Here is a 57,671-nt window from a genome sequence, read left to right as displayed (position 1 = left end):
CTGCGCCCCTGGCCATTCCCGCCGTGCAACCTGTGGCGCCAGCACCCTCTGCGCCTGCCAGGCAGGCCGCTGCGGCGCCCGCCTATGCCGGGCCCATGACGGGCTATGAGGATCTGCCGCCCCTCGAGGCCTATGACGACAGCGGCAGCGATTACGAGGAATATCTGAATCAGGGTTTCGGCGACGGGCCGGTCAGCGCTCCCGCAGCGCAAGCGGCGGCGCCAGCGTCAAGGCCGAGTGCTCCGCAAAAGGCCAGTCCCGCCTCGGATGACCTGCCCCCCTGGGATCTGGACGGTGCACCCGCCAGGGCCGCCGTTGCCCCCGTCGCCGCGGCACCGGCAACGCCAGTTACGACGCCCCTTGCCGTGCCCGACGACGCTCAGCCCACGACGGCTCAGGTGATGGAGACCATCGACTGGGATGAACTGGAGAGCGACGCCCAGCCGGATGAGGGGGAGGAGGTCACCCGCCTGATCCCCTCTTCTCTGCTGGTCAATTGCGGCGATCCCTGGGCCGAGCTCATCGCCCGTACCGGGGTCGGTGGCCGGTTGCGTCAGCTCGCCATCAACTCTGTGATGACCCGGCAGGGGGACTTGGTGTCCCTGGTGCTCAAGCCAGAGCAGCGCCACCTGGTCAGCGATAGAGCTTTGGCCGATCTGGCCGAGATCATAGGCCCAGAATTGGGGCAGACGGTGGGTCAGCCGGTGCGTGTCGAGGTGACCCTGGGCACGGATCCGGCGCGGGAGACGCCGCTCGAGATCGAGCATCGCCTCTATCTGGGGGTGCGTGAGCAGGTGAGCCGGGATCTGGCGGACGATCCCAATGTGCAGTTCCTGCAGCAGCGATTCGGCGCCGTGCTCCATCCCGAGAGCATCGAGCCCCTGAGCCGCTGAGCGCGATGAGTTAAATCCCATGCCGGGACCCGAGTTCCGGTTGAAAAATCTTTTGGCTGCCCCCATATCCGGGGTAGAACAAGCCCACAGCCCGGCGCTGGATGCCGGATTTCAAGACGAGAGACGACCTATGTTTGGTAAAGGTGGAATGGGTAACCTGATGAAACAGGCCCAACAGATGCAAGAGCGCATGCAGAAGATGCAAGAGCAGCTGGCTCAGATGGAAGTCGTCGGCGAAGCCGGCGCTGGCATGGTCAAGGTCACCATGGCCGGCAGCCACAGTGTGCGCCGTATCGAGATAGATCCGAGTCTGATGGAAGATGACAAGGAGATGCTGGAAGATCTGGTCGCCGCCGCCGTCAACGACGCCGTGCGCCGGGTAGAAGAGCAGAACAAGAGCAAGATGGGCGAGCTGACCGGTGGCATGCAACTGCCCCCTGGCTTCAAGATGCCCTTCTAAGGGCTGAACGCCTTTCAAATCTAGATGCCATGATCCATGGCGATGACGCAGCTGACCGGGTTCCCACCCTGTCAGCTGCGTTTTGTTTTTTCCGTTCCCCGGTTTCCCGGGGCAGGCGTGTACTACTTGCTGCTCTGGACTGTGGTGTAGCTGTTGATCAGATTGCGATAGTCGGGGATGTGGTTGGCGAACAGGGTACCCAGGCCCTCCACGTCATTGCGCCAGTCGTGGTGCAGTTCACAGGCGGCCCCAAACCAGGTCATCAGCTGCGCCCCGGCGGATGACATCCGATCCCAGGCCGAGTGACGGGTGATCTCGTTGAAGGTCCCGGAGGCATCTGTGATGACAAACACCTCGTACCCCTCCTCGAGGGCGGACAGGGCCGGGAATGCCACGCACACCTCGGTGACTATGCCGGCGATGATCAGCTGCTTCTTGCCGGTGGCCTTGACCGCCTTGACGAACTCCTCATTATCCCAGGCGTTGATCTGCCCGGGGCGAGCAATGTAAGGGGCATCCGGGAAGGTCTCCTTGATCTCTGTCATCAGCGGGCCGTTGGGCCCGTTTTCGAAACTGGTGGTCAGTATGGTCGGCAGCTCGAAGTACTTGGCCAGCGCGGCCAGCGCCAGCACGTTGTTGCGAAACTTGTCCGGCTCTATGTCACGCACCAGCGAAGACAGCCCTGCCTGGTGATCCACCAGCAGTACGGCAGCGTTGTTCTTGTCGAGTTTGACGTAGGGTTTAGCCATGATGACTCTCCTTGGTTGTTGCGGGTATCAGCGCTGGGAATCCAGCACTTCGTTGTTTTTCGCCACGGCTTGTGCCTTGCCGTAGCTCTCGATCAGCAACTGGTAGGCGGGGAAGATCTTGGTGTAGATAGCCGCCCACTCCATCGCATCTGCCCGGTTCCAGCTGCCTTGCAGCTCGGAAGCCACTGCCGCAGTGTCCATGGGAACCACGCCCGCCTGAACCACGCGAGCCAGAGTGATCTCCTGGGCCATCTTGGAGTAGGTGCCCGAGGCATCGACAACCGCAAACACCTGATAGCCCGCGTTGACGGCGCTGATGGCAGGGAAGGCCATGCAGACGCTGGTGATGGTGCCTGCGATGATCAGTTGCTTCTTGCCGGTGGCGTTGACCGCCGCGACGAAATCGGGGTTGTCCCAGGCGTTGATCTCGCCCTTGCGCGCCACATACTGTGCGTGCGGCGCATTCTCGTGGATCTCCGGTATCAGCGGGCCATTCGGCCCTTGCGGGACAGATGCCGTGGTGATCACCGGAATATTGGCCAGCGTCGCCATGCTGGCGAGGGCGGCCGCGCGCAGGCGTAGTTCCGGCATCGGCATGTCGCCCACTGTCTGGAACAAGCCGCTCTGATGGTCGATCAGCAGCATAGCAACGTCATCTGGGTTGAGGACGGGTCTGGCGCCGCCGAAATTGGCTGGGTTGCTCATGATATTCTCCATTTGTTGGGGCTGAGGTTCAGCGTCCTATCTGGCCAAAACGGCCACTGTTGTAGTCATTGATAGCCTGCACTATCTCTTCCTGGGTGTTCATCACGAAGGGGCCGTGACCGACTATGGGTTCATCGAGGGGGGCGCCATTGAGCAGCAGCAGCGTCGTATCTTCCTCGACATCCATCACCAGCTGGCTGCCGCGGCGCTCCATGACTGCCAGCTCGGCGGTGCGGACAGGGTGGCGGTTGCCGAGGCGAATGGCGCCTTTGAGCACAAACAGCGCCGTGGTGTGCCCTTCCGGCAGTTCGAGCGTCACCCGGTGATGGGCCTTCAGACGCATGTCCCAGACGTTCATCGGGGTGAAGGTGCGGGCAGGGCCGCAGGTATCGCCGAGCTGCCCGGCGATGATGCGAGCCTCCCCTGCGCCCTCTGGCAGTGCCACCCGAGGGATCTCGTTGGCGGTGATGCCCTGGTAGCCAGGGGCCGTCATCTTCTCTTTGGCGGGCAAGTTCACCCACAGCTGCACCATCTCGAAGGCGCCGCCCGTCCTGGCGAATGCCGGGCTGTGGTACTCCTCGTGGATAAGGCCGGATGCGGCCGTCATCCACTGCACGTCACCCGGGCCTATGGTGCCGCCGCCCCCCGAGGAGTCTCTGTGGGAGACGCCGCCCTCATAGACGATAGTCACCGTTTCGAACCCGCGGTGAGGGTGCTGGCCGACGCCGAGTTTATGGGTGGTGGCCGGGAAATTGGCCGGGCCCGCATGGTCCATCAGCAGGAAGGGGGACATTTCTTCGGCGATATCGTTGTAGGAGAAGATGCTCCTGACAGGGAAGCCATCGCCGACCCAATGCCTCTCGTTGCTGCGCTTGATAAATGCCAGTTCTTTCATCTCAATGCCTCCGTTGAATCAATGGAGACAGTGTAGAAAGTAGTCATTTACCGGACTAGATGGTTAAATAAGAAAACACTTTCTAATGAGTTGGAAGATGGACTTCAATCAGGTCGTCGTATTCGTCAAGGTCGTGCAAGCGGGCAGTTTCAGCGCCGCGGCACGTCTGCTGGGCTTGCCGACCTCCACCGTCAGCCATCGGGTGGCCATGCTGGAGAAGCGTCTGGGCGTCACCCTATTGCAGCGGACCACCCGCAGGTTACACCTGACCGATGCCGGACAGATCTATTACGACCACGCCTCGGCCGGCCTGGTGCATGTGCTTGACGCCGAGGCGGCGGTGACCGAGGCGCGGGAAGAGCCCTGCGGGCTGCTGCGCATCACGGCTCCCGTGGATATCGGCAACCAGATCCTGTCGTCCATCCTGGGCCAGATGCGCAGCCAGTGGCCCAAGGTCGATGTGGAGCTGGTGCTGATGAACCGCTACGTGGATCTGGTCGCCGAGGGGGTCGATGTCGCGATTCGTACCGGCCCTCTCAAGGATTCGACGCTGATCGCCAAGCAGGTGGGCATAGCGCGCTGGGCCCTGTTTGCGAGCCCGGATTACCTTGCCAGCGCCGGGGTGCCAGAAGCACCTCAGGCGCTGCGGCAGCATGCCTGCCTGCAGTTCACGCCCCTGGGCAAGGAGGCCTGGGTACTCCACGACGGGGCCGCCAACAGCGTGACAGTCTCTGTGGCCCGGCAGACACTGATCAACGATGTCGGTCTGATCATGACCATGGTGCAGGCGGGCGGTGGGGTGGCACTGTTGCCCTCCTACCTGTGTCGCCAGGCCTGCGAAGAGGGGAGACTGGTGCCTGTCCTGCCCGAATGGCATGGCAAGGCGGATCCCATCCATGTCGTCTATCCCAGGCAGCGCTTCATGGCCCCCAGGTTGCGCGCCTTCGTGGATCTTGCCACGCTGACCCTGCGTCAATGGCTCGAATGACGGGTCGCCGAGGCGGTAACGGCGGCCAGCCCCATAAATAAACAAAGCGCCTGATGGCGCTTTGTTTATTTGATATCACGTCAACCTAGCTGAGCCAGCCTATCGCCATGGCCAACCGGCCGCACAGGGCCGCCAGCAGGATGCCAAGCAGGGTGCGCAGCAGCCAGATCACCACCAGTTGCCCCAGGCTCACCGGGATCTTGGTGGCCAGGATGCAGGGGATGGAGGCGGAGAAGAAGAGCACAGAACTCACCGAGACCACGGCGGTCACATAGCGCACCAGCAGATCCGCATCCTTGAGCAGAATGGCGGGCAGGAACATCTCCGCCAAGCCAGCCGAGAGCGCTCTTGCGGTCTCCAGCGGCTCTCCCAAGTCCAGCAGCCAGGTGAGGGGCCACAGCAGCCAGCCCAGCAGATCAAACAGCGGCGTGTGCTGGGCCAGCAGCAGCCCCAGCAGGCCGACGGACAAGATGGTGGGCACCACGGCGGCGGCCATGTAGAGGCCATCCTTGAGGTTGTCCTGCAACTGCCGCAGCACGGGATCCGCCTGGCTGGACTGGGTGAGCCCGGAGGCCAGCGCCGCTTGCCAGCGGCTCATGCCCTCCGGCAGCGGCTCGTCGGTCTCGCCCTGGTGCGCCATGGTGCTGATGGGGGGAACCCGCGCCAGGATGGCGGTGATGACGAAGGTGATGACCAGGGTGGACCAGAAGTAGAAGTTCCAGTGCCCCATCAGGTTGAGGGTCTTGGCCACTATGATCATGAAGGCGGCGGAGACGGTGGAGAAGCCGGTGGCGATGATGACCGCCTCCCGTACCGTGTACTTGCCCGCGAGGAAGACCCGGTTGGTGATGAGCAGGCCCACCGAGTAGCTGCCGACGAAGGAGGCGACCGCATCGATGGCGGAGTGGCCCGGGGTGCGCCAGAGTGGGCGCATCACCGGTTGCATCAGCACGCCGATGAGCTCCAGCAGGCCGAAGCCGAGCAGGAAGGTGAGGGCCATGGCGCCTATGGGCACTATGAGGCCCACCGACATGGCCAGCTTGTCAAAGAGGAAGGGCAGGCGATCCGGCGTCATCAGCCAGGCGGGGCCCCAATCGGCCACATACATGATGGCCAGCCCCAGCCCGAGCAGCTTGAACAGGCTCAGCAGTCTGTCGATGGGGCGGGCGCGCCAGCGACCATCCAGCAGCGGGCTGATGGCACCATAGGCGATCAGCAGCAGGATCAGCCCCAGGGCGAGCGGGCGCTGCGCCATCAGGAAGCCCGCTAGGTGATCCACCAGTATGGTGCTGCGGCCCGCGAGCTCGAAGGGCACGAAAAAGATGGCGATGCCGAGCACACTGGTCAGCAGCAGTTTGATGCCAGCCCCTGAGCGGGCAGGGGCGGTAAGTGCGTGTTCAGGTTCCATTTCCTCTCCTTGTGATCCACATGGTTCAACTCCCTTGATGACCTAATTTGTATATACAATATCGATGCAAGTCCAAAATGGAAACAACAAATACACCAAAAAGCAACATTTGATGAAAATGGAATCCGTATGACGCTTTTCTATGGAGGAGTGCGATCGCGGCACTGTGGGCAGCTGTCTGGTCGTGACAGAGCGGCCGCGCAAGGGACGTCATGGGAAAAGAGGCAAAGGGGGAGGATAGACAGGAGCCGGGCAAATAACGCTTTTCCATAACGACCAAAAAAGCGGAAAACCTGAGCCCGGATTTAAACATTTTCACTGCCCTCATCGAGGGAGGCTTTCTTATAACTATTTATGAAATGCTCATAAAGCCTTTGTTCATTTGACTACTTTTCGAGTATCTCATTGCGGAGTAAGATGCCACTTCAATAAAAATAAGAATTAGGAGTTCGGGTGTGAAGGCATTAGAGAAAGAAAGGATATCGCCCTATATCAGCCAGTTATACGAGTGCGGTATTAATGATTCTGACATTAAGTTGGTGGTGGACCAATTTCGCGCCGACCTGTCCGGCAGTTCATCCCTGTTTTTATTGCGGGATGATGACAAGAGCGACGGAATAAAGCTCTTTTCCAGCGGCTTGACCGAGGCCCAGCAGCAATTTTATGTGCAACACCATCGCCAGGATGTGTGGTTCAATCATTATCTGGACAAGGGCTGCCAGGGGATCGTCAGCGCCAATACCATCTCCAGCTCGGTGGGGCTGCTGGCCAGCTTCGGTGCCCAGTTTGCGGCGGGCGGCGTCTGTCGGGTGAAGGGGCGAGGTCTCAGCACCCTGTGCAGTTACCGCGGCGCCGCTCAGGATGACTTCAGCAGCCGGGATCTCAGCTCCTTGACAGAGATCTATTCTGGTCTGGCCGCCTGGAGCCAGCATTATTGGAACCTGCTGGCCCTGGAAACCCAGAACTATCAGCTGCAGCAACTGGTGAAAAACCATAATAAGCCCAGCGCCATCATAGATGACAAGGGGCATATTCATTATTCCAATGTGGCGTTCAACCGCATCGCCGATGAAAACGTCGAGCTGCGGGCGGTCAATGGTATTTTCTCTTTGCAAAATAAGGAGCAGCAACGTCAGCTCAAGGAGACCTTGAATGGCTTTGCCTATTTGCTGCCAGGCGCCAGCGCCTATATGTCCATTCCCCGTCAGTCCAATCTCAGGCCCCTGCTGATCCAGTGCACCCTGATGAGCGGCCTCAGCCGCTTCGAGCGCTATGTGGAAGTGGTATTGCGCGATCCCGAGCACTCCTTCAACCCGGACATAGAGGCGCTGGCCAGCCTCTATCCCCTCACCATTGGCGAGAAGGAGCTGCTGGTGCTGATGAGCAAGGGCTACAGCAGCAACGACATCGCCGAACTGCGCGGTGTCAAAGTGGAAACAGTGCGCTCCACCCTCAAGGGGGTGTTCAAGAAGACCGACTGCCACAGCCAGAACGAGCTGCTGCTGCTGCTGCAATCCATCTCCTGATAGGCACCAGCTATGCTTGGAGTGAGCCGGGCATAGTGCCTGGCTCGCGCCTCCCGTCGGGAGGCCTGTCGGGGGAAGCGTCATGGAATCACTCAAGGCAAGGGATTATATGCAGACCAAGCCCATCACGTTCAGCGCGGACATGATGGTGCAAAATGCGGTCACCAAGTTTCTCAACAGTCATCAGCTCGGCGGCCCCGTGGTGGACAGCCTGGGGCACCTGATTGGCTGGGTGTCCGAGCAGGATTGCATTGCCGTCATGTTGAAAGAGGCCTATCACTGCGAGCAGGTGGCCCAGGTCAAGGATGTGATGCGCAAGGAGGTGCTGGCCGTGGGGCCAGACACCAGCATCCTGGATCTGGCGGAGATGATGATGGGCCAAAAGCCGAAGATCTATCCCGTGGTGGAGGAGGGTCGTCTGCTCGGGGTGATCAGCCGCCACAACGTGATGCAGGCCATTCACGCCCAGCTGGGGACCTGCTTCGTGCATCAGGCCAGGGTTTGATCCGGTTTTGCCGGATCATCGGGAGCAGGCCGGGGGCCTGCTCTTTTTATTGCCCGCAGCGCCATAGAACCTTGCCGGTGCCGCTTTAAGGCTTGCACCGCCCCCGCTCGCTCTTTAGGATCGCTCCCAGCTTATCGATATGGCCCCTCTGGGCACTTATTTAAGGAATTCCTACCTTGTCTCTCTCTATCGAGGCGCTGCGCCGCCGTCTCTCTGCCTGCATGAATCTCGATGCCCGTCGCCTTTCCAGCCGTCTGCACGGGGTCAAGAAGCTGCCGGAAGGCAAACAGACCGCCATGCTGGAGACCCTAGCAGCCGATCTGGCGGTGGCCGAATCGCGCTATCAATCCCGTCTGGCGGGCGTGCCCAGGGTCACTTACCCGGACAACCTGCCGGTCAGCCAGAAGCAGGCGGAGATAGCAAAGGCGATCAGTGAACACCAGGTGGTGATCATCGCCGGCGAAACCGGCTCGGGCAAGACCACCCAGATCCCCAAGATTTGTCTCTCGCTCGGGCGCGGGGTCAAGGGCTATATAGGCCACACCCAGCCGCGGCGCCTCGCGGCCCGCACGGTAGCGGCCCGTATCGCGGAAGAGATGGAGTCAGAGCTCGGCCAGTACGTGGGCTACAAGGTGCGCTTTACCGATCAGGTGAGCGAGCAGACCCATATCAAGCTGATGACAGACGGTATCCTGCTGGCGGAGATCCAGCACGACCGCATGCTCACCCAGTACGACACCATCATCATCGATGAGGCCCACGAGCGCAGCCTCAACATCGACTTCATCCTGGGCTATCTCAAGCAGCTGCTGCCAAGGCGCCCGGATCTCAAGGTGATCATCACCTCGGCCACCATAGATCCCCAGCGCTTCTCCCGCCATTTTAACCAGGCGCCCATCATAGAAGTCTCAGGCCGTACCTATCCGGTGGAGGTGCGCTACCGCCCCCTGTTTGTTGATAAAAAAAGCAGCGACAAGAGCGAGGGGCTGGAGGAGCGCGACGAGCTGCAGGGCATCTTCGATGCAGTCGAAGAGCTGGCCCGAGAGGGGCTGGGGGACATCCTCATCTTCATGAACGGCGAGCGGGAAATTCGCGACACCGCCGACGCCCTGCGCAAGCTCAACCTGCGTGACACCGAGGTGCTGCCGCTCTACGCCCGCCTCTCCAATGCCGAGCAGAACAAGGTGTTCCAGCAACATGCCGGGCGGCGCATAGTGCTCGCCACCAACGTGGCGGAAACCTCGCTGACGGTGCCGGGCATCCGCTATGTGATCGATCCGGGCACAGCCCGCATCAGCCGTTACTCCTGGCGCACCAAGGTGCAGCGTCTGCCCATAGAGCCTGTCTCCCAGGCCAGTGCCAACCAGCGTAAAGGTCGCTGCGGCCGGGTGGCGGACGGTATCTGTATCCGCCTCTACTCGGAAGAAGATTTCAATGGCCGTCCGGCCTTTACCGATCCCGAGATCCTGCGCACCAACCTGGCCTCCGTCATCTTGCAGATGCTGGCGCTCGGCCTTGGCAACATGGAGGCCTTCCCCTTCGTCGAGCCGCCGGAGTCGCGCCATATCAAGGATGGCCTGACCCTGCTCAAAGAATTGGAGGCGGTCAAAGAGCTGCCCGGCACCCGGGAGCAGGAACCCAAGTTGCAGCTGACCGAAACCGGTCGCCAGCTCTCGCGCATTCCCCTCGATCCGCGGCTCGCCAGGATGGTGATCACGGCGGCGCAAACCGGCTGTCTGAGCGAGGTGATGGTGATCACCGCCGGCCTCAGCATCCAGGATCCCCGTGAGCGGCCCATGGAGAAGAAGCAGGCCGCCGACGAGCAGCACAGACGTTTCGAGGACAAGGATTCCGATTTCTTCACCTTCGTCAATCTGTGGAATTACCTCAAAGAGCAGCAGGATCTCCTCGGCAGCAACCCCTTCCGCCGCATGTGCCAGAAGGAGTTTCTCTCCTACCTGCGGGTGCGTGAGTGGCAGGATATCCACTTCCAGCTGCGCCAGACGGTGAAAGAGCTGGGCTTCAAAGCCAACCATGAGCCTGCCGATTTCAAGACGGTGCACTGCGCCCTGCTGACGGGACTGCTCAGCCACATCGGCAACAAGGATCTGGAAAAGCCGGAGTTTCTCGGCGCCCGCAACGGCCGCTTCCACCTCTTCCCGGCCTCGGGCCTGTTCAAGAAGCCGCCCAAGTGGGTGATGGCCGCAGAATTGGTGGAGACTTCCCGCCTCTACGCCCGCATCAACGCCAAGATCGAGCCGGAATGGGTAGAGCCCCTGGCGGCGCACCTCATCAAGCTGCACCACAGCGACCCCCACTGGTCGAAGAAAAACGGCGCCGTCATGGCCAAGGAGAAGGTAACCCTCTACGGCCTGACCCTGGTCAATGAGCGCACCATCAACTTCAGCCGCATCGATCCGGCCCAGTGCCGCGAGCTCTTCATTCGCCGCGCCCTGGTGGAAGGGGACTTCGAGACCCGCCACCGCTTCTTTGGCGAGAACCGCAAGCTCCTGGCCGAGGTGGAGGCGCTGGAACACAAGTCGCGCCGTCGCGACATCCTGGTGGATGACGAGGATCTGTTCCGCTTCTACGACGCCCGCCTGCCGGAGGAGGTGATCTCCGCCCGTCACTTCGACAAGTGGTGGAAAGAGGCGCAGAAGCAGGATCCCGAGCTGCTCAACTTCGAGAAAGAGATGCTGATGAAGGGGGATGCGGCCCACATCAGCGATCTCGACTACCCCAACTTCTGGCAGCAGGGGCGCCTCAAGCTCAAGCTGACCTACCAGTTCGAGCCGGGGGAGGCCGCCGATGGCGTCACCCTGCATATTCCGTTGCCGCTGCTCAACCAGGTGGAGGTGAAGGGGTTCGAATGGTTGATCCCCGGGCTGCGCCATGAGCTGCTGGTGGCCCTCATCAAGTCGATGCCAAAGCCCATGCGCAAGAACTTCGTGCCGGCCCCGAACTACGCCGATGCGCTGCTCGCCACCCTCAATCCCGAGCAGGGGCCGCTGCTGGACGAGATGGAGCGTCAGCTGCGCCGCATGACGGGGGTCACAGTGCCCCGGGAAGCCTGGGACTGGGCATCGGTGCCCGATCACCTGAAACTCACCTTCCGGGTGGTGGATGACAAGCACAAGCCCATCGCGGAAGGCAAGGATCTGGAGGCGCTGAAGGAATCCCTGCGCGGCAAGGTGCAGGAGACCCTCTCCCAGGTGGCGGACGACGACATAGAGCAGTCGGGCCTCACCCTGTGGAGCTTTGGCGAGCTGCCTCAGGAGTACAGCCAGAAGCGGAGCGGCTTCGAGGTGAAGGCCTATCCGACCCTGGTGGATCAGAAGGACTCGGTCGCCATCCAGCTGGTGGAGAGCCCGGTGGCCCAGCAGCAGCTGATGTGGGCGGGCCAGCGTCGACTGGTGCTGCTCAACGTGCCATCTCCCATCAAGTATCTGCAGGAGAAGCTGCCGAACAAGGCCAAGCTGGGGCTCTACTTCAACCCCTTCGGCAAGGTGGCCGAGCTGATTGACGACTGCATCGCCTGCGGCTGTGACAAGCTCATGGAGCAGCACGGCGGCCTGGCCTGGGACGAGGCCGGGTTCGAGTCGCTCAAGGAGTTTGTCCGCGCCGAGCTCAACGATGCCGTGGTGGAGGTGGCCAAACAGGTAGAAGCCGTGCTGACCCTCTCCCATGAGATCAAGAAGCGGCTCAAGGGCAAGATGCAGCTCGACACCGCCTTTGCCATGTCGGACATCCAGTTGCAGCTGGGCAACCTCATTCACAAGGGGTTTGTCACCGAAACCGGCTGGCAGCGGCTGCCTGATTTGCTGCGCTACCTGCGCGCCATCGAGCGGCGTCTCGAGAAGCTGGCCATCGATCCCAACCGGGACAGGGTCCATATGCTCAAGGTGCAGAGCGTGGAGAGCGATTACAAGGCGCTGCTTGCCAAGATCCCCAAATCCCAGCCGATCCCACCCGAGGTGGCCAATATCCGCTGGATGATTGAAGAGCTGCGGGTCTCCTTCTTCGCCCAGCAGCTGGGGACGCCGTACCCCATCTCGGATAAACGGGTGCAGAGCGCCATAGCCCAGTGCTAAGCTGCTATCTATCTGTTTTCTGAGCCATAGCGTGGCGAAGAGTGCGACGAAGAGTGTGGCGATAAGAGCCAGGGAAGCGCAGGAAGGGAGGCCATCACATGCTGGGGATCTGGTTGGGGGTTGCGCTGGTCAACATCAGCGGCTATCAGCCCATTGCGGAGCAAACCTGGGTGCAGCTCAACCCGGAGTACTATCCGGTGCACAGGGCCGTGCCTCCCATCTTCGTGGCCTGGCGGGGCAACCAGTTCCCGCCGCTCGAACAGAAGAAGAAGAACGGCCACTGGCAGATCCTGTTTCCCGCCCGTCTGGTGCCCCCCTTCGATCTGTTCGAAGGGGAGGCCCAGCTCTCCAAGGCCTATCTGGCAAGGCTCAAGCGCATCGATGAGATGGCCTATGGCATGGCCCCGCATTCGGTCGTGCAGCCCGTCGCCAGCGGCTCTCTCGCCCCTCAGGATCAGGGAGGGGCGGCCTTTATTGCCGAGTTCTCCTTGCCGGGATCGAGTGCGGGGAGGGGGCGTATGCCGCAGCGCGAGCCGCTGCTGGCCAATTTGATGGGGCGGGCGGCGTTCATCCCTCAGGGAACTCCCGTTCAGGTCGGGGCCGTGCAGATCGCCACCCTGGGCCAGGGAGCCGAGGGGACCACTCTCACCCTGTCTGCGGCTGCGGCGGGAGGGGCATCACGAGTCTGTCATCAGGTGGCGGCGGGGGAGACGCTCTGGCGCATCGCCAGCCAGCTCCAGGCACAGGTGGGCAGCGGGTCTGATACCTACAGCTATCTGTTGGCGCTGGTGCAGGAGAATCGCCCCGGAATGGGCAAGGGGATAAGGGTACAGACAGGCCAGCGCCTTTACTGTCCCAAGGCCGAGACCCTGGCCCAGTTCGACGCCATGAGCCCGGCCCAGCGCCAGCAGCAGTTTGCCCGTCTGGAGCAGGGGCGCTGAGCCGCGTTCGGATAAGATCTGATGCCGCTGTGGGGAGGGGCAGATGGCGAGTCGCGCGTCCCTTGTATCCACCCCGGGCCCATGCTAGTATTCGCGCTCGTTTTGCGAGGTGCTGACCGGTCGCAGTCAACACCATATATTCATCTTAAAAGAGATAACCACTATGTCTTTCGTATTCCAAGCTGAAGTCCGTTCTGACCTGGGGAAAGGTGCGAGCCGCCGCCTGCGTCATGCTGACCAAGTTCCTGCCATCGTTTACGGTGCAGGCAAAGAAGCCGTGTCCGTTACCCTGGACCACAAGAAGCTGATCCTGGCCCAAGAGAAGCCGGAGTTCTACTCCTCCGAGCTGACCCTGGTCATCAACGGCGAAGAAGTAAAAGTAAACGTCAAGGCGATCCAACGTCACCCGGTACGTTACAAGCTGGTTCACCTGGACTTCGTACGCATCTAATTGCGTCAGTCCGGTTGAATGAAAAGCCACTCCTCGGAGTGGCTTTTTGCATTCTGACGTTCTTGCCGCAGCCATGAAAGAGGGCGACCCTGGGGTCGCCCTCTCGTCTTTTTCCTCTCTACCAGACCGGCTGGCTGAGGTAGGGATTGCTCGCCTTCTCGCGACCAAAGGTGGAGCTGGGGCCGTGGCCGGGCACGAAGACGATGTCATCCCCAAGGGGCAGCAGGGTCTCGGTGATCGACTTGATAAGCGTCCCGTGATCCCCACGGGGAAAATCGGTACGGCCTATACTGCCGGCAAAGAGCACGTCTCCCACCCAGGCGAGTCGCTCGGCCTGGCAGAGCAGCACTATGTGCCCCGGGGTATGGCCCGGGCAAAAATAGACCTCCAGCTCGCAGTGGCCCAGCTGCACCTTGTCGCCTTGCTCAAGCCACTGGTCGGGACAAAATGCCGGGGTATGGGCGAAGCCGAACATCTGGCTCTGCTGGGGCAGTATGTCGAGCCAGAAGGCATCTTCCTTGTGGGGCCCGGTGATGGATACGCCGGTCTGCTCGCGCAGCTGGTTGGCGGCCCCCACGTGATCCAGATGACCGTGGGTCAGCAGTATATGGGTCAGGGTCAGCCCCCGTTTGGCGATGGCCGCCAGCAGTTTGTCCGCCTCGCCACCCGGGTCGATCAGCGCCGCCTGATGGGTCTCGTCACACCAGATGAGGGAACAATTCTGGGCGAAAGGGGTGACCGGGATCACCTCGAACTTCAACATGTGGGACTCTCCTGAGGGGTCTGACGGGCGTGCTGCTCGGCGAAGTAGGCGAGGCAGGCCTGCTTGTCACCGCGAAACTGGATCCGCTCGCGTTTGTTGTTCAGCTGATAGAGGTACATGGGGTCATAGTAGCGGGTCAGCAGCAGGCGGATCCAGGCGAGGTGCAGCGCCGTATCCCCCGTGCTGGCCTGCTCCTTGAGGGCGGCCTGCATCAAGCCATCCAGCTCCCGGTGATCCTTGTCCCCGAGGCGGCGCTTGAGCCGGGCCAGGGCATCGGTCAGGTAGCCGGCAAACAGCGGCCAGCCGTCCTCAGCGCCATACATCTCCAGGTAGCGTTGCCAGAGATCCTGCACGTAATCCACCCGGATCTGCTCGGCTCGCTCCTCCTGGGGCACCTCAACCACCACCAGGGGGGCCTGGCACATGGCCTCATAGAGGTTAAGAGGCAGGGCGCAGCGACCGATGAGGCGGCTTTCGTCTTCCACCACGAAGGCATGTTCGCCCTTGTGGCGGCGCTTGAGCAGCTCTATGGCCAGCCGGTTTTCGAAGTTGATGTTGCTGGGCTGGCCTCCCGGCAACTGGCCAAAGGAGGATCCCCTGTGATGGGCGTGCCCTTCCAGATCCACCGACTGGGCAATGTTGGCCAGCATGTGGGTCTTGCCGGAGCCTGTCATGCCGGTCAGCACGTGCCAGTGGCACTGGGCGCTGGCGCTCTCCTGGGTATCGATGAGAAAGCGGCGCAGCTCCTTGTAGCCGCCGGCCACCCTGGGGCGGATGACCCCCGCCTCGGACAGCCACTGCTGCACCGTCTGCGAGCGCAGGCCGCCGCGAAAACAGTAGAGCAGGGCATCTGGCTGCTGGCGCAACTGCGCCAGCCATCCTTCGATACGGGCGGCGCGCACGGCGCCCCCCACCAGCTTGTGGCCGAGTTCAATGGCCGCCGCCTGACCCTGCCGCTTGTAACAGGTGCCCACCTGGGCGCGTTCGTCATCCGTCATCAGCGGCAGACTGACGGCGTTGGGAAAGGCCCCTTCCTGGAATTCGACGGGGGCGCGCAGATCGATGAGGGGAATATCCTCCAGGAAGATGGCGGCGAGATCCCTGGCCAGTGGCAGCTCACTCATCGCGCATTCCCCCGGCAGGCCGGTGCCGTCTTGGCAACAAACCGCAGTGCACTCATTGGATGACCTCGATAAAGCGCGCGCCATCCAGTGCCTGCAAGCGGCCAATGGGGGAGAGGCTCAACCCGGCCTGCTCGGCAATGGCGAGGAATTCGGCCTCGGTTTCCTGGCCGACGGCCACCAGCAGGCCGCCACTGGTCTGGGGATCGCACAGTATGTTGCGGGTGCGATCACTCATGGCATCGAGCTTGTGGCCGTAGGAGTCGTGGTTGCGCAGGGTACCGCCCGGCACGCAGCCCTCGGACAGGTAGTGATCCACCTCGTCCAGCAGGGGCAGCGCCTTGAAGTCGAGGCGAGCGCATACCCCTGAACCTTCGCACATCTCCAGCAGGTGGCCCGCCAGCCCGAAGCCGGTGACGTCCGTCATGGCGTGCACGCCGGGCAGGGCCGCAAACTGCTGGCCAATCTTGTTGAGAGTGCACATGGCGTCGGGGGCCAGTTGCTCGTGCTCGGGTTTGAGCTTGCCCTTCTTCTGGGCCGTGGTGAGGATGCCGATGCCAAGGGGCTTGGTGAGATAGAGCACATCACCCACCTTGGCGGTGTCGTTCTGCTTGATGGCATCGAGCGGTACTATGCCGGTCACCGCCAGGCCGAAGATGGGCTCGGGGGCATCGATACTGTGGCCACCGGCGAGCGAGATGCCCGCTTCATGGCACACCTGACGACCGCCGTCGATCACCTGCTGGGCAATCTCAGGCTCGAGCGTGTTGATGGGCCAGCCGAGGATGGCGATGGCGACTATGGGTTTGCCGCCCATGGCGTAGATGTCGCTGATGGCGTTGGTGGCGGCGATGCGACCGAAGGTGAAGGGATCGTCGACGATGGGCATGAAGAAGTCGGTGGTGGAGACTATGCCCTGACCGTTGCCGATGTCCACCACGGCGGCGTCATCCTTGCTGCTGTTACCCACCACCAGGGTCGGATCGTCAAAGCCCGGGATCTGGCTCTTCAAAATGGTGTCGAGCACCTTGGGGGAGATTTTGCACCCACAGCCAGCGCCGTGGCTGTACTGGGTCAGACGAATGGAAGACATGCTTACCCCTCTTGGTTCAAACTCATGTCGGCGCGCGTGGCGCGATAACGGTGTGACCTGTGTGAAGGGTCCACCAGAGACGGGTGATCCGGATGGGCGGCGGGCCGGCAGGGCGTGCCGGGTGGCATTGAGAGTCTGGCCCCCAGAGTCGCGCCAACGGAGTCACGGGACGGCGCATTATGCCACAAAGAGCGTGAGGATTCCGAACCCCATTGACTGCAAGAGGGCCAGGAGACTCCATCATTGGCGGGGCTGTGGGTGGCCCCGGCGGCGAAGGAGGCCAGATGGGAATAGACTGGCAGGGTGCCACCCACACAAGGAGTGATCCCGATGAAACTCTATGCCCACCCTTTTTCGTCCTACAGCCAGAAGGTGCTGATCGCCCTCTACGAGAATGACGTTCCCTTCGATTACCTCAACCTGGAGGCGGCGACGGTGAAGGCCGAACTCGCCAGCCTCTGGCCCCTCAAACGCTTTCCCGTGCTGGTGGATCAGGGGCGCACCCTGATAGAGAGCAGCACCATCATCGAATATCTCCAATGGGCGCATCCCGGCCCCCATTGTCTGGTGCCTGAGGGGGAGGCGGGGATCGAGGTTCACATGCTCGATCGCCTGTTCGACAACTATGTGATGACGCCCATGCAGAAGGTGGTGCTGGACAGGATGCGCCCGGCGGGGGATCACGATGGCTACGGCGTCGCCCAGGCCCGGGAGCTGCTGGACAAGATCTACCCCTGGCTGGACCAGCGCCTCGCCGGACGCACCTGGGCGGCAGGGGAGGCGTTCACCCTGGCCGATTGCGCCGCCGCCCCCTCGCTCTTCTATGCCGACTGGGCCCATGAGATCCCGCACTCACTCACCAGGCTGTGTGCCTACCGCGCCCGTCTGCTGGGTCACCCCTCCATAGTCCGGGTGGTGGATGAGGCACGGCCCTATCGCCACTACTTCCCCCTGGGGGCGCCGGCCCGTGACTGAGATGAGCCTTGCTCATGGGCGACGTACGGCCAGCGTGGTCACAGGAGTACGCCCATTGATTGATGCAACGATAAGTTAACGGAAACAAAGGGTTGTCATTCGATTCCAGTCCACTATATTGGTTGAGCAGTTATCATTTCGTTGCCAATTCGTATTGGTACGATCAACAAACAGGTTAATCAATTGAGGATTCATGCATGAGACTGACCCAGATTGCCAAGAGTGTTGCATTGGCGGGTATGCCACGTCACCGTGGCCATGCCAGGCTTTGCTCAAGAGAGCCCCAAAGAGGCGACGACAGCGACCAAAGCGGCCAATGATGCCCTCTACAAGCAGCTCCCCTTCGCCAACAAGACAGATTTCACCAATGCCCACAAAGGCTTTATCGCCGCGCTGCCAGATACAGTGATTAAGGGCGAGCAAGGCAATGTGATCTGGGATCCGACCAAATACGCTTTCATCAAGGAGGGGGACAAGGCACCCGATAGCGTCAACCCCAGCCTCTGGCGCCAGTCGCAGTTGATTAACATCAGTGGTCTGTTTGAGGTCACGGATGGCATTTACCAGATCCGCAACCTTGATCTGTCCAACATGACCATCATCGAAGGCAAGGATGGCATCACCATAGTGGATCCCTTGATTTCGGCGGAGACAGCCAAAATTGGTCTGGATCTCTACTACAAGCATCGCGGCAACAAACCGGTCAAGGCCGTGATCTATACCCACAGCCACGTCGACCACTATGGCGGCGTCAAAGGGATAGTCAGTGAAGAGGACGTCAAGTCCGGCAAGGTCAAGGTCTATGCCCCCGAGGGCTTCATGGAGGCGGCCGTAGCCGAAAACATCATGGCAGGCAACGCCATGAGTCGCCGCGCCAGCTACATGTATGGCAACCTGCTGCCGCCTGATGCCAAGGGGCAGGTGGGTGCCGGGCTTGGTACCACCACGTCCGCCGGTACCGTGACCCTGATTGCGCCAACGAATTACATCACCAAGACGGGTCAGAAAGAGAGTATCGATGGCCTGACCTATGAATTCATGATGGCACCGGGCTCCGAAGCGCCAGCCGAGATGCTCTGGTACATCGAAGAGAAGAAGGCCATCTCTGCGGCCGAAGATGCCACCCATACCCTGCATAACACCTACTCCCTGCGTGGCGCCAAGATCCGCGAGCCGCTGCCCTGGTCCAAGTATCTTAATCAGGCTCTGACCATGTGGGGCGACAAGGCTGAGGTGATCTTCGCCCAGCACCACTGGCCTACCTGGGGGAACGAGGAGGTCACGACACTGCTCAAGTCCCAGCGCGACCTCTATCGCTATATCAACGATGAAACCCTGCGAATGATCAACCACGGCTATACCCGTGACGAAATCGCCGCCAAGTTCAAGCTGCCGGACAACCTGGCCAACACCTGGTCAAGCCGGGGCTACTATGGCTCCATCAGCCACAACGTCAAGGCGACCTATGTGCTCTATCTGGGCTGGTTTGACGGTAACCCGGCCACCCTGGATGAGCTGCCGCCGGTGGAGGCCGCCAAGAAGTATGTCGATTACATGGGTGGAGCCGACAATATCCTGAAAAAAGCGAAAGAGGATTTTGCTCAAGGCAATTATCGCTGGGTGGCTCAGGTCGTGAGCAAAGTGGTGTTTGCCGATCCGGATAACCAGGCGGCTCGCGCCCTGGAAGCCGATGCCCTCGAACAAATGGGTTATCAGGCCGAATCCGGCCCGTGGCGCAACTTCTACCTGACTGGAGCCAAGGAGCTACGCGGGGGTGTCACAAAGCTGGCTACCCCGAATACCGCCAGCCCGGATACGGTGCGTGCCATGTCACTGGATATGTTCTTTGACTACCTGGCAGTGCGTCTGAACAGTGAAAAGGCGGGCAATGCCCATGCAATGCTGAACTTCGACTTCGGTGATCAAGGAGGGAAGTACAAGATCGAGCTGGAAAATGGTGTGCTCAACAACACCGCCAATGCCCAGGACGAGAAGGCCGATGCGACCATCACGCTCTCGCGCGATGTGCTCAATAACCTGCTGCTCAAGCAGACCACCTTCGAACAGGCGGTGGCTGCAGGGGACATCAAGATCAACGGCAATGCCGATAAACTCAAGGAAGTGCTCAGCTATCTGGACAACTTCGAGTTCTGGTTCAACATCGTTACCCCATGATCAAGCCATTGGCTCGACTCCTGCTCTGCGCCCTGGTCCTGGGGGCTTCCCCCACGACCAGGGCTTGCGGCTATGACATGGCCTGGGATAATCCCTTCCAGCTCAGTTGGCCAGGCTCGTTGGACATCGCAATGGCGACCTCGGCAGCCATCTCGACGGACAAGCTGAACCCCATCCCCGCCATCATGGGCAAGGAGGGGTTTTCCCGCAGCTACCAGTGGCTCAATCAACTGAGAGCGAGTCTGAAAACGACTGGTATTCCGGGCAATGTGTCCATTCTGCTGGTGGATTCAGGGCTCTGGTCCAGGTTGAGGGGCAAACAGACACTGTTGTTGCAGAGTCACACTCAGGGGCCCGTCGAGGGTGACAGGGTGGTGCTGCTGAGCGAGGCTGCCATTGATGCCTTGCTGGCGGGACGTCTCTCGGCGAGCGACGCCGTGGCGTTGGGAGTGATGCGGATCGATGAGGATGCTGGTGGTGTCTTGTTGCAACGGCTGGATCAGGCCCTTGCAAGGGAGATCGCCCGTCGTTGATACAACCGATAACGAAAAGGCCGCCTGTTGGGCGGCCTTTTTATTGGCGACATTCATGCAATGCAGATTGGTGTCGTCGCCAGGATCAGCGGGCGCGCACCACCAGCCCCTTGAGGTAGAAGCCTTCCGGATAGGCGGTACCTATGGGGTGATCGGAAGCCTGGGAGAGCAGCTCCAGGATCTGGGCATCGCGACCGGCATCGAGGGCCGCATCGGCCACTATCTTCTGGAACAGGCTCTGCTCCATCAGGCCGGAGCAGGAGTAGGTCAAGAGCACGCCACCCGGCGCCAACAGCTGGAACGCCAGCATGTTGATGTCCTTGTAGCCGCGGCAGGCACCCAGCAGCTGGGCCTTGCTCTCGGCAAACTTGGGCGGATCCAGCACGATGACATCGAACTTCTCGCCCTTCTCGCGGTATTCCCGCAGCAGCTTGAACACGTCGTGGCGCACGAACTGGGTGGTACTGGTATCCAGACCGTTCAGCTCGGCGTTCTGGCGGGCTATGTCCAGGGCATTCTGGGAGAGATCGACGTTGACCACCTCACGGGCGCCGCCCTTGAGGGCGTAGACGCCAAAACCGCCGGTGTAGCAGAAGCAGTTGAGCACGCGCTTGCCTTCGGTGTACTTGGCGGCGGCCTGGCGGTTGTCGCGCTGATCCAGATAGAAGCCGGTCTTGTGGCCGTTGCGGATGTCCACCAGGATCTTGACGCCGCCGTTCTCCTCGATCACCACAGGCTCGGTCGGGGTCTCGCCATGGATGACGCCAGTGCGCTCTTTGAGCCCCTCCTTCTTGCGTACCGCCACGTCGGAGCGCTCATAGATGCTGCACTCGGGGTAGAGGGTACGCAGGGCCTGGGTTATCAGCTCGCGCTGGAACTCGGCCCCGGCGGAGAGGATCTGGCACACCAGGAAGTTGGCGTAACGGTCTATGGTCAGGCCCGGCAGGCCGTCGGATTCGGCGGCGCAGAGGCGATAGCCGGTGAGGCCCTGACGCTTGATCAGCGGGTCCCGGGACTCCTGGGCATACTTGAGGCGACGGATGAAGAAGTCGAGATCGACGGTTTCATCCTTGTCGAAGGTCCAGACCCGGGCACGGATCTGGGAGCTGCCTGACCAGGCGCCCCGGGCGAGCCACTTGCCATCGTTTGAGTAGATCTCGACGGTATCGCCATCGATGGGGTTGCCCTGCACCTTGTCGATCCCCTTGGAGAAGATCCAGGGGTGACGGCGCAGCAGGGATTTTTCGCGGCCTTTGACGAGATAGATGGAAGCGCTCATGGGTAGTTGCCGATGCTAAAAAGAGAAGGGGGCATATAGTAGGGGCTGTTGCGGTTAGTGCGCAAGCCGCGTCGCAGCGATAAATGCACAGGTGCAGCTGTTGTGGCGCCGGGCGTCCTGTGCAGAAACGCCTTATATCGCCCCGACGGGATGCTGGAAAGGGGGTGAAAAAAAGGCCATCCGCGAGATGGCCTTTCTGTGACACTGGGCTGGCGTCAGATCCGCAGGCCCGTCATGGCCTGGCCGAGCTCGGTGGCGGTGGCCTTGAGGCCTGTGGTGCCGGCCACCGAGGCGCTGGCGGACTCTTCCACCCGGCTGGCTTCGTGGCGCACCTGATCCAGGTTGCGGGTGATCTCCTCTGCCACCGAGCTCTGCTCTTCGCTGGAGGTGGCGATCTGGGTGCTCATCTCCAGCACGGCGTCGCTGTGGTTGCTCAGCTTGTCGATGTCCTGGCCCACCTCGGTGATGAGCTGCTGGCTGGTGGCGGCGCGCCCGACCGTCTTCTCCATGATGTCGTTAAGCGCCCCAGTGCCGGCCTGCAGCTCTTCAATCATCTGCTGGATCTCCACAGTGGCCTGTTGGGTGCGGCTGGCGAGGGTGCGTACCTCGTCTGCCACCACGGCAAAGCCACGGCCCTGCTCGCCGGCCCGGGCGGCCTCGATGGCGGCGTTGAGCGCCAGCAGGTTGGTCTGCTGGGAGATGGCGTTGATGACGTTGACCACCTCGTTGATGCGGTTGGCATTGTGGGTCAGCCGCTCGACGGCGCCGGAGGCGTTGCCTATCTCGTCCGCCAGGGTACGGATGGCGGCAATGGTGCGAGCCACCCGCTGGGCGCCGTTGGCCGCCTCTTCACTGGATTGGCGGGTCTGCAGCAGGGTGTCGTTGGCGTTGCGGGCCACTTCGCGGATCGCCGCAGACATCTGCTCCATGGCGGCGGCCAGGGAGTCCATGTGCTGGCGCTGGGCGCGGGCCAGGGTCTCTCCGTCACTGGCGTGCTCGCGGAACTCGTCGGCGGCCATGGTGAGCGCCTCGGCGGACTCCTCCACCAGTTGCACTATCTTGTGCTGGCGATCGGTGAAGCGGTCGATGCTGCCCGCCAGGATGGAGAACTCGTCCCGCACCGGGAAGAAGTTGAGGCGGAAGGTGAGATCCCCGTTTGCCACCGTCTGCAGCGCCTTGTTAGTGGAGTAGAGGGCACCGGAGACGAAGGTCATCAGATAGTGGGTGATGAGGGCAAGCAGGGCGGCCAGCACGGCTATGATGGTGAGGGTCGTCCCCTGTCCACCCCACATGGAAAAGTTGCCGGCGTCCAGGGTGCCGCTGACAAAACCAGCCTGACCGGCCTGGGCACTATATTGAAAGCGATCTCCCTGCTGGGTCAGACCGGTGCTGCCGGTAGGCGCCAGGGTGAGCTCGGCCGGCAGGGTGAGGGTGGGCTGCTGGGTGATCAGCTGGGCCGTGGTCTCTACCCGTTGCTTGAGTTGATCCAGCCGGATCTGCATCTGCTGATGATGGCCGTCTGCCAGCAGGTACCAGGTGAGGAAGGCGATGAACAACAAGGGGCACCAGAAGGTGATGAGAAATTTTTCGCTGATCGTGAGGTGAATGAGATAACGGTCAACCCACCGGAATTTAACTTCTTTCATAATGGTATTGCGTCCTGCAAGGGGGAGAGAGTGTCGTGCTCATTATCGCCCTGGTGGAAAATTTCTTAAGGGGAAGGTGTGATAAATGGGAGAGCAATCGTTTGTCGTGCGGGTGTGGGGCCAGGTACAGGGGGTGGGGTTTCGTTACTTCACCCGGGAGCGGGCACTGCAGCTGGGGCTGAGGGGACATGCCTACAACCTGGAAGATGGCTCTGTGGAGATCCTGATCGCCGGCCCTGAGCAGAAGGTGCAGATGATGCTGGGCTGGCTGGAACACGGGCCCCGAACGGCCACGGTGACCCGAATGGAGTGCACCCGGGCATTGCCCCCCACGGGCTCCGGTTTTCATACCAACTGAGCAGGCAGGAGGCTGGCAGATGATGGATCAGGGCAAGGGGCTGGAGCAGGCACGCCGTCTCATGGATCAATACTGGGCCGCCACCCTGGCCCTGCGCCAGCGGGCGGGATCGGAGGAGGTCCATGGCTACCGGATTGCGACCCGTCGCCTGCTGGCCTTGCTCGCGCTCTGGCGTCCCCTGATCCATGAACCCGGGCTGGAGCGGCGACTGATGCGCGCGGTGGGCAGACTCTCCGCCCTGCGGGATGCCCAGGTCTATGCGGCGCACTTTGGCGGCAAGCCCCTCCCTGAGGCCGCCCCCCGGGTGCCCATGCTGACGGTGCGACTGGCGCGCTGGCTGGATCGGCTGTTGCTGGTCCCTGCCGACTTCAATCCCTTGCCGCTTTATCAGATGCATCTGGCGCTTGGTCTGGCGGATTGTCTGGCCGAGCCCGGGCTGGAGCACTCTGCCGGCAACAGGCTGCGGTTGCGTCACTGGCACAGGTTGCGGCTGGTCCTGAAGCAGACCCGTTATGGGGTGGAGCTGCTGGTGGGGCAGGGGGAGGGCGATCCGGCCTGGCTCTCCATGCTGATCGAGTGGCAGGACAGGCTGGGTCAGTTGCAGGACGCCCGGCAATGGCACAGGCGGCTGCGTCGCCAGACGGGGCGGAACAAGCAAGTGCGGGCCCTGCGGGAGGCGATACGCTGCCAGTTGCACCAGCTGGACTGCCGGCAGGCGGAGCTTGTTGGTCTGCGGATGGCGTTGCAGCGCCAAGGCTAGGGAGAAAGAGGAATAAAAAAGAGAGGCGCTGGGCCTCTCTTTTCATTTGGGTGTCGGCTGCGCTTATTTGACGCGCATGCCTGGCTGGGCGCCTTCCTGGGGCTCCAGGATCCAGAGATCCTTGCCGCCCGGGCCTGCGGCCAGCACCATGCCTTCGGACATGCCAAAGCGCATCTTGCGCGGGGCCAGGTTGGCCACCATCACGGTCAGCTTGCCTTCCAGATCTTCCGGGTTATAGGCGGACTTGATGCCGGCGAACACCTGACGAGTCTCACCGCCGATGTCGAGCTGAAGTTTCAGCAGCTTCTCGGCTTCCGGTACCGCTTCGGCCTTCTTGATGAGGGCCACCCGCAGATCAATCTTGGCAAAGTCGTCGTAGCTGATGGTTTCGCTGATGGGGTCGTCTGCCAGCGGGCCAGTCGCTTTTGGCGCCTGCTCCTTGGCCAGATCTTCCTTGGAGGCTTCCACCATGGCTTCCACCTTGGCGGGCTCGATGCGGGAGAAGAGCGCTTTGAACGGGGCCAGCTGGTGGTGGGTCAATGGCTTGGCCACACCATCCCAGGAGAGGGTCTCGCCCAGGAAGGCTTCGGCGCGCTCGGCCAGGTGTGGCATGACGGGCTTCAAGTAGGCCATCAGCACCCGGAACAGGTTGATGCCGACGGAGCAGACGTCCTGCAGCTGTGCATCCGCCCCTTCCTGCTTGGCGATGACCCAGGGAGCCTTGTCATCCACATAGCGGTTGGCCTTGTCGGCGAGCGCCATGATCTCGCGGATGGCGCGGCTGAACTCACGGGCCTCGTAGGCATCGGCGATGGAGGCGCGGGCGCTTGCGAACTCGCTATAGAGCTCGGGTTCGCTGCAGCTGTCGGCCAATTTGCCGTCGAAACGCTTGGCGATAAAGCCGGCATTGCGGGAGGCCAGATTGACCAGCTTGTTGACCACGTCGGCATTGACCCGGGAGACGAAGTCTTCGAGGTTCAAGTCCAGATCGTCGATGCGGCTGTTGAGCTTGGCGGCGTAGTAGTAACGCAGGCACTCGGGATCCAGGTGCTTCAAGTAGGTGGACGCCTTGATGAAGGTGCCCTTGGACTTGGACATCTTGGCGCCGTTGACGGTCACATAACCGTGCACGTTGACCTTGGTCGGCTTGCGGAAACCCGCCCCTTCCAGCATGGCCGGCCAGAACAGGCAGTGGAAGTAGGCGATGTCCTTGCCGATGAAGTGATAGAGCTCGGCCTCGGAGTCCGCCTGCCAGTAGCTGTCGAAGTCGATGTCGCCGCGCTTGTCGCACAGGTTCTTGAACGACGCCATATAGCCGATGGGGGCATCCAGCCAGACGTAGAAGTACTTGCCCGGGGCGCCCGGGATCTCGAAGCCGAAGTAGGGGGCGTCGCGGGTGATGTCCCACTGCTGCAGGCCGGATTCGAACCACTCCTGCATCTTGTTGGCCATCTCTTCCTGGATGGCACCTGAGCCGCGCACCCACTCAGAGAGCCATTTTTCAAACTGCGGCAGATCGAAGAAGAAGTGCTCGGAGTCCTTCATCACCGGGGTCGCACCGGAGACGGCGGATTTCGGGTCGATCAGCTCGGTCGGGCTGTAGGTCGCGCCGCAAGCGTCGCAGTTGTCACCGTATTGCTCCGGGGACTTGCACTTGGGGCAGGTACCCTTGACGAAGCGGTCCGGCAGGAACATGGACTTTTCCGGATCGAACAGCTGGGAGATGGTGCGGATCTTTATCTTGCCGGACTCTTTGAGGCGGCCATAGATAAGCCCGGCCAGCTCGCGGTTCTCGTCGCTGTGGGTCGAGTGATAGTTGTCGAAGCTGATGTTGAAGCCGGCAAAATCCCCCTGATGCTCCTGGGATACGGCAGCGATCATCTCCTCGGGAGTGATCCCCATCTGCTGCGCCTTGAGCATGATGGGGGTACCGTGCGCGTCATCGGCACAGACGAAATGCACCTGATGGCCACGCATTCGCTGATAACGAACCCAGATATCGGCCTGGATGTGTTCCAGCATGTGGCCAAGATGGATGGAGCCGTTGGCATAGGGGAGGGCGCAGGTTACCAGCATTCTACGAGGATCAGTTGCCATAATACGTTCTTGATGTGCCTGTTGGGATGATACAGTGCCGAGCATGTTACCCGAATTGGGGGCGGCCTGCCTAGGGTTGTGGCCCGCAGGCCCGCAGCGGACGGCATCATGAGAACGTCGGCAAGCCACTGATTTGTGTGCGGTAACCCTTCACCTCAGGATAACGACAACATAATGGGGAGTTAATGGTGATTGATTCAGTAAAACAGATCCTTGCCGAATTTAAGCCGGCTGGATGGGGCCAGGATCTGGTGGCGGCCGGTTTTGTGCGTGCCATCGAGCAGCATGGGCAGACCCTGACCATCAAGCTGGTGCTGCCCTTTGCCGGCCAGACCCTGTTTGAACAGATGAAAGAAGCCTTCGATGCCCATATCAGGGCCGCCACGGGGGCCGCCATCGTCGACTGGCAGTGCGACATCGAGGTGGCGAGCATGCCTCGCGCCCAGCAACTGGCGGCGGTACAGGGCATTCGCAACATCCTGGTGGTGGCCTCAGGCAAGGGCGGGGTGGGCAAGTCCACCACCGCCGTCAACCTGGCGCTGGCCCTGCAAAAGGAGGGGGCGCGGGTTGCCATTCTGGATGCGGACATCTATGGCCCCTCGATCCCGACCATGATGGGGACCCTCAAGGAGCGCCCCCACAGCCTGGATGGCAAGTTGATGGAGCCTGTCATGGCCTGTGGTCTCAAGACCAACAGTATCGGCTACCTGGTGGCGGAGCAGGATGCCACCATCTGGCGCGGCCCCATGGCGAGCAAGGCGCTGGCGCAGATCCTCCACGAGACTCGCTGGGGAGAGGTGGATTACCTGGTGGTGGATATGCCCCCAGGCACAGGGGACATTCAGCTCACCCTGGCCCAGCAGGTGCCGACCACGGCCGCCCTGATCGTCACCACACCGCAGGATGTGGCGCTGGCGGATGCCCGCAAGGGGATCGCCATGTTCAACAAGGTCAATGTGCCGGTGCTCGGCATCGTCGAGAACATGAGTTATCACGTCTGCAGTGCCTGCGGTCATCACGAGGCGCTGTTCGGTACCGGCGGCGGCAAGAAGATGGCAGAGCAGTATCAAGTGGCACTGCTTGGTCAGTTGCCGCTGCACATCGACATCCGCCAGCACATGGACGATGGCTGTCCCACCGTGTTCGGATCACCGGAAGGAGGACTGGCCGAGGCCTATCTGAAACTGGCCCGTCGGGTGGGGGCCGAGCTCTATTTCAGCGGTAAACCGATTGCGACCCCGCTCTACACGGTGGCGCTGGACGAATAATCGGCTGTCGGCCGGTTGCAACAGATTTAGGGTGGGCATGAACCACCCTTTTTTATATAATGGATCGGTTTAAACAATCCCCAGTGCTCTTCTCTTTAGGTATTTTCAATGTCTGATACTCAACATTCGTGTGTGATCATCGGTATTGCTGGTGCGTCCGCATCCGGCAAGAGTCTTATCGCTCAAACCATCTACGAAGAGCTGGTGGCCGAGCTGGGCGCAGGTCAGATTGGTGTGATCACCGAGGATTGCTACTACCGTGATCAGACCCACCTGACCATGGAAGAGCGGGTCAAGACCAACTATGACCATCCCAATGCCCTGGATCACGATCTGCTGGTGCAGCATCTGACCCAGCTGGTGCAAGGGGATGCCGTCAATATCCCCCAGTACTCCTATACCGAACACACGCGCTTGAGCGAAGTCACCGCCTTCGCGCCGCGCCGGGTCATCATTCTGGAAGGCATACTGCTGCTGACCGACAGTCGTCTGCGTGAGCTGATGGATGCCTCCATCTTCATGGATACCCCGCTGGACATCTGTCTGCTGCGCCGTCTGGTGCGTGATGTGCAAGAGCGTGGCCGTACCATGGACTCCGTCCTCAAGCAGTATCAGAAGACGGTACGCCCCATGTTCATGCAGTTCATCGACCCGTCCAAGCAGTATGCAGACGTGATAGTGCCCCGTGGCGGCAAGAACCGCATCGCCATCGACATGCTCAAGGCGCGCATCCGCCACATGTTGATTGGTTGATATGAAACAAGCCGGGTGATGCCCGGCTTTTTTAAATGAAACTTTTGTCAGGAGAGTCGCCGAATGCGTCTTTGTGATACCGATATCGAACGCCATCTGGATGAAGGCAAGATCGTCATTGAGCCGAGGCCCGGTGTTGAGCGGATCAGTGGCGTCAGCGTCGATGTGCTGCTCGGCAACGAGTTTCGCGTGTTTCGCGATCATACAGCCCCCTATATCGATCTGAGCGGTCCGAGCAGCGAGATGGCCGATGCCATCGATCGGGTGATGAGCGACGAGATCCACATCCCGGACGGCGAAGCCTTCTATCTGCACCCGGGTCAACTGGCGCTGGCGGTGACCTACGAGTCCGTTACCCTGCCTGCGGACATCGTCGGCTGGCTGGACGGGCGCTCCTCCCTGGCACGGCTCGGCCTCATGGTGCACGTGACCGCGCACCGCATCGATCCGGGCTGGTCCGGTCGCATCGTGCTGGAGTTCTACAACGGCGGCAAACTGCCGTTGGCGTTGCGTCCCAAGATGAAGATAGGGGCGCTGAACTTCGAGATGCTCTCCGGCGCCGCGGCCCGCCCCTACAACAAGCGGGAAAACGCCAAGTACAAGAGCCAGCAAGGTGCGGTGGCCAGCCGCATCAACCAGGACTGATGTCCGCCTTCATACTGCTTATATAGAGGGTGCTTCGGCACCCTTTTGCTTTTCTGCGAAGGGGAGGGGGCGTGCGGTACGGCGGCCAGTGACGTGGGAACCTGATGGGTAAAACGCGTGTAAAATCGCCAGCTTGGCGGTGAGTTGATGGATGATTGGTGTTGATTGACACCTGCCCATGAGGTGTAAACGGGCTTTAATTAATCCATGACAAGCCCCATTCCAGCAGGGCCTAAGACATTTTCTGACGGAATGCCCTTTTTTTTTCTTACTGAAATATTTCAACAACGGGTATGGCGCACCGAGCCTTCTGGCATAATCCGCCGCAACTCATAAACAGGTTCGTTTTTATGTTTGAAATGTTTAGTGGTTTGGGTTTGTGGTGGTCAATAGGTTTGGTATTGGCCGTTTTTTTTGTGCTGGCCTATGAGTTCATCAATGGCTTTCACGATACCGCCAACGCGGTAGCAACGGTTATCTATACCAAGGCCATGCCCGCGCACACCGCGGTAGTGGCTTCCGGCCTGTTCAACTTTGCCGGGGTCATGATGGGGGGATTGGGGGTGGCCTATGCCATTGTCCATCTGTTGCCCATCGATCTGCTGCTCGGCATGGATTCGACCCAGGGTCTGATCATGGTGTTCTCCCTGCTGTTTTCAGCCATTGTCTGGAACCTGGGAACCTGGTACTTCGGCATCCCGGCGTCCAGCTCTCACACGCTGATCGGCTCCATTCTGGGGGTAGGCGGTGCCTATGCCCTGATCAGCGATCAACCTCTGAATGAGGGCATCAACGTCGGCAAAGCCATCGACATCATGCTCTCCCTCATCATCTCTCCCACCGTGGGCTTCATCATTGCCGCCTTGCTGCTGTTCGCGATGAAGCGAGTCTGGCTTGGCAGCAAGATCCACAAAACCCCGGAAGAGCGACTGCTGGTGGACGGCAAGAAGCATCCGCCGTTCTGGGCTCGTGTGACCTTGATTTGTTCTGCCATGGGGGTGAGCTTCGTACACGGCTCCAACGATGGCCAGAAGGGCATAGGTCTGGTGATGCTGGTGCTGATCTGCATGGCGCCCGCCTACTTCGCACTGGACATGAACAGCCGCTCCTACGATCTGGACAGAACCCAGGATGCCAACCAGCGCATCATGGAGATCTACCAGCGCAACCAGGAGCAGGTGTCCACTGTCGTGAACTTCAGCGTTCCTGCCCATGCCCAGGAAGAGTTGATGACTCATTGCGAGGCCGGTGAGGCCCTCGAGGCCATGGCCACCCTGGACAACCGTCTGGGCCAGGTGCGTACCTACGAGCAGATGAGCCTGACCGATCGCCGCGAGGTGCGCCGTCTGCTGCTCTGTATCGACGACACTGCCCGCAAGGTCTCCAAGCTGCCGCTGCCGGCCAAGGAGCTGACCGATCTCGCCAAATGGCGGAAGGACCTGACCGCCACGGCCGAATACGCGCCGACCTGGGTCATCGTCTCCATCGCGCTGGCGCTGGGTTGCGGCACCATGGTGGGCTGGCGTCGTATCGTCTACACAGTGGGCGAGAAGATAGGCTCTTCCGGCATGACCTACAGCCAAGGCATTGCCGCCCAGATCACGGCTGCTGCCTCCATCGGGGTGGCCAGCATGACCGGCATGCCGGTATCCACCACCCATATCCTCTCTTCCGCGGTGGCGGGGACCATGGTGGCGAACAAGTCGGGCCTGCAGAGCCAGACCATCAAGACCATCTTGCTGGCCTGGGTCCTGACCCTGCCGCTTACCATGCTGCTCTCCGGTGGACTCTTCCTGATCAGCAACAATCTGTTTGGTGGCTGACAGCCAACGCATAACATCAATGACAAAGGGCCTGCGGGCCCTTTTTTCATGGCTGGGATCAGGCCGCTGCTAGCCGTCATGCGCGGCAACCGGTAGAAACACGTCTTATATGCCATCAAACAAGTATGTTCATTAACTGATAGATTCCGCCAGCCTGCATCTTCCTCATTCAACCCCCTTGTCAGCAGAGAAGCCTGACCGCAGCCCATCCCGCCTGTCAGGGGCAGAGGCTACTAAGCCATCGTCTCACCCTCTCATCAGGGCTTCAGCTCTCGCCCTTCATTCCTTGAATCCAGCCCCGCTAGTGACGCTCTGCGCCGGTGTGACTGGCCATGATTCCTGGCCGTGTTGCGGACGCCTTGTTTGTCCCGTGACGGGCTGAGCTTTTCACGATAAGCAAGAGGGCCTGTAGGGCGGGAGCAAGGGCGACGCTCCCAGGCATGGTTCCTGGGGGCTAATTGTGGCAAGGCAAGATAGAGGAGAGGCTGACAGAGAGTGCCGGTTCCCTAGTCTGTCGTGGGCATGTCGTTTATGTCCCTGCAGATGATAAAGAAGAGGAGAGGGATCGGACAGGGGATTGAGGGGCTGACCCAACTGTCAGGCAAAAAAAGAGCCACACAAGGTGTGGCTCTTTTATCAGACCAGACAAGCTAGGGGATCAGGGACGACCCGCCGGGCTGGTTGCTACATTGACGGCGGCTGTGCTGCCACCGTGGCGGCCTGAGCTCGCGACTTCGCTACGCTCCAGCGGGGCCTGCTCAACCGGCTCACGGGGGGCCGGGGCGGGCACTGCTGCCGGCGTTGCCATGGGCGCAGAAGCCTTGCGGGCACGGGCCAGTACGCCAGCGCCTTTGGCAACCGGCTTGGTGGCCGGGGCGACGACAGGCTCGGGCTGTGAAACCACAGGGGCGACAGGCTCGGCGGCAGGAATCACTTCCTCGGCTTGCAGGGCAGGAGCCGGTTCCACCACAACCGGGGCGGCTTCTACCACAGCCTGGTCAGCGATGCTGGCCTCGACCACGACCGGAGCTTCCTCGATAACCACCTCGGCCACCGGTTCGGCAGCGACAGGAGCTGCTTCGATGGCTACCGGGGCCGGCTCGACGGCGGCAGGAGCCGCTTCGATTGCAACGGGTGCTTCAACCACCTCGGCGACCACAGGGGCGGCTACCTCGGCCACAGCCGCTTGAGCCCGCTCATGGGCCTCTTCGGCCACGGCTTCGGCGACCACGTGCTCGGTCAGGGCGGCAGAGGCTTGCAGCGCGGCGGCAACGGCCTCGGCACTCGGGATGGTGATGACAGGCACGGCGGGCTCTTCCACCTTAACCTGAGCAGCATCCGCCTGGGCGGCTGTGGTCAGTTGTACTTCGGCCTGATGTTCATCATCACGCTGGCCACGGGCATCTTCGTTGATGCGCTTGCGACGCTGGCCTTCGATCCGCTGACTGCGCGGAGTACGGCGAGAGCGGCGCTGACCGTCGGTCTGCTCCTCTTGCTCACCGACCACGGCCGCAGTCTCGACCAGATCATGGGCCTGCTCGTCTACCGGCAGGGCAGGGGTGTCGGTGGCGGCGACATCGACCCGAACCTGCTTGCGCAGCTGGCGACGTTCGCGGCGCTCGGCCACTTTCTGCTCTTTTTCCTGACGCGGCTCGGCGCTGACGGCGGCAGTCTCGACGGTTTCTACCGCTTCAACCACGACCTCGGCACGGGGCTCGCGCGGAGCACGGGGTTCGCGAGCCGGGCGCGGGGCGCGGGGTTCACGTTCCTGACGGGGCTCACGGGGTTCGCGGTCCGCACGAGGCTCGTTGCGTGCTTCGCGGGGCTCACGTTCCATGCGCTGTTCGCTGCGCACTTCACCACGGGGTTCACGCTCCTGACGGGGCTCACGCTCTTTACGCGGACGACGGTTGCGGCTCTCGCCACCCTCGCGGTTGGCGGCGCCTTCACGCTTCTCGCCGGCGTCGGCCGGGTTGCGGTTGCTGCGGTTGTCATCGCGACGACCACGCTGGCCACGGCTGCGGGTTTCGTCACGTTGATGACGGTGACCCTCATCCTTGCGCGCTTCCCGTTGTGCGGCCGGCTTCTCGGCAGCAGCTTTCGCTTCAGCCGGGGCTGCGTCTGAGCCGAACAGACCGGAGATAGCCTTGAACAGCTTGCCAAACAGACCCGCTTCGGCGGCGACCGGTGCAGGTGCTGCGACGGGGGCCGGGGCGGCAACAGGGGCAGCCGGTTGAGGTGCCTGGACGAAGCCTTGCAGCAGCGGCTGCTCACGCTCGATGACCTGAGCTTGCTTGGGCTGGTAGACCGGCTTGGCAATCTCGGTTTTCAGCTCGTAGCTTGCCGCTTCCGGGATCTCGTTCTGACGGATGCGGGTCACTTCGTAGTGCGGGGTTTCCAGATGCTGGTTCGGAATGATGTAAACACGGACATCATTGCGCTGTTCCAGACTGGCGATGGAGGCACGCTTCTCGTTAAGCAGATAGGCGGCAACATCGACCGGCACCTGGCCGTGAACCTGCTCAGTGTTGTCCTTCATGGCCTCTTCTTCGATGAGACGCAGGATGGACAGGGCGAGAGATTCATTGTCACGGATGACACCCTGACCCTGGCAACGGGGGCAGATGTGGCTGCTGGACTCGTTGAGGGAGGGACGCAGACGCTGGCGAGACATCTCCAGCAGACCGAAACGGGAGATCCGGCCCAGCTGGATGCGTGCCCTGTCTTGATGGACAGCTTCACGCAGACGGTTTTCCACTTCGCGTTGATGGCGAACCGGGGTCATGTCGATGAAGTCGATGACGATCAGGCCACCCAGATCGCGCAGACGCAATTGACGGGCAATTTCGTCGGCTGCTTCCAGGTTGGTCTGCAGCGCCGTCTCTTCGATATCGCCGCCCTTGGTGGCGCGGGAGGAGTTGATATCGATGGAGGTCAGCGCTTCGGTCGGATCGATGACGATGCTGCCGCCGGAGGGCAGGCGCACTTCACGCTGGAAGGCAGACTCGATTTGGCTCTCGATCTGGAAGTGGTTGAACAGGGCGACATCACCCTTGTACAGCTTCACACGATTGAGGAAATCGGGGCGAACCAGCTCGATGTGCGACTTGGCACGCTCGAAGATGACCGGATTGTCGATCAGTATCTCGCCCACATCGCGACGCAGATAGTCACGAATGGCGCGCACTATGACGTTGCTCTCCTGGTGGATGAGCACGGGCGCGGAGCGATTCTGTGATGCCTTGTGGATGGAGTCCCAGTGGTTGAGCAGGACGTTCAGATCCCATTCCAGCTCTTCCGGGGATTTGCCCACACCGGCGGTACGCACGATGAGGCCCATGCCGTCTGGCACTGTCAGTCCGCTCAGGGCTTCTTTCAACTCGGTCCGCTCGTCACCCTCGATACGACGGGAAATACCGCCAGCACGGGGGTTGTTCGGCATCAGCACCAGGTAGCTGCCGGCCAGACTGATGAAGGTGGTGAGGGCCGCACCCTTGGTGCCACGCTCTTCCTTGTCAATCTGGACGATCACTTCCTGGCCTTCGCGGACCACTTCTTTGATGTTGGGACGACCCTGATAGGAGTAACCGGAGGGGAAGTAATTGCGGGCGATTTCCTTTAACGGCAGGAAACCGTGGCGCTCGGCGCCATAGTCAACAAAAGCAGCTTCAAGACTGGGTTCTACGCGGGTGATTTTACCCTTGTAAATGTTCGCTTTCTTCTGCTCGTGTCCCGGACTTTCAATATCCAAATCGTAGAGCTGTTGTCCGTCAACCAGCGCTACGCGCAACTCCTCTTCCTGAGTCGCGTTGATTAGCATTCTTTTCATTGAGTTCTCATTATTTTGTCATTTTGATTCCTCCACAGGATCCTGCCGGTGCCGGCCTCGGGTCTTCAGCATGCTTGGGCAACCTCCCGGTTGGGACATGCATGAGGCGCAAACTAAGGGCACTCTGGTTCAGCCTTCTCGAGAAGGCATGAATTAAGGATACCGGTGTGGAGACAATTAAATCGGTTCTGTTTGCGTTCTCCATGCGTTGTACCTCGCACCCGGGAACCGTCATGTTCTTGTATACACGGTGTTTCGGGATTGGGTGGCATACTTTTTGGCCACTTAGTACAAGGCTTGAACACAATGACAAAACCTTGTTTATTATCCCATTTAAACCACTTTTATAGCAAGACGCCATTTTTTAACAAAGCATGCAGCCAAGGGCTGCCGGCGGTGTTAAAATCCGTGCCATGACACAGATACATCAACAAGTGCAGCTGCTCACCATCGAAGCTGAGCATGAAGGGCAGCGCATCGACAATTTTCTCAAGACTCAGTTAAAGGGCGTCCCCAAGAGCCTGATCTATCGCATCCTTCGTAAAGGAGAGGTGCGCGTCAACAAGAAACGCATCAAACCGGAATACAAACTCTGCGCAGGCGACGAGGTGCGGGTGCCCCCCGTGCGCGTGGCCGAGAAGAACGAATTGCCCTCTGCCAACCTCGGCAGCATCCAGCGTCTGGAGAGCCAGATCCTGTTTGAAGACGAGGCCATGATAGTGCTGAACAAGCCGTCCGGCATGGCGGTGCACGGCGGCAGCGGCTTGAGCTTTGGCGTCATCGAGGGACTGCGCGCCCTGCGCCCGGAAGCCCGCTTCCTGGAGCTGGTGCACAGACTCGACCGTGACACTTCCGGCGTGCTGCTGGTCGCCAAGAAGCGCAGTGCCCTGCGCAGCCTGCACGAGCAGCTGCGTGTCAAGACAATGCGCAAGCAATACCTGGCGTTGGTGCGCGGTCAGTGGCAGTCCCACGTCAAGGTGGTCAATGCGCCGCTGCGCAAGAACGATCTGCAATCCGGCGAGCGTGTGGTGCGGGTCAGCAGTGACGGCAAGCCCTCCGAGACCCGTTTCCGGATTGCCCGTCAATTTGCCGAAGCCACCCTGGTAGAGTGCAGCCCGATCACAGGTCGCACCCACCAGATCCGGGTTCATACTCAGCACGCTGGTCACCCCATCGCCTGTGATGACAAATACGGTGAGGCGGCCTTTGATGAGAAGATGCGGACCCTGGGGCTCAAGCGGCTTTTCTTGCACGCCTGGAAGCTGAGCTTCACCCATCCGGCGGATGATCGCGAGATGCAGGTGGAGGCGCCGCTCGCCCCCGAGCTCGATGCTTTCCTGAACAAGCTGGCACGCTGATGCAGCGCATCCGACTCGCCATTTTCACCCTGATGGATTCGGTGGGGCGGATCGTCGCCTGAGTTGATGAACACCAAGACAACAATGGGAGCCAAGGGCTCCCATTGTTGTCTCTATGGCTTGCTCAGGCTCAAGGCAGATTGAGGCCGTGGCGCGCGAGCAATTCGATCAGGCCGATGAGGGGCAGGCCGATCAGGGTGTTGGGATCCCGGCCTTCCAGCCCCTTGAACAACATGATCCCCATGCCCTCACACTTGAAGCTGCCGGCGCAATCGAGGGGCAGTTCCGCCATCACATAACGGCGCAGGGCTGCCTCATCCAGGAAGCGAAAATGCACGGTGAAGGGCTCCACGAGCTGCTCGGCCCGGCCGTTTGCGGCATTGAGTACGCACAGGCCGGTATAAAAGGTGACGCTCTTGCCCTGGGCCATCATCAGCTGCGCCACCGCGTTATCCACAGTGCCCGGCTTGCCGAGGATGCGCCCGTCACAGACACACACCTGATCCGAGCCTATGATCAACCCCTGATCATGTTGGCGGGCAATGGCGCTCGCCTTGGCATGGGCCAGGCGGCTGACCAGTGCCTCGGCCGACTCCCCGGCCAGCGGGGCTTCATCGACCTCGGGGGAGGCACATTGGAACGGCAGGCCGAGTTTTTCCAGCAGCGCCTTGCGATAACGGGAAGTGGAGGCGAGGATCAGGGGCGTGTGCATCTGTTGATGATATCCATTTATAAATCAATTGGTTGATTCTAACTGTGGCAGAAGGCTCACGCAAACTACCCCGAACACCAGCACGCCGGCGTTGGTTTACAGCAACATGCATGCTGGCGGCCCGAAAACGGCGTAACCCCAGTTGATGCGGCAGGAGTGCGACATGACAAGATACGGTGTGCTGGCCCTGATGCTGCTCTCCCTCGCGAGCTGGGGGCAGGAGTGGCAGCCCGAGAAGGGGGAGGGCGGCGTACAGCTCTGGACCCAGGCCCGCCCACCATCCCCCTTCCTTGCCTTGCGCCTGGAGATGCGGGTCAAGGCGGATCCCATGGCGTTGATGACCGTGCTGAGAGACACCGCGCGCCATCGGGAGTGGCTGCCATCCAGTCGCGAGGTGCGGCTGCTGGCAAAATCCGGCCCGGATGACGATCTGGTTTACACCCGATTGGCGTCCCCTTGGCCGGTGCAGGACAGGGAGCTCATCACCCGTTCGCATCTGATCAGGCGGGCCGACTGTGCGCTGGTGCTGGAGGTATGGGCCGAGCCGGACGCCCTGGCACCCCGCCCGGGTCTGTACCGGATCCGGGAGAGTGCCGGTCGCTGGGAGGCGTTGCCACAACCCGATGGCAGCACCCTGATCAAGCTCGAAAGCTATACCAACCCGGGCAGCCATTTGCCGGGCTGGCTGGTCAATTCGATGACCATCAAGGCGGCGCTGGGCAGTTTTCAGGCCATACGCCGGTTGATGGAGGCCCAACCCGGAGCCGCGCCTCGACAACTGTTGCTCGATGGTGGGGGCTGCCCTGCCGCGCCCCGAATCCGATAATGGTGGCTCTCGGGAACGGACCGCCAAGCCGGGTGCCTGGTGAGTGGGTTGCTTGATGGGGAAGGGGCGTGCAACGGCATAAAGGGCTCACTAACCCCGAGATCCTGGCCAAGGGGGATGGCCGCACAGGATCCTGTGCGGGATCCCGCGGTTTATGGCATAATCGGCCACCGATGAACACAAGTTCCTCCATGCAGGGGCTTGTGCAGGTAAAATCATCGGCGGTAAGGACTTTTTCCTTTGACTATCCCTTGTTGGACCTATAATATTCGCGCCCTATGCAAAAGGTGAAGTTGCCCGTTAAGGTTGATCCAGTCCGTAATGCCTTGAAGCTACTCGATTATGTCGGGATAGTGGAAAAGTCGCAGATGCCCAGACTGGAAGCATCAACCGAAGGCTTGCGAAGTGATGTGGACGTCACTCTGCAGTTTGGCAAAGATGTCCAGAAGTTGACCGTTATGAAAGGCACTGCCCATGCCAAGGTTGACCTGGTTTGCCAGCGTTGTGGAGAGGCTTTCGAGCACCTTTGTGAAGCTAGTTTTATTTACACTCCGCTGTTCGAGAGAACAAACGAGGAAGAGCTGCCGGAAGCTTATGAGCCCATTGAGTTGGACGAAAACGGCGAGATAGATCTTCATCAAATCCTGGAGGATGAACTCATCCTCTCGTTGCCTCAGGTGGCCATGCATCCCATGGATGTCTGCCCCAGAGGAAACATGGAAATGACTTGGGGTGACATCGAGCCTGCTGATGAGCGGCCGAATCCCTTTGCAGTTCTTGAAGAGCTCAAACGTAAGTGAATTTTAGGAGTTAGCCTACCATGGCCGTACAACAGAACCGTAAAACCCGCGCCAAGCGTGGCATGCGTCGTTCCCACGATGCGCTGACCACTGCAGCCCTGACTGTTGATCAGACCAGTGGCGAAATTCATCGTCGTCACCACGTGACTGCCGATGGTTTCTACCGCGGTAAAAAGGTAATCGCTTAAGGATTGCCTTTGTCTACGCAAACTGTCGCGCTAGACATAATGGGGGGAGATTTTGGCCCCTCTGAAACAGTGCCTGCCGCCGTGCAGGCACTGTCTCTTCTGCCTCAACTAAATCTTGTTCTGGTCGGTGACCAACACCTGATCGCCCCTCTGTTGCAGCAACATGGCTTGCTGAATCATCCCCGCGTTCGTCTCGTACATGCATCCCAGGTCGTGGGCATGGGCGAAAAGCCGATCGTGGCGCTGCGTACCCTGAAAGACTCCTCCATGCGGATTGTGCTCAATCTGGTAAAAGCCGGTGAGGCCGATGCCTGCGTCAGTGCCGGCAATACCGGCGCCCTGATGGCCATGGCCAAATGCGTGCTCAAATCCCTGCCGGGGGTCGACAGACCCGCCCTCATCAAGGCGCTGCCGACACTGAGCGGCAAGCGTACCGTGATGCTGGATCTGGGGGCGAACGTGAGCTGCGATGCGGACACCTTGCTGCAATTTGCGGTGATGGGCTCAGTGGTGGCCGAGCAGGTCGAGGGGATAGCGTCCCCCCGGGTGGCGCTGCTCAACGTGGGGGAGGAGGAGATCAAGGGCAATGACCTGGTACGCCACAGCGCCGAGTTGTTGCGCCAGTGCGCCGCACTCAATTTTGTCGGTTTCATCGAGGGGGACAGGATCTTCAGCGGTGACAGCGACGTCATCGTCTGTGACGGTTTCGTCGGCAATGTGGCGCTCAAGACCGCAGAGGGCGTGGTGCGGATGATGGCCGAACTGGCCGGATATCCTCGCAAAAAACGCAGTTTTCTTGGTCGACTCGCCGGATTTATGTTCAAACGGCGTTTTTCTTACCTGAACCCCGACCAGTATAATGGCGCGAGTCTGTTAGGATTGCGCGGCATTGTGGTAAAAAGCCATGGGCGGGCCGAGCGCCGCGCTCTGTGTCATGCGATTCTGCTGGCCGCACAAGAAGCCAAACACCAACTTCCATTGCAAATTGCAGATCGCCTTGAATCTGTCTTTTCCGACAGGGATTTATAAAACTCTATGCATAGCAAAATTCTGGGTACTGGCAGTTATCTGCCGAGTTCGGTTCGTACCAACGCCGATCTTGAGCAGATGGTTGAAACCAGTGACGAGTGGATCGTGGAACGTACCGGGATCCGTGAACGCCGCATCGCCGGGAGCGACGAGAGCGTCGCGACCCTGTCTCATCAGGCGGCCTTGCGGGCGCTGGATGCCGCGGGCCTGACCGCTGCCGATCTGGACATGATAGTGCTGGCGACCACCAGCGCCGAGAACGCCTTCCCGGCCGCGGCCTGCGAACTGCAGGGGCTGCTCGAGGTACCGGGGATCCCGGCCTTTGACGTGGCGGCGGCCTGCGCCGGTTTCACCTATGCGCTCTCCATTGCCGATCAGTTCGTCAAGTCCGGTGCCGCTCGCCATGTCCTGGTAGTCGGTGCCGACGTGCTCTCTCGCATGTGCGATCCGGAAGACAGGGGCACCATCATACTGTTCGGGGATGGAGCCGGTGCCGTGGTGATCGGGGCGAGCGAGACCCCCGGTATCCTCTCCACCCACCTGCATGCCGACGGCCGTTATGGCGAACTGCTCAAGTTGCCGCAGCCTCGTCGTGGCATGCCGGGTGCCGAGCTCGAAGCCTACATGTATATGAAGGGCAACGATGTCTTCAAGGTTGCGGTGACGCGCCTGAGCGAGATCGTGACCGAGACCCTGGCTGCCGCCAACATAGCTCCGAGCGAGCTGGACTGGCTGGTCCCGCATCAAGCCAATTTCCGTATCATCAACGCCACCGCCAAGAAACTCGGCATGGGGCTAGACAAGGTGATCCTGACCCTGGATCGCCACGGCAACACCTCCGCCGCCTCCGTGCCCATCGCCTTCGATGAAGGGGTACGTGACGGCCGTATCAAACCGGGCCAGCTAGTATTGCTGGAAGCCTTCGGCGGCGGTTTTGCCTGGGGCTCGGCGCTGGTTCGCCTCTGATACCAAGCGGCGCCGCGAGTCTCGGGCGCCCGCTTACCGATTTCGTCTTACCTTAAAGGAATCCATGATGACCCGATTTGCCATTGCCTTCCCGGGACAAGGCTCCCAGAGCGTCGGCATGCTGGCGGAACTCGCCGAGCAACACGCCGTGATTAAAGAGACCTTCGCCGAGGCGAGCCAGGTGCTGGGCTATGACCTGTGTGCCCTGGTGCTGAATGGTCCCGCCGAGGATCTGAACAAGACCTGGCGCACCCAGCCGGCACTGCTGACTGCATCCGTTGCCCTGTGGCGCCTGTGGCAACAGCAGGGCGGGGCAACCCCCGCCGTCATGGCCGGTCACAGCCTGGGCGAATATTCCGCCCTGGTGTGCAGCGGTGCCCTGGCGTTTGCCGATGCGGTCAAGCTGGTTGAACTGCGTGGTCTGGCCATGCAGGAAGCCGTGCCGGAAGGCACAGGTGCCATGGCCGCCATCATCGGTCTGGACAACGACTCCATCGCCGCCAACTGCGAGAAAGCGGCGCAAGGCCAGGTGGTCTCTCCGGTCAACTTCAACTCCCCGGGCCAGGTGGTCATCGCCGGTCACAAGGAAGCGGTCGAGCGCGCCAACGTGCTGATGAAAGAGTCCGGCGCCAAGCGTGCACTGCCGCTGCCGGTCTCAGTGCCGTCCCACTGCGCCCTGATGAAACCCGCCGCCGAAAAACTGGCCGCCGCGCTGGATGGGATCGAGATCAAGGTTCCAACCATCGCAGTCATCAATAATGTCGACGTGTCCTGTGAACAGGATCCGGCCACCATCAAGCAAGCCTTGGTGCGTCAGCTGTTCAGCCCGGTCCGTTGGACCGAGACGGTAGAGCGGATGGCAAACGACGGCGTCACCCTCGAGATCGAGATGGGACCGGGCAAGGTGTTGACCGGGCTGGCCAAGCGCATCGACCCGCGCGTGGAAGGCATTCACGCCAACGATGCCGCCTCTTTCGAGCAGGCGCTGGCCCAAGTCAAATAAACAGGAGCAAGTCATGAGTTTTACCGATAAAGTTGTGCTGGTCACCGGCGCCAGCCGTGGCATAGGCCGTGCGATTGCCGAAACTTTTGCGGCCCGTGGCGCGAAAGTGGTGGGAACCGCGACCAGCGAGAGCGGTGCCGAGGCCATCAGCGCCTATCTGGGCGAGCAGGGCTGCGGCATGGCACTGAACGTGACCAGCCAGGAATCCATCGAAACCGTCTTTGCCGCCATCAAGGCACGCTTTGGCGACATCGACATCCTCATCAACAACGCCGGCATCACCCGCGATAACCTGTTGATGCGGATGAAGGATGACGAGTGGAACGAGATAATCGACACCAATCTCACCTCCCTGTACCGTCTGAGCAAGCCGGTGTTGCGTGCCATGATGAAGAAGCGCCATGGTCGCATCATCAGCATCGGCTCCGTGGTCGGTACCATGGGCAACGCCGGTCAGGTCAACTATGCTGCCGCCAAGGCGGGCCTGGTGGGCTTTACCAAGTCATTGGCCCGTGAAGTGGCTTCCCGTGGCATCACGGTGAATGCGGTGGCCCCCGGTTTCATCGAAACCGACATGACCAAGGCGCTCAATGAAGAACAGCGTGCCGGCATCATGAATCAGGTGCCTGCCGCCCGTTTGGGTGATCCGAAAGAAATTGCTGCCGCTGTGGTATTCTTGGCGTCTGACGACGCTGCCTATATCACCGGCGAAACCCTGCATGTTAATGGCGGGATGTACATGGTGTAATCAATTTGTCGTGAGATCTGTTCAAATTTGCGATAATACGCCGAAGTTTGGCGAATTTCGTGGTTTGACCAGCGGCAAGTCACTTGCAAACTCACGTCAATTGAATACACTACCCCAACCAGACGCAATAGCGTATTTTTAAAGGAAAATTCAGGTCATGAGCAACATCGAAGAACGCGTAAAGAAAATCATCATCGAACAACTGGGTGTTAAAGAGGAAGACGTCAAGAACGCTGCCTCCTTCGTCGACGACCTGGGCGCTGACTCTTTGGATACCGTTGAACTGGTAATGGCGCTGGAAGAAGAATTCGATACCGAAATTCCTGATGAAGAAGCCGAGAAGATCACCACTGTTCAAGCGGCTATCGACTACATCACCGCTAATCAGGAATAAGTTCCTGTTCTGAAAGAAGCGGCCCAAGGGCCGCTTCTTTTATGTTTACTCCCTTTCAAAATACCTCTCGGAGACTAGCTCAGTGTCAAAACGCAGAGTCGTGGTAACCGGCCTGGGGATGCTTTCCCCTGTGGGCAATACTGCCGAATCCAGCTGGCAAGCCCTGCTCAACGGGCAGAGCGGCATTTCTCTCATCGATCACTTTGATGCCAGCGAGTTTGCGACCCGTTTCGCAGGCCTGGTCAAAGAGTTCGATCCCGAACAATACGGCATCAACCGCAAAGAAGCCCGCAAGATGGATCTCTTCATCCAGTATGGCGTGGCGGCGGGGGTGCAGGCACTGGATGATTCCGGCCTCGTCATCAACGAAGAGAATGCGGAGCGGGTCGGCGTGGCCATCGGCTCCGGCATCGGCGGCCTGGGTCTCATCGAGCAGAACCACAGCAGCCTGATCAACGGCGGCCCGCGCAAGCTTAGCCCCTTCTTCGTGCCATCCACCATCATCAATATGGTGTCCGGTCATCTCTCCATCATGAAGGGGCTGCAGGGCCCGAACATCGCCGTGACCACGGCCTGCACCACGGGCACCCACGCCATCGGCATGGCTGGCCGGATGATCGCCTACGGTGATGCAGACGTGATGGTCGCCGGCGGCACCGAGAAAGCCTCCACTCCCATGGGGATGGGTGGCTTTGCGGCGGCCAAGGCGCTCTCTACCCGCAATGACGAACCGCAAAAGGCGAGCCGTCCCTGGGACAAGGATCGCGATGGTTTCGTGCTGGGTGATGGCGCCGGGGTACTGGTGCTGGAAGAGTACGAACACGCCAAGGCCCGTGGCGCCAAGATCTATGCCGAGCTGGTTGGCTTTGGCATGAGCGGCGACGCCTACCACATGACGGCGCCTCCCTCTGATGGCAACGGTGGCGCTCGCGCCATGAAGAATGCCATCAAGGATGCCGGCATAGCGCCGGAGGCGATCGGTTACATCAATGCCCACGGCACCTCCACCCCGCTGGGTGATGTGGCCGAACTGCGTGGCATGAAAGAGGTGTTTGGCGAACATGCCAGCGCCCTGATGATCAGCTCCACCAAGTCGATGACCGGCCACCTGCTGGGTGCCGCGGGGGCCATCGAGGCGATCATCACTGTGTTGGCCCTGCGCGATCAGGTGGCACCGCCCACCATCAACCTGGACAACCCGGATGAGGAGTGCGATCTGGATCTGGTGCCTCATGTGGCCAAACCCGGCCAGTTTGAATATGCCCTCTCCAATTCGTTTGGTTTCGGCGGCACCAATGGCTCCCTGATCTTCAAACGCGTATAATTCGCTTTGGGCGAAATGATAAGGCCCGATACGACCGTATCGGGCCTTTTTTATCGGAGGGACCCCCTTGCTGATTAATGGAATACCGACAGAAGCAGTGTCCGCCAGGGATAGAGGGCTGGCATACGGGGACGGCCATTTCACCACCATGCTGGTGAAGCAGGGGCAGGTGATCTGGTGGCCGGCACACCTGGCCAGGTTGCAGCATGCCTGCGCCAGACTCGGATTTGCGGAGCTTCCCTGGGATAGTCTGGCCGCCGAGGTGGCGCAATTGGCAGCAGGGCAGACTCAGGCTGTCGCCAAGATAGTGCTGACCCGTGGCAGCGGGGGACGTGGCTATGATGGCGCGGGATGCAATACTCCCACCCGCATCGTCTCCCTGGCACCATACCCGGCCCACTACCTTGGCTGGCAGCAAAACGGTATCGCCGCCCTGATCTGCCAGCAACAGCTCGGCGATGCTCCCATGCTGGCAGGGCTCAAGACCCTGGGTCGTCTGGAACAAGTTCTGCTCAAAAGCGAACTTGCCGCGCGGGGTGGAGTCGAAGGTATAGTATTGAACAGCCGTGGATTTCTGGTAGAAGGAGTCAGCGCGAATCTGTTTTGGCGTCGTGGCAAGACGGTGTTCACACCGGATCTCTCCCGCGCAGGGATAGATGGCATCATGCGCAAGCGCGTGATCATGATGCTTAAACAGATGGGCATTGAACTGCGTGTCGTGGAGGCACCGCTGGAGTCACTGTGGCAGGCCGAAGAAGTCTGGTTGACCAATACCCTGATGGGCATAGTGCCGGTCACCAGTATTGGGGATGTGCATTATCCCAGCCCGGTATTGATCCGCCGTTTACAGGAGCGTTTGGTCATTGAAGTTTAATCGGCTCTACACCCTGCTCGCGGGGGCAGCCCTGACCGTTGCCGTCGCCGGGGGTTATGTGTATTACAAATGGCAGCAGGTGGAGACGCTCACCAACAAGGGGCCGACGCGCCTCTTTACCGTCGAAAAAGGCGCCCATGCGGCGCGCCTGATTGCCGAACTGGGGGAGGGGGAAACCAGCCCCTGGGCGGTGCGGCTCTGGCTGCGTGGCCACCCCGAACTGGTTGCCATCAAGTCGGGTACCTATGAGATCAAGGAAGGGGCCCCGCTCAAGGAGACCCTCTCCCTGTTTGCCTCCGGCAAGGAGTTTCACTTCAGCCTGACCTTTGTCGAGGGTTCCCGTTTCGAGGACTGGTTGAAGCAGCTCTCGAGCGCCCCTTATCTTGAGCGGCTGACCGTGGAGCAGAGCGAGACTGAGTTGGCGCAGGAGCTTGGCATCGACAACGGCAAGCTGGAAGGTTGGTTCCTGCCGGAAACCTACGCCTATACCACCCATGCCAGCGACATCTCCATCTTGCGCCGCGCCTATCAGGACATGAAGGCCTTCCTGCAGGAGCGCTGGGAGAAGCGGCAGGCCAATCTGCCCTACAAGACGCCCTATGAGGCGCTCATCATGGCTTCCATCATCGAGAAAGAGACGGGCCAACCGGACGAACGGGCGCAGATCGCCTCGGTCTTCGTCAATCGGCTGCGCCTTGGCATGAAGCTGCAGACAGATCCTACCGTCATCTACGGCGTGAAGGACAGGTACGATGGCAACATTCGCCGCAGCGATCTTACCGATGTGAATCCCTACAACACCTATGTGATCGATGGCTTGCCGCCCACCCCCATCGCCATGCCGGGCAAGGCCTCCATCGAGGCGGCGCTCAACCCCAAGTCGACCGACTATCTCTATTTCGTCGCCAAGGGGGGCGGGGCCCACTATTTCTCCAGGACCCTCGATGAACACAATAGAGCGGTTCGCGAATTCATATTGAAGAAACCCTAATGTCTAAATTTATCGTGATTGAAGGACTGGAAGGGGCAGGGAAGAGCTCCGCGGTGCGCTATGTGACCGACTATCTGCATGCCCATGGCATCGACAGGATTGAGTGCACCCGTGAACCGGGCGGCACCCCCCTGGCGGAGCGGATGCGCGCCATCGTCAAGGAGGTGCACGACGAGCGCCTCACCATAGAAGCCGAATTGCTGCTGATGTATGCCTCCCGGGTGCAACTCGTGGAGACCCGGATCAAGCCGGCACTGGCCGAGGGCATCTGGGTGGTGGGTGATCGCCATGATCTCTCCTCCCAGGCCTATCAGGGGGGCGGTCGCGGCATCGATGCCCAGCTCATCGGCGCCATCAAGCAGGCGGTGCTCGGCGACTTCAAGCCGGATCTGACCCTCTACCTCGATATCGATCCCGCCCTCGGTCTGCAGCGGGCCCGCCATCGCGGCGAGCTCGACAGGATTGAACTGGAGCAACTCAGCTTCTTCGAGCGCACCCGCGCCCGCTACCTGGAACTCGCGGCCAAGGATGACAGCATACTGGTGATCGACGCGAGCCAGACGCCGGATCGGGTTAAGGCCGCCATCGAAGCTGCACTGGACCATTACCTGTCGAACGAGCGCCTATGTATCCCTGGCTGATCCCGGATTGGCAGGCGCTGAGCCAGACCGCCCAGGCCGGTCGCCTGGGTCACGCCTGGCTGCTGCTCGGGGATCCCGGCCTTGGCAAGGAGCAGCTTGCAGAACGGTTGGCGCGCCTGCACCTCTGCCAGCAACCGGATCGCGGTGAACCCTGCGGTCACTGCCACGCCTGCCAGCTGCTGGACAAGGGTCATCACCCGGATCTCGGCACCATAGGTGGCGACAGCAAGAGCATCGGGGTCGAGGCGATTCGCGAGATCTGCGGCCGCCTGCAGAGTACCTCCCAGCTGGGGCGCGGCAAGGTGGTGATCATTCCGGATGCCGAGCGGATGACGGAGTCCGCCGCCAATGCCCTGCTGAAAACCCTGGAAGAGCCGGCCGGCGACAGTCTGCTGCTGCTGATCGCCTCCAGGGTTTCCCGCCTGCTGCCCACCATCCTCAGCCGTTGTCACAAGCATGTCTGTCAGCTGCCGACTGAGGGGGAGACACTGCGCTGGCTGAGTGAACAGGGTCATCAGGCCACTCAGGCCCAGGTGCGGATCTGTCAGGGGGCACCGCTTCGTGTGTTGAGCTACATCGAAGAACAGCAAGATGGGGCCAGACGGATGCTGCTCGAGAGCTTCGTCTCCCTGTCGCAGACGCCGACCCGGGCGGCGAGTGTCTGTTCCCAGCTGGCGGAGGAGAGTCAGATCAGGTTGCACTGGTTGCAACTCTTCCTGTGCGATGCCCTCAAGACCCAGGCGGGCTGTGGCCATCATCAGCTGGCGATGCCGGATCTGACTGCCCTCAGCGAACAACTGGCCGAGCGCCACTCCAGCGAAAGATTGCTGGAGGCGGAGCAGCAGTTGGTGACGCTCAAGGCCGCCTGCCAGCCGGGTCAACTCTCCAATCCCACCATCCATCTGATGAACTGGCTCAATCGCTGGTTATGACAAGATACAAGGTTGTCTATGTTACTCGTTGATTCCCATTGCCATCTCGACCGCCTCAGCTATGGCAGCAAGCAGACCGACATGGCCGATGTCCTGGCCAAGGCCGCGAAACTGGATGTGGGATATTTTCTCTGCGTCAGCGTGACCCAGGCGCAGTTCCCGACCATGCTGGCGGCGATCGCCCCTTATCCCCAGGTGTTTGCCTCCTGTGGCGTCCACCCCCTCAATCAGGATCCCGGTGTGGATGCCCCCTTGCTGCTGACCCAGGCGGCGGATGAAAGAGTGGTGGCCATAGGCGAAACCGGGCTCGACTACTTCTATTCGCCGGAAAACAAGGAGGTACAGCAAGCCTCCTTCCGGGAACATATCCGGGTAGCCCGTGCCCTGAACAAACCCCTTATCATTCACACCCGGGATGCCCAACAAGACACCTTGCAGATCATGCGTGAAGAGGGGGCCGATCAGGTGGGAGGCGTGCTGCACTGTTTCACCGAATCTCTCGAGATGGCCCAGGCCGCCATGGAGATGGGCTTTTACATCTCCATCTCGGGGATAGCCACCTTCAAGAATGCCACGGCCTTGCAGGACGTGGTCAAGGCATTGCCACTGGAGCGATTGCTGATCGAGACGGACTCTCCTTACCTTGCCCCTGTTCCTCACCGGGGGAGGGAGAACGAACCCGCCTTCGTGCGAGACGTCGCGCAATTTATTGCGGATCTGCGGCAGATACCCTTGGCCGAATTGGCAGAGGCCACCAGCCACAATTTCTTTGAGCTATTCAAGCTGGCGAAGAAATAATCATAAAGAGCCCCGACAGACGGGGCTCTTTATTTAAAATCTTTAACCTGATTACCCACGACAATATCAATTACCCATCCCGTTATCTCTCACTTGCTATCCGATTCAGATTCATCTTCTACTTAACCGCTTTCACGGATATCGAGTGATCAGGCTATTTATCCCGGGAGGTTGGAGGCATTAAATCAACATTCTATAAATATCGATAATATTCATTATCGATACTTGATGGATCTGAAAGATCCTGTAAGATCCTCCTAAACTCCATATAGAATCATAGACTTACGTGGCCTATCCAACCATTTCACCACCCGCTCATCAGTCATTGCAGACTGTGTTCGATCCTGCGCTCAATAGTCGGGCGCGGCGTTTCCTACGCAGTGCAAAAGCGGATTCCACCCTCAATGCCTATAAGGCCGATACCCGTATCTTCGTATTCTGGTGCCAGTTGCATGGGCTGGATCCACTGCAAACCAGTCATCACGACATCATGAACTTTCTGGCGGATCAGGCCGACGGCATATTGGCGGACTGGGTATGGCTAGATAAAGAGGAGGGGAAGGGAGAGCTGCGCAATGGGGAGCCACGAAAACCAGCTACCCTGGTGAGACGGCTCGCCGGTATCCGTTATGCCTTCAAGCAGAAAGGCATTCATCCCATGCCGACCGAGCATGCGGAAATAAAAGAGATGATGAGGGGCATAGTACGCCTCGGTGATAACCGCAAACGCAAGACGGGAGCCCTGACCCTGCAACCTCTGGCCCGGGTGCTCGACGAGATAGACATCTCCACCCTGGCGGGGCTACGGGATCACACCTTGCTGCTCTTGATGTTCAGCGGCGCCCTGCGCCGTTCGGAGGCGGCTCGCATCGAGGTGAGCGATCTCGACTTCGTGGGGCAGGGGATCCGCCTTCGCCTAAAACCGAGTAAGCATCAACTCCATGAAACCGAGATAGCGCTGATTCCCGGCAAGCACTATTGCCCGGTAACCGCCCTCAGCCGCTGGTTGAAAGCAAGCCGCATAAGCCAGGGGCCGCTGTTTCGCCGCATGACCCGCTGGGGGCAGCTCACCGCAGAGCCCCTGGGTCCGCAAGGCATCAACCTGATGATCAAGCGGCGAACCGGCCAGGTCATCGACGATCTCTATGTCAGTGGCCACAGCCTGCGCCGAGGCTTCATCACCTCGGCGGTGACCGCGGGCAAGCCCATGAACAAGATCATCGAGGTGACACGGCACAAGGACATGCGTACCCTGCAGGAGTATTTCGACGATGCGCACAAGTTCTCCGATCATGCCCTCGCAGGCTTGCTGTAAGATAACCGCGTCACGGTATTTTTTATGTTAAATACCATCTGATTGATTTGATGATATATTTATCGCCCCCCGAAGCAGTGCCGGTGAAGCGTCAGTACCATGAAGCGAAAAAGAGCCAGGCAAAGACGGCGGCTCTCACCCCTTTGCAGGGGAGTGTCATTCCAGCGATCTCCTGTCGCGCAGTGGTGAGAGATAACAAGTTCCACTCTCTTATTTAGCAAGGTCGTATGAGCCAGGAAATGAAGATGAATGTGGCGCAAGACAATGCCGAGCGGCAACGCCAACACGTGAAACGCAAGCAGGAAACCCACAGCAGGCTGCAATGCTGGATCAGCAATCGCCACGCCGAGCGGTTGCAGGAGCTAGGTCAGCATCTGGAAGACAACCAGGCCTCCCTCATCGAGCAGGCGATCGACTTGCTCTATCAGCACGAGCTGGTGCCGCAATATGTTGAAGAGCACAGTGACCAGCACGCTCACCATGAAGAGCAATCCAGGTCGGACACCATAGATTGAGCAGAGTGAGCAAATCGTGGGAATAAAAAAAGCCAGGTACGAATTCCTTGTACCTGGCATAGGGGAATTGGCTCCTTGCAGAGCCGTGCGCTAATTGATATGCGGATTGCCTTAAGCTTAGACAAGGCGCGAGGCATTTCAAGAAGTGACTAAAAGTTCAACCAGAGTGTGGGTTTTCCAGACTCGAACAGGTGTCTGTCCTTGACATGGCCGCCGACATCTCACTCATTGAACAAGTTGTTGTCCCGCACCAACTCACGGGGCAGGGCATTCTTGATGCGACTCCCCACCCATTTCCCCATACCAAGCGGATGCCCCTGATAGCGGACGATCACTTCCCCCACTCCCGGAGCCAGCTCGGGCCAGACATCCCGTCCCATCATGAATTCACGCCCGTTGGCGGCATCCAGCTCGACACATCCCCGGGTGGCCAGGCTGCCGTAAGCCAGCGCCCATTCATGGGTGAGGCGATAACCCTTCTTGAAGGTTTCCGCCAGCTTGATGCCGATGCGATCGAAGCGCAGCTTGCCCTGCACCTGCTCAAAGGCGTGAGGGAAGAGCCAGATCTCGTCATTACGGCCACACAGCTGGCCGCGCGGAACTATCCCGAAGCTCGCCTCTATCTCCCGCAACATGGGCTCGGCCTCTTTCGCCGGCAGCGGGGAGAAGGGGAATTTGCCGAGCTTGCCCGGCTTGAACATGGTATTGGGCACTGAGTGATGCTTGCTGATCCTGGCAACGAAGAAGCCCTCGCTGTCGAAGATCTGGGGCCAGACATGCAGGTAACCCTCTGGGGTACAGGCCTGCCCGGCACCGGGGAAGAGGTCGGCCAGGGAGTCGACACTCAGGGCGTCGCCGAACTTGTCTCGCAGCGACTGACAGACCGCCTGATTCTCCTGCAGGCTCAGGGTGCAGGTGGAGTAGACCAGCACGCCGCCGGGTTTGAGGGCGTGGAAGGCACTCTCCAGCAGGCCTTGTTGCACAGTGGCAATCTCCTCGATGCTCTCGAGACTCCAGTTGCGCAGGGCATCTTCATCCTTGCGCACTGTGCCTTCCCCGGAGCAGGGGGCATCGAGCAGGATGGCATCGAAGGTTTCCGGCAACCACTGGCCAAACACCTTGGCATCGAAATGGGTCATGCCCACATTGGTCACGCCACAGCGCTGGATATTGGCGCTCAGCACCTTGAGCCGGCTGCTGGAAAACTCATTGGCGACCAGCATGCCCTGGTTGTCCATCAGGGCCGCTACCTGGGTAGTCTTTGAGCCGGGCGCCGCCGCCGCATCCAGCAACATGCCGTCCCGCTTGATCTTGTCGCTCGCAAACAGCGCCGTCACCGGCAGCATAGAACTCGCTTCCTGGATGTAGAAGAGGCCGCACAGGTGCTCGGCGCTGTTGCCAAGGGGCACGCTCTCGTCGGCGCGCGTCAGCCAGAAGCCGGTCTCGCACCAGGGCACGGGATCCAGCTGCCAGCCCAGTGGCGCCATGCGTGTCACGAAGTCGGGCACCGAGATCTTGAGGGTGTTGACCCGGATGCTGCGCCGCAGCGGCCGCCGACAGCTCGCCACGAACGCATCCATGGAGAGATGGGCCGGCATGATGCCCGCGATATGACGCAGGAAGTGTTCGGGAAGGTAGGTATTGTCGTGCACAGTGCCGTCTCGCTGACCCAAAAGAGGGGCGACATAGTACCACAGGGGTCGGAATATTCTGAATGGGCGATGGGCAAAACGAGCAAGCCCGGCACTGGGCCGGGCTTGGGTCAAAGGGTCAGGGGAACATCAGGGCTGGATGCGGGGGCTCCACTCCAGCCACTCCTTCTCCGCCTTGCCATAGAGCGGGTAGTGGTGACCGGCCTTGACGGTCGGCCCCATCTCCCGCTCCGGGGTGTTGAAGGCGATACCGCCGGTCAGCAGACTCTGCACGGTTTCCACCTCTATGGTGCCGCCGGTCAGGCCGATGTCGGCCTTGACCCCGGACACGTTCCAGAAGCGGCTGTTGGCGCGCACCAGGTGGGCGTATTCCTGAGCGACGTTCACCTCGATCAGCACCTCGCTGCCATCACGGGCCAGCGCCACCCCGCTGACGCTGCCCACCACCATCTTGCGAAACAGCAGGGGGCTGCCGACGCTGATACCGCTGACGGAGGGGCTCTTGAGGGTCAGGGCCAATCCGATGGGGGTGCTCTGACTCAGGGGGAAGCGCTCCTTGCCCGCGCCCTGGCCCGGGCTTGCCTCCACGAAGGCGCCCTTGATCAGGGTGTCGAGGTGGGAGACGCCCCCCAGCCCGAGCTTGGCTTGCACCAGGGTGTAGCGCGCTCCGCTCTGCAGGAAACGGGCGGCGTACTGCCCATCCAGCTCGGCCCTGAAGCTCACCTGACCCAGGGTGGGATCCAGTTCAATCTGCTCCACCTTGCCTATATCCACCCCGCGATAACGGATGGGACTGCCCACCCCGAGCCCGGGATTGCTGTCGGCGGTCAGGGTCAGGGTGCGCACCTGGGTGCTGGCCTGCTCCTTGCTGTCAAACAGCTGATGGCTGCTGCGGCCGGTACCGAGCCGGTCAAATTCGATGGCGCCGCGAAGCAAAGTGGCGAGGTTGCCCATCTTGACCTGCACCCCGTCGAGCCGGATCTTGCCGTCGATGGCCGCCTTCTTCCAGAACTGGGGCTGCTGCTTGAGCAGGGGGGCGTAGACGGCGTCTATCTCCAGGGTGATGGCCACCCCGCGCTCCTCGGCTTTCAACGCCTTGACCTTGCCCGCTTCCAGCCCCAGATAGAGGACGGGGGAGCCTACGCCTATCCCGTCAGCTTGCTCGGCGCGCAGTGTCCAGCGCTCGGGTCTTGCATCACGGCTGCCGAGCAGGGCCAGCTCCTGGCTGGGGTAGAGGCGGTCGATACGCTCCCCCCCGGTGGCCTGGACCAGCTTTATCCCGCCTGCCAACCAGGCACTCGCCGGGCTGGTCTCCACCTTGAGGCCGCTCAGATCGGCCTGCACCTGCAAGGGGGCGGCACGATAGAAACGGGCCCGCTTCAGCAGATGCTGATAACCCTCGTTCACCACCAGGCTGACGCTGGCATTGCCGCTGCCATCCAGGGTCAGTGCGCCCAGCTGGCCTATCTGCAACCCCTTGAACCAGAGCGGGGCGCCCTCGTTCAAGCCAGCGAGATCGTCCGCCTGCAGGGTCAGCTTGATGCCATCGCGCTGCTCCTGGCTCGCCAGCGTCATGGTGCTGACCTGTTCACCTGCCACATAGTCGAGGCGGATTGCCGGTCCGGCCAGCAGGCGATCCGCGTGCTTGACCCCGGTGGGGGAGAGGGAGACAGTCTCCCAGACCAGACGGCTCTTGCCGGTCATTCGAAATGCCTGCTCGGGGTTGATCAGTGCCGTGACGACCCGGCCCTGCTCGGTCAGGGGAATGGGGTCTATCCTGCCAATCTCTATCCCTTCATAGAGAATGGGCATGCCTTCCTTGACAGGCAGATCCCCCGCCTGGATGCTGATGCGCTCGCCCCGGGCCGCCTCGGCCAGCCCCTTATAGAGGGTGAAATTGAGCCCCTTTTGCGCGACGGGCGACGCCTTGGGAGAGTCGAACGCTATGCCGCCGCTCAGTATGGAGGTGAGGCTGCCAGCCTCCACGCTGACACCGGCCAGGCTGAAGGAGCCCTTGATGCCGCTGATATTCCAGAAGCGGGTATCCACCTTGACCAGGTGCTCGAAGCGCGGCTCTATCACCAGATCCAGGATCACATTCTGGTTATCCTCTCCTAGGCGGGTATTGATGACGCTGCCGACCTCGAGCCCGCGGAAGTAGATTTTGGCACCTATGCCGACCGACCCCAGGGAGTCGGCGGTCAGGTGCAGGGTGCGCCCCTGGGCCTGATAGCCAGGGGGCGGGCCGTCCAGTGCATCGAACTCGTCCTCCAGCGGGTTGTTGTCCCGACCGGGTTGCAGGTTGATGTAGTTGCCGGAGACCAGGGTATCTAGGCCGGAGATCTCGGTGAGGGAGGCCTTGGGGCTCACCAGCCAGAAGTCGGAGCCCTTGCGGATGAGCGGGCGGGCGCGGCTGTCGACCTTGGCGAGCACGGCTATCTTGCGACCGTCCTGTGCCAGCTCCAGATCCTGGACCACCCCTATGGCCACCCCCTGATAACGCAGTTGGGTCTTGCCCGGCAAGATGCCGTTGCCCTGGGCAAAGTTGATGCGAATGAGTTGACCGCTGCTCGTCCACTGCTGGTAGATGAAACCACCCGCCAGCAAGAGGGCGATGAAGGGCAACAACCAGACTGGGGATAACCAGCGATGTTTCTCAATGACGGGTTCAGCCCCGATCATAGCGACTCCTTAAATTGGCTGTGATGCACAGCACATCCGATACAGAAAAAATGCATTAACGGGCCGCCTTGTCCCACAGCAGGCGGGTGTCGAGCATCCGGGCCGACATCATGGTGAGGATCACCACGCCGGCGAAGGCGGTTGCCCCTGGCCCGGCCCGCACGTTGAGCAAGACACCGCGATCCACCAGGGCCACCATCAGCGAGATCACGAACAGGTCCAGCATGGACCAGCGACCGATGAAATCGATGACGCGATACATGATGAGCTGACGCTTGCGCCGCACCGGCTTGCTGCGCTGCAACTGCCAGCAGATCCAGCCCAGCCCCAGTATCTTGCCAATGGGGACTATGATGCTCGCGGTCAGCACTATGGTGGCGATGCCCGACATCTTGCTGCGATAGAGCGCCATGATACCGCTGAAAATGGTATCGGACTGCAGTAATCCCTTGTTGTAGAAGTGGGTGATGGGCAGCAGATTGGCGGGCAGCAGCATGAAGGTGGCGAGCGCCAGCAGGCCCCATGACCAGGCGAGCGAACGGGGGATCCGCATCTGCAGGGGGCTGTGGCAGCGAGGGCAGCTCATGGCTCTTTGATAGCGCACCAGCAGGCCGCAGGTGTGGCAGCGGCAGAGCCCGAGTTCACGGGCGCTGGTCGGTATCATGATCCGGCTCCTGCGAGGCGTTGTGCAGCGGTATCCGCTCCCAGTAGGGGGCGGGGTCGAAGAGAATGAGCAGCGTCATGTTGAGCAGCATCAATATCCCGAGGCTAAGCAGACCGCCCCCCAGACGCACGTCGGCGATGTCGATCAGCTTGAACAGGGCGACCATCAGGCTGACGATGTAAACCTCCAGCATGGCCCAGTGCCGGAACACCTCCACGGCCTTGAGCGTCGGGGCCAGCATGTGCCAGCGTTTGGCAAGGCCGGAGGCAAGCGCAAAGATGCCGAGCAGCAACCCCGCCGGCGCCAGCACGGCGCACCAGAGCACCAGGCTCGCCACCCAGAGTTCCCCCTCCTCAAACAGCATCAGAATGCCTTTGAGCAGGTTGGCATCGGAGTTGACCCCGGCCAGGCGCAGGTAGAGCAGGGGTTCGAAGAAGGCGGAAGGGAGCAGCAGGAAGCCGGTGATGGTGAGGGCCATCAGCTGGGAAGGACGAAAAGCATAGCGCCCATAGAGATGCTGGTGACAGCGCGGACAATGGGCGTGACGACGCAGGGGCAGCAGCTTGCGTTCGATCAGCAAGTCACACGCCGGGCAGACGATCACGGAGTGGGGATCCGACATACGATTCAACCTGTTGAAGGAATTGATAAAATTTACCCTAAAACGCCCTCGCTGTCTTGCCGGAGCGAAACCTCTGGCCAAGAAAAGATGGCCTGGCCGGCCAACCCGCTGGGCCATAGAGAGAAACACTGAACACGGTTGCCGGACCAGGGGGAGATGATGCGGTGATGGGCGCGGTGGCGGATCCTGAGTGTTATTTGCAACACTGTATATTCATACATATACTTGCAGTCACTATCATGAGGAGGACGCCACTATGGCCGTTGAGATCAAGTATGTTGTCGTGCGTGGGGGAGTGGAGAAGATGACCTTTGCCAGCAAGAAAGAGGCGGATGCCTATGACAAGCTGCTGGATACCGCCGATGAACTGATGGCGCTGCTGGCCGGGGCACCGGTTCAGCTGGCACCCGAGCAGCAGGAGAGCCTCGCCTTTTACCTGGCCGAGCAGCGGGATCTGCTGCAAAACGTGCTGCGCGGTGGCAAGGGGCAGGGGATCAGCCCCAAGGAAGAGAAGGTGGATGCCGAGAAGCCCAAGGGAAAATCCCTCAAGAGCGTGGCCTGACAGGATAAGGGCGGGGCAGGGCGTCCAACCCTGGCTTCCGCCCCACAATATTCAAGAAGAGTCCATTTTCAGTCATTTTTTTCGCTATTTACCCCGAGAAATTTCCAACAAGACTGCATAGTCATTGAATAAACACCATATACCATAGTGTCCGCGGTCCGCCAGGGAAGCCTTGACGACTCATCCCCGGGCCATCTGGTATCCCCTGATGCCGATAACCCCATTTATCGGCATCAGGATTGCGCGGCGCCGAGCCAGCTTCACTCAACAAGACTCACAAGCACCATCATGACTCATCCGTCACTGCCACCCGCCATGCCGTTGTTCGATAATCTGCTCCATCTGGAGGCGGGCAACCCCCAGGTCAACCAGTATCTGGCCACTCTCAGCCTGGGCAATGTACCCGATGCCGGCCTCGTCTATGAGCTGGCCGTCGACTGGCTGCTGGAGCAACGCCACAGCGAGAACAACTACAAGACCTACCGCAGCGAGCTGACCACCTTCCTGCATTGGTGTTTCTGCGAGGTGGCCATCAGTCCCAAGGATCTCACCAGGCGCATCATGATGCGCTATCTCGACTACTGCCAGGCTCCGCCACAAGGGCTTATCGCATACCGAAATGTGGCCCAGTTCGTGCTCGACAAGGAGTGGGGAGAGCGGTTGCCGAACCCCTTGTGGCGACCGTTTCTCGGCAAGCGGGAACTGGGCCGCGAGCTGCCATACCGTCTGAGCGAGCAGGCGATGAAGACCAAGCTCGCCATACTGTCGGCCTTCTTCCAGTTCCTGATCCAGGAGGAGTACATGGACCGCAATCCGGCACTCCTGCTGCAACGGGTGAAGCGGCCGGACAGCCAGGATGTCGGTGAAGAGGCCCAGTCCTTTACCGAATTGCAATGGTCCTATGTGATGCAGGCCGCCGAGCGGCTGGCAACCGAATGCCCGGCCCAGCATGAGCGCAGCCGGTTTCTCATCTGCCTCATGTACGCCTGTTATCTGCGTATCTCCGAGGTGGCGGCCAGACCGGGCTTCAGCCCCGTCATGAGCCAGTTTCGCCGCGACAGCAAGACCGGCGTCTGGGGCTATGACATACCACGCAGCAAGGGCGGCAAACGCCGCACCGTGGCCGTCTCCCAGGCCTTGTTGGATGCACTGGCACGTTATCGCACCTTTCTTGGGCTCTCGCCGCTGCCAGCCCCGGGCGAACAGACGCCGCTCTTCGTGCGCCACAAGGCGGCGGCCCATGGCCGGGAGCAAGGCGAGCTCAACGCCAATCTCGGGATCCGCCAACTGCGGGATCTGGTGATTGCTGTCTTCGAGCAAGCGGCCAGCCTGGCCGAGCAAGATG

At 60.7% G+C, this 57,671-nt stretch carries 52 protein-coding genes (2 of these 52 running past the window's edge); 36 read left to right on the top strand and 16 right to left on the bottom strand.

The genetic code is table 11. The annotated features are described in order from the left end of the window. Both dnaX and AB5Y91_RS09465 read left to right on the top strand, forming a co-directional pair. Positions 1-893 carry the end of a DNA polymerase III subunit gamma/tau gene (gene dnaX / locus AB5Y91_RS09470; protein WP_368169631.1) on the top strand. Its footprint begins 1,648 nt before the window's first position, so only the last 893 of its 2,541 coding nucleotides appear in the window; the start codon falls outside the window, past its left edge; it ends in the stop codon at positions 891-893. A gap of 130 nt (positions 894-1,023) precedes the next feature. Next, positions 1,024-1,353 carry a YbaB/EbfC family nucleoid-associated protein gene (locus AB5Y91_RS09465; RefSeq protein WP_011706069.1) on the top strand — a complete coding sequence of 110 codons (330 nt, stop codon included), beginning with the start codon at positions 1,024-1,026 and terminating at the stop codon, positions 1,351-1,353. A 122-nt stretch (positions 1,354-1,475) separates the two neighbouring features. On the opposite strand, the gene ycaC is transcribed toward AB5Y91_RS09465, so the two are convergent. Genes ycaC through AB5Y91_RS09450 form a run of 3 tightly spaced genes read right to left on the bottom strand, consistent with a single transcriptional unit; the run spans position 1,476 to position 3,702 of the window. Continuing rightward, a complete protein-coding gene (gene ycaC, locus AB5Y91_RS09460; RefSeq protein WP_368169630.1) occupies positions 1,476-2,102 on the bottom strand; it encodes an isochorismate family cysteine hydrolase YcaC in 627 nt (208 codons plus the stop codon). Positions 2,103-2,129: 27 nt separating this feature from the next. Next, positions 2,130-2,807 carry a hydrolase gene (locus AB5Y91_RS09455; RefSeq protein WP_139745489.1) on the bottom strand — a complete coding sequence of 226 codons (678 nt, stop codon included), beginning with the start codon at positions 2,805-2,807 and terminating at the stop codon, positions 2,130-2,132. 28 nt (positions 2,808-2,835) lie between these two features. Continuing rightward, positions 2,836-3,702 carry a pirin family protein gene (locus AB5Y91_RS09450; protein WP_368169629.1) on the bottom strand — a complete coding sequence of 289 codons (867 nt, stop codon included), beginning with the start codon at positions 3,700-3,702 and terminating at the stop codon, positions 2,836-2,838. 97 nt (positions 3,703-3,799) lie between these two features. Between AB5Y91_RS09450 and AB5Y91_RS09445 the strand changes: the two genes are divergently transcribed. Continuing rightward, positions 3,800-4,690: a LysR family transcriptional regulator gene (locus AB5Y91_RS09445; RefSeq protein WP_368169628.1), complete on the top strand. Its 891-nt coding sequence runs from the start codon at positions 3,800-3,802 to the stop codon at positions 4,688-4,690. A gap of 85 nt (positions 4,691-4,775) precedes the next feature. On the opposite strand, the gene AB5Y91_RS09440 is transcribed toward AB5Y91_RS09445, so the two are convergent. Beyond that, a complete protein-coding gene (locus tag AB5Y91_RS09440) occupies positions 4,776-6,098 on the bottom strand; it encodes a YjiH family protein (RefSeq protein WP_234690219.1) in 1,323 nt (440 codons plus the stop codon). Positions 6,099-6,553: 455 nt separating this feature from the next. On the opposite strand from AB5Y91_RS09440, the gene AB5Y91_RS09435 reads away from it, so the two are divergent. From AB5Y91_RS09435 to rplY, 5 genes are all read left to right on the top strand, one after another. After that, positions 6,554-7,624, top strand: coding sequence for a helix-turn-helix transcriptional regulator (locus tag AB5Y91_RS09435; protein WP_111910592.1), 1,071 nt, complete (start codon positions 6,554-6,556; stop codon positions 7,622-7,624). 82 nt (positions 7,625-7,706) lie between these two features. Further along, positions 7,707-8,129, top strand: coding sequence for a CBS domain-containing protein (locus AB5Y91_RS09430; protein ID WP_106886806.1), 423 nt, complete (start codon positions 7,707-7,709; stop codon positions 8,127-8,129). Positions 8,130-8,305: 176 nt separating this feature from the next. After that, positions 8,306-12,220 carry an ATP-dependent RNA helicase HrpA gene (gene hrpA, locus AB5Y91_RS09425; protein WP_368169627.1) on the top strand — a complete coding sequence of 1,305 codons (3,915 nt, stop codon included), beginning with the start codon at positions 8,306-8,308 and terminating at the stop codon, positions 12,218-12,220. Positions 12,221-12,318: 98 nt separating this feature from the next. After that, complete coding sequence (locus tag AB5Y91_RS09420) at positions 12,319-13,161, top strand: hypothetical protein (RefSeq protein WP_368169626.1); 843 nt, start codon at positions 12,319-12,321, stop codon at positions 13,159-13,161. A 163-nt stretch (positions 13,162-13,324) separates the two neighbouring features. After that, complete coding sequence (rplY, locus tag AB5Y91_RS09415; protein ID WP_025326956.1) at positions 13,325-13,612, top strand: 50S ribosomal protein L25; 288 nt, start codon at positions 13,325-13,327, stop codon at positions 13,610-13,612. Between the two features lie 118 nt (positions 13,613-13,730). On the opposite strand, the gene AB5Y91_RS09410 is transcribed toward rplY, so the two are convergent. The 3 genes from AB5Y91_RS09410 to selD are packed head-to-tail and all read right to left on the bottom strand — an operon-like array spanning position 13,731 to position 16,589. Continuing rightward, positions 13,731-14,375, bottom strand: a complete 645-nt coding sequence (locus tag AB5Y91_RS09410) for an MBL fold metallo-hydrolase (RefSeq protein ID WP_368169625.1) — start codon at positions 14,373-14,375, stop codon at positions 13,731-13,733. Beyond that, entirely contained in the window at positions 14,369-15,499 is a 1,131-nt protein-coding gene (gene mnmH, locus AB5Y91_RS09405; protein WP_368169624.1) for a tRNA 2-selenouridine(34) synthase MnmH, read from the bottom strand. The genes AB5Y91_RS09410 and mnmH overlap by 7 nt, the downstream gene beginning before the upstream one ends. Before the next feature lie 52 nt (positions 15,500-15,551). Then, the gene (gene selD, locus AB5Y91_RS09400) at positions 15,552-16,589 is read right to left on the bottom strand and encodes a selenide, water dikinase SelD (protein WP_368169623.1); all 1,038 of its coding nucleotides are present in this window, start codon (positions 16,587-16,589) and stop codon (positions 15,552-15,554) included. Positions 16,590-16,919: 330 nt separating this feature from the next. Between selD and AB5Y91_RS09395 the strand changes: the two genes are divergently transcribed. The 3 genes from AB5Y91_RS09395 to AB5Y91_RS09385 all read left to right on the top strand — a co-directional run bounded on the left by AB5Y91_RS09395 (position 16,920) and on the right by AB5Y91_RS09385 (position 20,272). Next, entirely contained in the window at positions 16,920-17,564 is a 645-nt protein-coding gene (locus tag AB5Y91_RS09395; protein WP_111910599.1) for a glutathione S-transferase family protein, read from the top strand. A gap of 258 nt (positions 17,565-17,822) precedes the next feature. Continuing rightward, the gene (locus tag AB5Y91_RS09390) at positions 17,823-19,739 is read left to right on the top strand and encodes an alkyl/aryl-sulfatase (RefSeq protein WP_368169622.1); all 1,917 of its coding nucleotides are present in this window, start codon (positions 17,823-17,825) and stop codon (positions 19,737-19,739) included. Between the two features lie 131 nt (positions 19,740-19,870). After that, complete coding sequence (locus tag AB5Y91_RS09385) at positions 19,871-20,272, top strand: hypothetical protein (RefSeq protein WP_244463656.1); 402 nt, start codon at positions 19,871-19,873, stop codon at positions 20,270-20,272. Positions 20,273-20,357: 85 nt separating this feature from the next. Here AB5Y91_RS09385 and AB5Y91_RS09380 read toward each other — a convergent pair whose 3' ends face one another. Next, entirely contained in the window at positions 20,358-21,551 is a 1,194-nt protein-coding gene (locus AB5Y91_RS09380) for a class I SAM-dependent methyltransferase (protein WP_139434534.1), read from the bottom strand. A 215-nt stretch (positions 21,552-21,766) separates the two neighbouring features. Further along, a complete protein-coding gene (locus AB5Y91_RS09375; protein ID WP_368169621.1) occupies positions 21,767-23,197 on the bottom strand; it encodes a methyl-accepting chemotaxis protein in 1,431 nt (476 codons plus the stop codon). Between the two features lie 85 nt (positions 23,198-23,282). Here AB5Y91_RS09375 and AB5Y91_RS09370 point away from each other — a divergent pair, with 85 nt between their 5' ends. Both AB5Y91_RS09370 and AB5Y91_RS09365 read left to right on the top strand, forming a co-directional pair. Further along, on the top strand, positions 23,283-23,555 hold the full coding sequence (locus tag AB5Y91_RS09370) for an acylphosphatase (RefSeq protein WP_106886796.1): 273 nt from the start codon (positions 23,283-23,285) through the stop codon (positions 23,553-23,555). A 19-nt stretch (positions 23,556-23,574) separates the two neighbouring features. Next, positions 23,575-24,315 (top strand): CHAD domain-containing protein, encoded by a 741-nt coding sequence (locus AB5Y91_RS09365; protein ID WP_368169620.1) that lies wholly within the window; start codon positions 23,575-23,577, stop codon positions 24,313-24,315. Between the two features lie 63 nt (positions 24,316-24,378). Here AB5Y91_RS09365 and metG read toward each other — a convergent pair whose 3' ends face one another. Continuing rightward, the gene (gene metG, locus AB5Y91_RS09360; protein WP_111910601.1) at positions 24,379-26,412 is read right to left on the bottom strand and encodes a methionine--tRNA ligase; all 2,034 of its coding nucleotides are present in this window, start codon (positions 26,410-26,412) and stop codon (positions 24,379-24,381) included. 185 nt (positions 26,413-26,597) lie between these two features. Between metG and apbC the strand changes: the two genes are divergently transcribed. The 4 genes from apbC (at position 26,598) to AB5Y91_RS09340 (ending at position 30,901) form a co-directional block, all read left to right on the top strand. Beyond that, positions 26,598-27,680, top strand: a complete 1,083-nt coding sequence (apbC, locus tag AB5Y91_RS09355) for an iron-sulfur cluster carrier protein ApbC (protein WP_106886793.1) — start codon at positions 26,598-26,600, stop codon at positions 27,678-27,680. Between the two features lie 108 nt (positions 27,681-27,788). After that, complete coding sequence (gene udk / locus AB5Y91_RS09350; protein WP_025326970.1) at positions 27,789-28,433, top strand: uridine kinase; 645 nt, start codon at positions 27,789-27,791, stop codon at positions 28,431-28,433. A gap of 63 nt (positions 28,434-28,496) precedes the next feature. After that, positions 28,497-29,078 carry a dCTP deaminase gene (gene dcd / locus AB5Y91_RS09345; protein WP_025326971.1) on the top strand — a complete coding sequence of 194 codons (582 nt, stop codon included), beginning with the start codon at positions 28,497-28,499 and terminating at the stop codon, positions 29,076-29,078. 350 nt (positions 29,079-29,428) lie between these two features. Next, entirely contained in the window at positions 29,429-30,901 is a 1,473-nt protein-coding gene (locus AB5Y91_RS09340) for an inorganic phosphate transporter (RefSeq protein ID WP_106886792.1), read from the top strand. 658 nt (positions 30,902-31,559) lie between these two features. Here the strand turns inward: AB5Y91_RS09340 and rne are convergent. Further along, positions 31,560-34,730, bottom strand: a complete 3,171-nt coding sequence (gene rne / locus AB5Y91_RS09335) for a ribonuclease E (RefSeq protein ID WP_368169619.1) — start codon at positions 34,728-34,730, stop codon at positions 31,560-31,562. 413 nt (positions 34,731-35,143) lie between these two features. Here rne and rluC point away from each other — a divergent pair, with 413 nt between their 5' ends. Beyond that, the gene (gene rluC / locus AB5Y91_RS09330; RefSeq protein ID WP_202619452.1) at positions 35,144-36,088 is read left to right on the top strand and encodes a 23S rRNA pseudouridine(955/2504/2580) synthase RluC; all 945 of its coding nucleotides are present in this window, start codon (positions 35,144-35,146) and stop codon (positions 36,086-36,088) included. 130 nt (positions 36,089-36,218) lie between these two features. Here the strand turns inward: rluC and AB5Y91_RS09325 are convergent, their stop codons facing one another. Further along, positions 36,219-36,800: a nucleoside triphosphate pyrophosphatase gene (locus tag AB5Y91_RS09325; protein ID WP_368169618.1), complete on the bottom strand. Its 582-nt coding sequence runs from the start codon at positions 36,798-36,800 to the stop codon at positions 36,219-36,221. A gap of 163 nt (positions 36,801-36,963) precedes the next feature. Between AB5Y91_RS09325 and AB5Y91_RS09320 the strand changes: the two genes are divergently transcribed. From AB5Y91_RS09320 to AB5Y91_RS09245, 16 genes are all read left to right on the top strand, one after another. After that, the gene (locus tag AB5Y91_RS09320) at positions 36,964-37,626 is read left to right on the top strand and encodes an START domain-containing protein (RefSeq protein WP_368169617.1); all 663 of its coding nucleotides are present in this window, start codon (positions 36,964-36,966) and stop codon (positions 37,624-37,626) included. A gap of 278 nt (positions 37,627-37,904) precedes the next feature. Beyond that, positions 37,905-38,426, top strand: coding sequence for a 23S rRNA accumulation protein YceD (gene yceD / locus AB5Y91_RS09315; RefSeq protein WP_025326977.1), 522 nt, complete (start codon positions 37,905-37,907; stop codon positions 38,424-38,426). Between the two features lie 20 nt (positions 38,427-38,446). Continuing rightward, entirely contained in the window at positions 38,447-38,614 is a 168-nt protein-coding gene (gene rpmF, locus AB5Y91_RS09310; protein WP_005300935.1) for a 50S ribosomal protein L32, read from the top strand. 9 nt (positions 38,615-38,623) lie between these two features. After that, positions 38,624-39,643, top strand: a complete 1,020-nt coding sequence (plsX, locus tag AB5Y91_RS09305) for a phosphate acyltransferase PlsX (protein WP_368169743.1) — start codon at positions 38,624-38,626, stop codon at positions 39,641-39,643. Between the two features lie 6 nt (positions 39,644-39,649). Further along, positions 39,650-40,609 carry a beta-ketoacyl-ACP synthase III gene (locus AB5Y91_RS09300; protein ID WP_139434511.1) on the top strand — a complete coding sequence of 320 codons (960 nt, stop codon included), beginning with the start codon at positions 39,650-39,652 and terminating at the stop codon, positions 40,607-40,609. A gap of 67 nt (positions 40,610-40,676) precedes the next feature. After that, entirely contained in the window at positions 40,677-41,612 is a 936-nt protein-coding gene (gene fabD / locus AB5Y91_RS09295) for an ACP S-malonyltransferase (RefSeq protein WP_368169742.1), read from the top strand. Positions 41,613-41,625: 13 nt separating this feature from the next. Next, positions 41,626-42,360: a 3-oxoacyl-ACP reductase FabG gene (fabG, locus tag AB5Y91_RS09290; protein ID WP_043131873.1), complete on the top strand. Its 735-nt coding sequence runs from the start codon at positions 41,626-41,628 to the stop codon at positions 42,358-42,360. Positions 42,361-42,517: 157 nt separating this feature from the next. Then, a complete protein-coding gene (gene acpP, locus AB5Y91_RS09285) occupies positions 42,518-42,754 on the top strand; it encodes an acyl carrier protein (protein ID WP_005300909.1) in 237 nt (78 codons plus the stop codon). An 82-nt stretch (positions 42,755-42,836) separates the two neighbouring features. Further along, positions 42,837-44,078, top strand: a complete 1,242-nt coding sequence (fabF, locus tag AB5Y91_RS09280; protein WP_163154813.1) for a beta-ketoacyl-ACP synthase II — start codon at positions 42,837-42,839, stop codon at positions 44,076-44,078. Positions 44,079-44,145: 67 nt separating this feature from the next. Beyond that, positions 44,146-44,952, top strand: a complete 807-nt coding sequence (pabC, locus tag AB5Y91_RS09275) for an aminodeoxychorismate lyase (RefSeq protein WP_368169616.1) — start codon at positions 44,146-44,148, stop codon at positions 44,950-44,952. Then, positions 44,942-45,943, top strand: coding sequence for an endolytic transglycosylase MltG (gene mltG / locus AB5Y91_RS09270; protein ID WP_162520022.1), 1,002 nt, complete (start codon positions 44,942-44,944; stop codon positions 45,941-45,943). The genes pabC and mltG overlap by 11 nt, the downstream gene beginning before the upstream one ends. After that, positions 45,943-46,584: a dTMP kinase gene (tmk, locus tag AB5Y91_RS09265; protein WP_163136680.1), complete on the top strand. Its 642-nt coding sequence runs from the start codon at positions 45,943-45,945 to the stop codon at positions 46,582-46,584. Before mltG ends, tmk begins: the two co-directional genes overlap by 1 nt. Continuing rightward, on the top strand, positions 46,569-47,516 hold the full coding sequence (holB, locus tag AB5Y91_RS09260) for a DNA polymerase III subunit delta' (RefSeq protein ID WP_368169615.1): 948 nt from the start codon (positions 46,569-46,571) through the stop codon (positions 47,514-47,516). Before tmk ends, holB begins: the two co-directional genes overlap by 16 nt. Before the next feature lie 18 nt (positions 47,517-47,534). Then, positions 47,535-48,314: a TatD family hydrolase gene (locus AB5Y91_RS09255; protein WP_368169614.1), complete on the top strand. Its 780-nt coding sequence runs from the start codon at positions 47,535-47,537 to the stop codon at positions 48,312-48,314. Positions 48,315-48,639: 325 nt separating this feature from the next. Further along, positions 48,640-49,629, top strand: a complete 990-nt coding sequence (locus AB5Y91_RS09250) for a site-specific integrase (RefSeq protein ID WP_368169741.1) — start codon at positions 48,640-48,642, stop codon at positions 49,627-49,629. 227 nt (positions 49,630-49,856) lie between these two features. Beyond that, complete coding sequence (locus tag AB5Y91_RS09245) at positions 49,857-50,144, top strand: RepB family protein (protein WP_234689969.1); 288 nt, start codon at positions 49,857-49,859, stop codon at positions 50,142-50,144. 221 nt (positions 50,145-50,365) lie between these two features. Here the strand turns inward: AB5Y91_RS09245 and rsmF are convergent, their stop codons facing one another. The 4 genes from rsmF to AB5Y91_RS09225 form a co-directional block, all read right to left on the bottom strand. Continuing rightward, complete coding sequence (gene rsmF / locus AB5Y91_RS09240; protein WP_368169613.1) at positions 50,366-51,796, bottom strand: 16S rRNA (cytosine(1407)-C(5))-methyltransferase RsmF; 1,431 nt, start codon at positions 51,794-51,796, stop codon at positions 50,366-50,368. A gap of 129 nt (positions 51,797-51,925) precedes the next feature. Then, positions 51,926-54,478 carry an MlaD family protein gene (locus tag AB5Y91_RS09235; protein WP_368169612.1) on the bottom strand — a complete coding sequence of 851 codons (2,553 nt, stop codon included), beginning with the start codon at positions 54,476-54,478 and terminating at the stop codon, positions 51,926-51,928. A 55-nt stretch (positions 54,479-54,533) separates the two neighbouring features. Beyond that, positions 54,534-55,142: a paraquat-inducible protein A gene (locus AB5Y91_RS09230; RefSeq protein ID WP_368169611.1), complete on the bottom strand. Its 609-nt coding sequence runs from the start codon at positions 55,140-55,142 to the stop codon at positions 54,534-54,536. After that, positions 55,120-55,764, bottom strand: coding sequence for a paraquat-inducible protein A (locus AB5Y91_RS09225; RefSeq protein WP_106886778.1), 645 nt, complete (start codon positions 55,762-55,764; stop codon positions 55,120-55,122). Before AB5Y91_RS09225 ends, AB5Y91_RS09230 begins: the two co-directional genes overlap by 23 nt. A 256-nt stretch (positions 55,765-56,020) precedes the next feature. Here AB5Y91_RS09225 and AB5Y91_RS09220 point away from each other — a divergent pair, with 256 nt between their 5' ends. Further along, positions 56,021-56,326 (top strand): YebG family protein, encoded by a 306-nt coding sequence (locus tag AB5Y91_RS09220; protein WP_338892407.1) that lies wholly within the window; start codon positions 56,021-56,023, stop codon positions 56,324-56,326. A gap of 288 nt (positions 56,327-56,614) precedes the next feature. After that, positions 56,615-57,671, top strand: the 5' portion of a protein-coding gene (locus tag AB5Y91_RS09215) for a tyrosine-type recombinase/integrase (protein WP_368169610.1). Its footprint extends 221 nt past the window's final position; the window shows 1,057 of its 1,278 coding nt (coding positions 1-1,057); its start codon is at positions 56,615-56,617; its stop codon lies beyond the right edge, outside the window.

It is taken from the genome of Aeromonas sp. R4-3, from assembly GCF_040908275.1.
GTDB classification, from domain to species: Bacteria; Pseudomonadota; Gammaproteobacteria; order Enterobacterales; family Aeromonadaceae; genus Aeromonas; species Aeromonas rivipollensis.
This window is presented reverse-complemented; position numbering and strand designations above follow the sequence as displayed.

Coding starts and splice junctions, on each gene's coding strand:
- holB (WP_368169615.1), top strand. CDS start 46,569: ATGTATCCCTGGCTGATCCCGGATTGGCAGGCGCTGAGCCAGACCGCC.
- dcd (WP_025326971.1), top strand. CDS start 28,497: ATGCGTCTTTGTGATACCGATATCGAACGCCATCTGGATGAAGGCAAG.
- AB5Y91_RS09235 (WP_368169612.1), bottom strand. CDS start 54,478: ATGATCGGGGCTGAACCCGTCATTGAGAAACATCGCTGGTTATCCCCA.
- fabD (WP_368169742.1), top strand. CDS start 40,677: ATGACCCGATTTGCCATTGCCTTCCCGGGACAAGGCTCCCAGAGCGTC.
- AB5Y91_RS09370 (WP_106886796.1), top strand. CDS start 23,283: ATGGGAGAGCAATCGTTTGTCGTGCGGGTGTGGGGCCAGGTACAGGGG.
- AB5Y91_RS09390 (WP_368169622.1), top strand. CDS start 17,823: ATGCCAGGCTTTGCTCAAGAGAGCCCCAAAGAGGCGACGACAGCGACC.
- rplY (WP_025326956.1), top strand. CDS start 13,325: ATGTCTTTCGTATTCCAAGCTGAAGTCCGTTCTGACCTGGGGAAAGGT.
- AB5Y91_RS09340 (WP_106886792.1), top strand. CDS start 29,429: ATGTTTGAAATGTTTAGTGGTTTGGGTTTGTGGTGGTCAATAGGTTTG.
- AB5Y91_RS09220 (WP_338892407.1), top strand. CDS start 56,021: ATGGCCGTTGAGATCAAGTATGTTGTCGTGCGTGGGGGAGTGGAGAAG.
- AB5Y91_RS09375 (WP_368169621.1), bottom strand. CDS start 23,197: ATGAAAGAAGTTAAATTCCGGTGGGTTGACCGTTATCTCATTCACCTC.
- AB5Y91_RS09300 (WP_139434511.1), top strand. CDS start 39,650: ATGCATAGCAAAATTCTGGGTACTGGCAGTTATCTGCCGAGTTCGGTT.
- AB5Y91_RS09245 (WP_234689969.1), top strand. CDS start 49,857: ATGAGCCAGGAAATGAAGATGAATGTGGCGCAAGACAATGCCGAGCGG.
- AB5Y91_RS09395 (WP_111910599.1), top strand. CDS start 16,920: ATGAAACTCTATGCCCACCCTTTTTCGTCCTACAGCCAGAAGGTGCTG.
- acpP (WP_005300909.1), top strand. CDS start 42,518: ATGAGCAACATCGAAGAACGCGTAAAGAAAATCATCATCGAACAACTG.
- AB5Y91_RS09445 (WP_368169628.1), top strand. CDS start 3,800: ATGGACTTCAATCAGGTCGTCGTATTCGTCAAGGTCGTGCAAGCGGGC.
- AB5Y91_RS09410 (WP_368169625.1), bottom strand. CDS start 14,375: ATGTTGAAGTTCGAGGTGATCCCGGTCACCCCTTTCGCCCAGAATTGT.
- udk (WP_025326970.1), top strand. CDS start 27,789: ATGTCTGATACTCAACATTCGTGTGTGATCATCGGTATTGCTGGTGCG.
- AB5Y91_RS09365 (WP_368169620.1), top strand. CDS start 23,575: ATGATGGATCAGGGCAAGGGGCTGGAGCAGGCACGCCGTCTCATGGAT.
- yceD (WP_025326977.1), top strand. CDS start 37,905: ATGCAAAAGGTGAAGTTGCCCGTTAAGGTTGATCCAGTCCGTAATGCC.
- selD (WP_368169623.1), bottom strand. CDS start 16,589: ATGTCTTCCATTCGTCTGACCCAGTACAGCCACGGCGCTGGCTGTGGG.
- ycaC (WP_368169630.1), bottom strand. CDS start 2,102: ATGGCTAAACCCTACGTCAAACTCGACAAGAACAACGCTGCCGTACTG.
- AB5Y91_RS09465 (WP_011706069.1), top strand. CDS start 1,024: ATGTTTGGTAAAGGTGGAATGGGTAACCTGATGAAACAGGCCCAACAG.
- AB5Y91_RS09455 (WP_139745489.1), bottom strand. CDS start 2,807: ATGAGCAACCCAGCCAATTTCGGCGGCGCCAGACCCGTCCTCAACCCA.
- AB5Y91_RS09320 (WP_368169617.1), top strand. CDS start 36,964: ATGACAAGATACGGTGTGCTGGCCCTGATGCTGCTCTCCCTCGCGAGC.
- mnmH (WP_368169624.1), bottom strand. CDS start 15,499: ATGAGTGAGCTGCCACTGGCCAGGGATCTCGCCGCCATCTTCCTGGAG.
- tmk (WP_163136680.1), top strand. CDS start 45,943: ATGTCTAAATTTATCGTGATTGAAGGACTGGAAGGGGCAGGGAAGAGC.
- AB5Y91_RS09420 (WP_368169626.1), top strand. CDS start 12,319: ATGCTGGGGATCTGGTTGGGGGTTGCGCTGGTCAACATCAGCGGCTAT.
- AB5Y91_RS09255 (WP_368169614.1), top strand. CDS start 47,535: ATGTTACTCGTTGATTCCCATTGCCATCTCGACCGCCTCAGCTATGGC.
- AB5Y91_RS09430 (WP_106886806.1), top strand. CDS start 7,707: ATGGAATCACTCAAGGCAAGGGATTATATGCAGACCAAGCCCATCACG.
- AB5Y91_RS09385 (WP_244463656.1), top strand. CDS start 19,871: ATGGCGACCTCGGCAGCCATCTCGACGGACAAGCTGAACCCCATCCCC.
- AB5Y91_RS09450 (WP_368169629.1), bottom strand. CDS start 3,702: ATGAAAGAACTGGCATTTATCAAGCGCAGCAACGAGAGGCATTGGGTC.
- rluC (WP_202619452.1), top strand. CDS start 35,144: ATGACACAGATACATCAACAAGTGCAGCTGCTCACCATCGAAGCTGAG.
- AB5Y91_RS09380 (WP_139434534.1), bottom strand. CDS start 21,551: ATGAGCGCTTCCATCTATCTCGTCAAAGGCCGCGAAAAATCCCTGCTG.
- metG (WP_111910601.1), bottom strand. CDS start 26,412: ATGGCAACTGATCCTCGTAGAATGCTGGTAACCTGCGCCCTCCCCTAT.
- AB5Y91_RS09325 (WP_368169618.1), bottom strand. CDS start 36,800: ATGCACACGCCCCTGATCCTCGCCTCCACTTCCCGTTATCGCAAGGCG.
- AB5Y91_RS09440 (WP_234690219.1), bottom strand. CDS start 6,098: ATGGAACCTGAACACGCACTTACCGCCCCTGCCCGCTCAGGGGCTGGC.
- rne (WP_368169619.1), bottom strand. CDS start 34,730: ATGAAAAGAATGCTAATCAACGCGACTCAGGAAGAGGAGTTGCGCGTA.
- AB5Y91_RS09230 (WP_368169611.1), bottom strand. CDS start 55,142: ATGATACCGACCAGCGCCCGTGAACTCGGGCTCTGCCGCTGCCACACC.
- fabG (WP_043131873.1), top strand. CDS start 41,626: ATGAGTTTTACCGATAAAGTTGTGCTGGTCACCGGCGCCAGCCGTGGC.
- AB5Y91_RS09225 (WP_106886778.1), bottom strand. CDS start 55,764: ATGTCGGATCCCCACTCCGTGATCGTCTGCCCGGCGTGTGACTTGCTG.
- rpmF (WP_005300935.1), top strand. CDS start 38,447: ATGGCCGTACAACAGAACCGTAAAACCCGCGCCAAGCGTGGCATGCGT.
- apbC (WP_106886793.1), top strand. CDS start 26,598: ATGGTGATTGATTCAGTAAAACAGATCCTTGCCGAATTTAAGCCGGCT.